The organism is Streptomyces sp. ICC4 (assembly GCF_003287915.1).
Taxonomy (GTDB): Bacteria; Actinomycetota; Actinomycetes; order Streptomycetales; family Streptomycetaceae; genus Streptomyces; species Streptomyces tritrimontium.
Genome location: NZ_CP030286.1, coordinates 4,184,360 through 4,239,813, shown reverse-complemented (window position 1 = coordinate 4,239,813; position 55,454 = coordinate 4,184,360). Strand labels below are relative to the sequence as shown.

Below are 55,454 nucleotides of genomic sequence, written 5' to 3'. Positions count from 1 at the left end.
TTCGAGCCCTCGTACTCGATGCACGCGCTGATCGCGCGCGGCACCGGCACGGACTGGATCTCCGGACCGCGCCGCGAGGACTTCACCATCGACGTGGAGGCCGCCGAGCAGGCGATCGCCGCCCACAAGCCCAACGTCGTCTTCATCACCTCGCCCAACAACCCCACGGGCACCGCGGTCGGGGCGGAGACGGTCCTGGCCCTCTACGAGGCCGCGCAGGAGGCCGGGCCCAGCCTGGTCATCGTCGACGAGGCCTACGTGGAGTTCAGTCACCGGGACTCGCTGCTGCCGCTGATCGAGGGCCGCCCGAACCTGGTGGTCTCCCGGACCATGTCCAAGGCCTTCGGCGCGGCCGGCCTGCGCCTGGGCTACCTGGCCGCGCACCCGGCCGTGGTCGACGCGGTCCAGCTCGTACGGCTGCCGTACCACCTGTCGGCCGTCACCCAGGCGACCGCGCTGGCCGCCCTGGAGTTCACCGACACCCTGCTCGGCTACGTCGAGCAGCTCAAGGCCGAGCGCGACCGCCTGGTCGCCGAGCTGCGGGGCATCGGCTTCGAGGTCACCGACTCCGACTCGAACTTCGTGCAGTTCGGCCGGTTCGAGAATTCCCACACCGCCTGGCAGAAGATCCTCGACCGGGGCGTCCTGGTCCGGGACAACGGCGTACCGGGATGGCTGCGGGTCACCGCGGGCACCCCCGCCGAGAACGACGCGTTCCTGGAAGCGGTTCGCGCACTGAAGAAGGAGCAGCACGCATGAGCCGCATCGGACGGGTCGAACGGACCACCAAGGAGACCTCGGTCCTCGTCGAGATAAACCTCGACGGCACGGGCAAGGTCGACGTCTCGACGGGCGTGGGCTTCTACGACCACATGCTCGACCAGCTCGGCCGCCACGGCCTCTTCGACCTCACGGTCAAGACCGAGGGCGACCTGCACATCGACAGCCACCACACCATCGAGGACAGCGCGCTCGCGCTCGGCGCCGCCTTCAAGCAGGCCCTCGGCGACAAGGTGGGCATCTACCGCTTCGGCAACTGCACCGTGCCGCTCGACGAGTCCCTCGCGCAGGTGACCGTCGACCTGTCCGGCCGCCCCTACCTCGTGCACACCGAGCCCGAGAACATGGCGCCGATGATCGGCACGTACGACACGACGATGACCCGGCACATCTTCGAGTCCTTCGTCGCGCAGGCCCAGATCGCCCTGCACATCCACGTGCCGTACGGGCGCAACGCCCACCACATCGTGGAGTGCCAGTTCAAGGCGCTGGCCCGGGCCCTGCGCTACGCCGCCGAATTCGACACCCGCGCGGCCGGGATCCTGCCTTCCACGAAGGGCGCCCTCTAGCGTGAACGGGCTCAACACGATCCTGATCGTCCTCGGCCTCTTCCTGGCCGGCGGCGTCTACTCCTTCCAGAAGCAGCAGATGCCCAAGTCGGTCGTCGTCCTGCTCGCCTTCGGCTCCGTGATGTGCCTGGTCGCCGGAGTCCTGCGGATCCAGGGAATTTGGGAGTGAGTGCCATACACCCCTCAATGGGCAAAAGGGCCACCAAGAAGGTCGTCGTCTTCGACTACGGCTTCGGCAACGTCCGCTCCGCCGAGCGCGCGCTCGCGCGCGCGGGCGCGGACGTGGAGATCACCCGCGACTACGACCGGGCCATGGACGCCGACGGGCTCCTCGTCCCCGGCGTCGGCGCCTACTCCGCCTGCATGAAGGGGCTGAAGGAGGCGCGCGGCGACTGGATCATCGGCCGCCGGCTCTCCGGCGGCCGCCCGGTCATGGGCATCTGCGTCGGCATGCAGATCCTCTTCGAGCGCGGCATCGAGCACGGCGTGGAGACCGAAGGCCTCGACGAGTGGCCCGGCACGGTCGGCCCGCTCAAGGCCCCGATCGTCCCCCACATGGGCTGGAACACCGTCGAGGCGCCGGCCGACAGCCAGGCCTTCGCCGGCCTGGACGAGGACGCCCGCTTCTACTTCGTGCACTCCTACGCGGCCCACGACTGGTCCCTGGAAGTCACCAACCCGCTGATCAAGGCCCCCAAGGTCACGTGGGCCACGCACGGCGAGCGGTTCGTCGCGGCGGTGGAGAACGGGGCCCTGTGGGCCACCCAGTTCCACCCCGAGAAGTCCGGGGACGCCGGCGCCCAGCTCCTCACCAACTGGATCGAGACCCTGTGATGACGACCTCGAAGAAGCTCGAGCTGCTTCCCGCGGTGGACGTGCGGGACGGCCAGGCCGTCCGCCTCGTCCACGGCGTCTCCGGCAGCGAGACCTCCTACGGCTCCCCGCTCCAGGCCGCCCTCGCCTGGCAGGCCTCCGGCGCCGAGTGGCTGCACCTGGTCGACCTCGACGCCGCCTTCGGCACCGGTGACAACCGCGCGCTCGTCGCCGAGATCACCGGCGCCATGGACATCAAGGTCGAGCTGTCCGGCGGCATCCGCGACGACGCCACGCTCGCCGCGGCCCTCGCCACCGGCTGCACCCGCGTCAACCTCGGCACCGCCGCCCTGGAGACCCCCGAGTGGGCCGCCAAGGCCATCGCCGAGCACGGCGACAAGATCGCGGTCGGCCTCGACGTGCGCGGCACCACCCTCAAGGGCCGCGGCTGGACCAGCGAGGGCGGGGACCTCTACGAGACCCTCGCCCGCCTGGACTCCGAGGGCTGCGCCCGGTACGTCGTCACCGACATCGGCAAGGACGGCACCCTCACCGGCCCCAACCTGGAGCTGCTGAGAGACGTCTGCGCCGCCACCGACCGGCCCGTCGTCGCCTCCGGCGGCATCTCCTCCCTCGACGACCTGCGCGCACTGGCCGGCCTGGTCGGGGCCGGCGTCGAGGGCGCGATCGTAGGCAAGGCCCTGTACGCCAAGGCGTTCACGCTCGAAGAAGCCCTGAAGGTGGTCTCCGCATGAGTTCCGAGAACAATTCAGACGTCCGGCGCATCTCCTCCGGCGGTCCGTACGAGGACGTCCTCGGCTACTCGCGCGCCGTGCAGCTCCCCACCGGCCTGGTCCTGGTCTCCGGCTGCACCGGGGCCGACGCGGGCGGCCCGTACGACCAGGCCATGAAGGCCTTCGACGTGGCCTTCAAGGCCCTGGAGAAGGCCGGGCTCGGCCCCGAGCACGTGGTCCGCACCCGCCTCTACCTCACGCACGCCCGGGACGTGGACGAGGTCGGCCGCGCCCACAAGGAGCTCTTCGACAAGGTCCGCCCCGCCGCGACGATGATCATCGTCAACGGGTTCGTCGACCCGAGCATGGTCGTCGAGGTGGAGGTCGAGGCCTTCGGCCCCGTCGCCGGAGGCTCCGCATGACCCTCGCCGTACGGGTGATCCCCTGCCTGGACGTCGACAACGGCCGGGTCGTCAAGGGCGTCAACTTCCAGAACCTGCGCGACGCCGGCGACCCGGTCGAGATGGCCAAGCTCTACGACGCCGAAGGCGCCGACGAGCTGACCTTCCTCGACATCACCGCTTCCTCCGGGAACCGCGAGACCACCTACGACGTGGTGCGCCGCACCGCCGAGCAGGTCTTCATCCCGCTGACCGTGGGCGGCGGGGTACGCACCGCCGACGACGTGGACAAGCTGCTGAGGGCCGGCGCCGACAAGGTCGGCGTGAACACCGCCGCCATCGCCCGGCCCGAGCTCATCCAGGAGATCGCGGAGCGCTTCGGCCGGCAGGTGCTCGTCCTGTCCGTGGACGCGCGCCGCACGGAGTCCGGTTCGTTCGAGGTGACCACCCACGGCGGCCGGCGCAGCGCCGGCATCGACGCCGTCGAGTGGGCCCACCGGGCGGCCGAACTGGGCGCCGGGGAAATCCTGTTGAACTCGATGGACGCGGACGGTACCAAGGACGGCTACGACACCGAGATGATCGCGGCCGTGCGCAAGCACGTCACGGTCCCGGTGATCGCCTCGGGCGGCGCGGGCACCCTCGCGCACTTCCCGCCGGCGATCGCGGCGGGCGCCGACGCGGTGCTCGCGGCGTCGGTGTTCCACTTCGGCGACCTGCGCATCGGGCAGGTCAAGGACGCGCTGCGCGAGGCGGGCCACCCGGTCCGCTGAGGTTTTCCCTGGGGGCGGGTTGAACGGGAACGTCAAGGGCAACGGCGAAGCCGGGGGCGGAACCGCGACCGGGGCCGGGGCCCGGGTCGGGGCCGGGGCCGGCCGCAGCGTGTGGCGCGACGCCAACGTGCTGCGCTGGCTCGCCGCCTACGGGTCGTCGCTCGTCGGGGGCGGCGTCTACTTCCTCGCCCTCGGCTGGGCGGCGGCCCAGACGGCCGGCCCGGCCGAGGTCGGCCTGGTCATGGCCGTCGGCGCGGTGCCGCGCGCGCTGCTCATGCTGGGCGGCGGGGTCGTCGCCGACCGGTTCGGCCCGCGGCTGGTCGTCATCTCCTCGGACGCCGTGCGCTGCGCGGTGATCCTGGGCCTGGCCCTGCTGGCCGCCCTCACCTCCCCGGGCCTGTGGGCGCTGGTCCTGGTCGCCCTGGTCTTCGGCGTCGTGGACGCGCTGTTCATGCCGGCCGTGGGGGCCCTGCCGCCGCGGATCGCCGCCCGCGGGCAGCTGGTACGGGTCCAGGGCCTGCGCAGCCTGGCCGAACGCGTCGGCCACACCGCCGGGCCGCCCGTGGCGGGGCTGGCGATGGGCCTCGGCGGACCGGCGGCGGCCTTCGGGGTGGCTTCGGCGCTGTTCGGGCTCTCGCTGGTGCTGCTGCTGGCGGTACGCATCTCCCCGTCGGCCGGCCCCGCCGCCGCCCCCGACTGGGGGAGTTCCGAGACGCCCTGGCAGCAGCTGCGCTCGGGGATCGGGTACATCCGCGGGCACGGCCTGATAGGGCCCCTGGTGCTGTCCGGGGCGCTGAGCCAGCTGGGCACGTCCGCCCCGATGACGCTGGGGCTGATCCTGGTCGCGGGGGACCGCGGCTGGGGGCCGGCCGGGGTCGGCTGGATCGTCGGCGGCATGGGCGTCGGCGCGGCGGCGAGCGCGCTGCTGCTGACCCTGATCCCGAGGTTCCCCCGGGCCGGGGCGGTCCAGAACCTCACCCTGATCGTCGGCTCGGCGGGCATCGGCGCGCTGGTCCTGGCACCGAACCTGGCCGTCGCGGTCGCGCTGGCGGTGCTGACGGGGCTGGTCTGCGGGATCTGCGGCGGGCTGGCCGTCGCGCTGATCCAGACGGCGACGGACCCCGCGTACCTGGGGCGGGTCAGTTCGGTGATGGCCTTCACGGCGGTCGGGCTGGCTCCGCTGGCGTACCCCGTGTTCGGCTTCGCCGCCGGGCTGTGGGGGGTGACCCCGGTCTTCCTCGCGGGGGCCGCGGTGAGCATGGCGGGGGCGATCGTCGGCACCTGCGCCCCCGCCGTCCGCCGCGCGGAGCTGGCCTTCGCCTGATTCCTCGTCGACGCGCCCGTCGGGGTGCCGCCACCGCCACCGCCACCGTCCGCGTGGTGCGGGGCCGGGAGGGATCAGATGCCGAGCTGGGCCACCGTGAGCTTCGCGACGGCCTCCTTCGGGCCGTCCAGTTCCACCGCCGCCGAAGCCTGCCGGCCGAAGCAGAACAGGGTCAGCTCGCCCGGTTCGCCGGTCACCGTCACCACCGGCGCGCCCTTGTGGGCCACCGCCGTCTGGCCGTTCGGACGGCGCAGCACCAGGCCCACCGGGGAGCGGCGGCCCGCCAGCCGGGACAGCTTCTCCAGCCGGGACCACAGGGAGTCGGAGAAGACCGGGTCCAGGGTCCGCGGGGACCAGTCCGGCTGAGCGCGGCGCACGTCCTCGGCGTGGACGTAGAACTCCACCGCGTTCGCGACCTCGTCGATCTGCTTCAGCGAGTACACCGACAGCTTCGGCGGCCCGGTGCGGAGCAGCTGGACGAGCTCCTCGTACGGCTTGGCCGCGTACTCCTCCATCGCCTTGTCCAGGCGGCCCTTCAGAACGTTCAGCAGCAGCCCGCCCGCCGCGTCGGGGCGGCGCTCCCGGACCACCACGTGGGCGGCGAGCTCCCGGGTCCGCCAGCCGTCGCACAGCGTCGGCGCCTCCGGTCCGGCCGATTCCAACAGGTCCGCCAGCAGCAGTCGTTCGCGCTTCGCATGGGTAGACATGGCGGCCAGCCTACGGCCGGGACCCGGCCCGTGGCTGCTCATCAGGCGGACAGGGATCCTTGACCGCTCCCCGGGCGCGGCACAATGGCGTCCATGAGTACGTCCTCCCTCGATCCCGCCATCGCCGCCCGCCTCAAGCGCTCCGCGGACGGTCTGGTCCCGGCCATCGCCCAGCAGTACGACACCGGTGAGGTGCTCATGCTCGGCTGGATGGACGACGAGGCCCTGCACCGCACCCTGACCACCGGCCGCTGCACGTACTGGTCGCGCAGCCGCCGGGAGTACTGGGTGAAGGGCGACACCTCCGGCCACTTCCAGCACGTGAAGTCCGTCGCGCTCGACTGCGACGCCGACACCCTGCTCGTTCGGGTGGACCAGGTGGGGGCGGCCTGCCACACCGGCGCCCGGACGTGTTTCGATGCGGACGTCCTGCCCCTGGCCGGTTCCGCCGGCCCCACGGCCGAAGCCGAATAGGTAAGGTGCCACGCAATGGATCTTGAGACGTTCCGCAAGCTCGCGGCCGACCGCCGCGTCATCCCCGTGAGCCGCAAGCTGCTGGCGGACGGGGACACGCCCGTCGGGCTCTACCGCAAGCTGGCCGCCGAACGTCCTGGGACGTTTCTGCTGGAGTCCGCGGAGAACGGCCGCTCCTGGTCGCGCTACTCCTTCGTCGGCGTCCGCAGCGCCTCCACCCTGACCGTCCGGGACGGCCAGGCCCACTGGATCGGCACGCCGCCCGTCGGCGTCCCCACCTCGGGCGACCCCCTGGAGGCCCTGCGGCAGACCGTGGAGGCCCTGCACACCCCCCGCGACCTGTCCTCCGGCATGCCGCCCTTCACCGGCGGCATGGTCGGCTACCTCGGCTACGACATCGTGCGCCGCCTGGAGCGGATCGGCGAGCACACCGAGGACGATCTGCGGCTGCCCGAGCTGACGATGCTGCTCACCTCGGACCTGGCGGTCCTGGACCACTGGGACGGCACCGTCCTGCTCATCGCCAACGCGATCAACCACAACGACCTCGACGCGGGCGTCGACGAGGCGCACGCGGACGCCGTCGCCCGGCTCGACGCGATGGAGGCCGACCTCGCGCGGCCCGCCCCGTACGCCCCGATGCCGCTGCCCGACGCGGAACTCCCGGAGTTCTCCGCCCTCTGGGGCGGCGAGAAGTACCAGGCCGCCGTCGAGGAGGTCAAGGAGCGGATCCGGGCCGGCGAGGCCTTCCAGGTGGTGCCCTCGCAGCGGTTCGAGACCCCCTGCAAGGCCTCCGCGCTCGACGTGTACCGGGTGCTGCGGGCCACCAACCCGTCCCCGTACATGTACCTCTTCCGCTTCGAGAACGGCTTCGACGTGGTCGGGTCCAGCCCCGAGGCGCTGGTCAAGGTCGAGGACGGCCGGGCCATGGTCCACCCCATCGCCGGCACCCGGCACCGGGGCGCCACCCCGCAGCAGGACAACGACCTCGCCGAAGAGCTGCTGGCGGACCCCAAGGAGCGTGCCGAGCACCTCATGCTCGTCGACCTGGGCCGCAACGACCTGGGCCGGGTCTGCGAGCCGGGCTCCGTCGAGGTCGTCGACTTCATGAGCATCGAGCGGTACTCGCACGTCATGCACATCGTCTCCACGGTGACGGGCCGCGTCGCCGAGGGCAAGACCGCCTTCGACGTGCTCACCGCCTGCTTCCCGGCCGGCACCCTGTCCGGCGCGCCCAAGCCGCGCGCCATGCAGATCATCGAGGAGCTGGAGCCCACCCGCCGCGGTCTGTACGGGGGCTGCGTCGGCTACCTCGACTTCGCCGGGGACTCCGACACCGCCATCGCCATCCGCACCGCGCTGCTGCGCGACGGGAAGGCGTACGTCCAGGCGGGCGCCGGGGTCGTCGCGGACTCGGTGCCCGAGCTGGAGGACGCCGAGTGCCGCAACAAGGCCGCCGCGGTGCTGCGCGCGGTGGGAGCGGCGAACCGCCTCCACGGCGCCTGAGCGGGTAGGGGATAGTGGGGTGCGTGAGTGCCGTGCCCCAGCCCCGAACCGACCCTTCCGACGCCGCCCCCGGACCCGATCCCGATACCGGGAGGGACCAGGGGGCCGGCCGCCGCAGTGTGGCCGTCGCCCTGCTGCTCGGCACGCTCGGTGCCACCGTCGTCCTGCTCGCCTCCGGCCGCGTCTGGGCCCGGGGCGTGGCCGCCGTCGGCGGCGGCTCGCTGCCGCTGAGCGCCGACGGGCGGGCCGTCACCGGCCTGCCGGCCGCCCTGGCCATCGTGGGCCTGGCGGCCCTGGTGGCCGTCTTCGCCGTCCGGGGCAAGAGCCGGCTGCTGGTGTCGGCGCTGCTGGCGCTGAGCGGCCTGGGCGCGGGAGCGGCCGCGCTGGCCAACGCCGACGGGCGCCGGGCCCTGGACGCGGAGGCGGCCCGTACGACGGCCGACACCGCCGCGCACGTGGCCGGCCTGACCCAGACGGCGTGGCCCTACGTGACGGCCGCCGGAGCGGCGCTGATCCTGCTGGCGGGGCTGCTGGCCCTGCGGTTCGGCCGCGCCTGGCCCGCCATGGGCGGCCGCTACGAGCGCGACGGCACCGCCCGGCCCCGAAAGACGGCCGTGGTGGACCCGGACCGGCCCGAGGACTTGTGGAAGGCTCTGGACCGGGGCGAGGACCCGACCGGCCGGGACAAGGGCCTCTAGGGACCCGCACCCCCGGACCGGCCCGGGGACCCGACCGGGACGGCCGGACGGACCCCGTGAACTCCGCTGCCACCTGGTGCGGGACAATGACCACCGAGCGTTCGACACAGCACGTGCGGCGTGCGACAGAGCACCCCCGAGTACGAGGAGCAACTCATGGCGGGCACTAGCCACGGACACACCCCGGCCGCCTGGACCGGTGTCATCATCGCCTTCATCGGCTTCTGCGTCTCCGGCGCCTTCATGGTGCTGGCGAACCCGCTGGGCTTCTGGGCCGGCCTCGTCGTCGTCGTGCTCGGCGGTGTCGTGGGCATGGCGATGAGGGCCGCGGGCATGGGTGCGCCGAAGGCCACCCACACCGACCTTTCCGAGGTCATCGCGGCGAACCGCCTCGCCGCCAAGGTCTGATCCGGGCGCGGGTTTCGAAAGGCGCGGCCCGTCGGGCTGCGCCTTTTGTCATGAGCGGAGAGAATCAGCAGGTGGACGCCTCTCGCACTTCCGACCTCGCGCCGCCGGTGCCGTCCCCGGCGCCCGCGGAGCCCGCCGCGCCCGTCTCCCGGGTCCGGCGGCTGGCCGCCCCGGCGCTCACCCTGGCCGGGGCCGCCGCGGCCCTCGCGTACGTGGGCACCGTGGATCCGAACGAGCCCGGCCACTACCCGGTCTGCCCGCTGTTCCGGCTGTCCGGGGTCCTGTGCCCCGGGTGCGGCGGGCTGCGCAGCGCGCACGCGTTCGCCCACGGCGATCTGGTGACGGCTCTCGGGGCGAATGCCCTGGCGGTCGCCGGCTACTTCGTCTTCGCGGGATTCATGGTGCTGTGGCTGGTGCGCGCGGTGCGCGGCCGACCGGGCCCCAGGTTCGCCGTGAAGCCCGCGTACTGGTGGGGGATCGGTGCGGTGGCCCTCGTCTTCTCGGTGGTCCGCAACCTCCCTCTGGGGTCCTTCCTGGCCCCCTGACCTGCGGGTGAAGGTGCGATTCCACATGTCCACCCAATGGGACGCCGTCAACCGCGTGCGGAGGGCAAGGCGTCCTGCGGATACCATTTGAAGTGCTGACCTTGCAGTTGTACGTGTCTGCAAGGCGGCCGACCGTCATCGACCCGGAAGGGGGCCGCTCGCGTGAGTGTGCTCGACGAGATCATCGAAGGGGTCCGCGAAGACCTTGCCGAACGGCAGGCTCGCGTCAGCCTCGACGAGCTCAAGGAGCGTGCCGCCAAGGCGCCCCAGGCCAAGGACGGCGTCGCTGCCCTGCGCGGCGACAGCGTCAAGGTGATCTGCGAGGTCAAGCGCTCCAGCCCGTCAAAGGGTGCGCTGGCAGCCATCGCGGATCCGGCCGCGCTCGCCGCCGACTACGAGGCGGGCGGTGCGGCCATCATCTCGGTCCTCACCGAGCAGCGCCGTTTCGGCGGCTCGCTGGCCGACCTGGAGGCCGTCCGCGCCCGCGTGGACATCCCGATCCTGCGCAAGGACTTCATCGTCACGGCGTACCAGCTGTGGGAGGCCCGCGCCTACGGCGCCGACCTCGTGCTGCTGATCGTCGCGGCCCTGGAGCAGGAGGCCCTCGTCTCCCTCATCGAGCGGGCCGAGTCCATCGGCCTCACCCCGCTCGTCGAGGTCCACGACGAGGAGGAGATCGAGCGTGCGGTCGCGGCGGGCGCCAAGATCATCGGCGTCAACGCCCGCAACCTGAAGGACCTCAAGGTCGACCGCTCCACTTTCGAGCGGATCGTCGGCGAGATCCCGGCCCACATCGTCAAGGTCGCCGAATCCGGCATCCGCGGGCCCCACGACCTGATCGCCTACGCCAACGAGGGCGCGGACGCCGTCCTCGTCGGGGAGTCCCTGGTGACCGGCCGCGACCCGAAGGCGGCCGTGGCCGACCTCGTCGCCGCCGGTGCGCACCCCGCCCTGCGCCACGGGCGGAGCTGACCCGCACCCATGGTCAACGACCGCCCCTCCGTCCGCACCCGGCCCGGCTCGCGCCTGGCCGGAGTGCCGACGGCGCACGCGCCCCTGGCGCGCGGCTGCCGCCCCCGCGGCTGCCGCGCCCCGGCCCGGCGCGTGCACGGGCGGCGGGTCCGGTACGTGATCGGCTCCGAGCCCGGCCAGGTCAACGGCATGCGATGGCGACCCGGAGTCGCGTCGTAAGGAGGCCGCCCCGAACGGTGTACGTCGTACACCGCGCCCGTCGGTCGCCCCCTCACGGCCTGCCGCCCGAGCCGCCGGCTCCGGCGCGGGCCGCCCCGTACCGCACGTCGCACGCGCCCCAGCGGGGTGTGCGCTCCGCGGGCGGGCGGCGCAATACGGTGAAGACATCCGCGTCGCATCCGTAGGAGTACCTGGGCATGTCCAGCGCCAGCAGTTTCTTCATCCCGGACCCCGAGGGTCACATCCCGAACGCCGAGGGCTACTTCGGCGACTTCGGCGGCAAGTTCATCCCGGAGGCGCTCGTCGCCGCCGTGGACGAGGTCGCCGTCGAGTACGAGAAGGCCAAGGGCGACCCGGCCTTCGCGGCCGAGCTCAACGACCTGATGGTCAACTACACCGGCCGCCCCAGCTCCCTCACCGAGGTGGCGCGGTTCGCCGAGCACGCCGGCGGCGCGCGGATCTTCCTCAAGCGCGAGGACCTGAACCACACCGGCTCGCACAAGATCAACAACGTGCTGGGTCAGGCGCTGCTCACCAAGCGCATGGGCAAGACCCGCGTCATCGCCGAGACCGGCGCCGGCCAGCACGGCGTGGCCACCGCCACCGCCTGCGCCCTCTTCGGCCTCGAATGCGTCATCTACATGGGCGAGATCGACACCCAGCGCCAGGCGCTGAACGTCGCCCGCATGCGCATGCTGGGCGCCGAGGTCATCGCGGTGAAGTCCGGCTCCCGGACCCTCAAGGACGCCATCAACGAGGCGTTCCGCGACTGGGTCGCCAACGTGGACCGCACCCACTACCTCTTCGGCACGGTCGCCGGCCCCCACCCCTTCCCGGCCATGGTCCGCGACTTCCACCGCGTCATCGGGGTCGAGGCCCGCCGCCAGATCCTGGAGCGCGCCGGCCGCCTGCCCGACGCCGTCGCCGCCTGCGTCGGCGGCGGCTCCAACGCCATCGGCCTCTTCCACGCCTTCATCCCGGACGCCGGGGTCCGCCTGGTCGGCTTCGAGCCCGCCGGGCACGGCGTGGAGACCGGCGAGCACGCGGCCACCCTGACCGTCGGAGAGCCCGGCATCCTGCACGGATCGCGCTCCTACGTCCTGCAGGACGAGGAGGGCCAGATCACCGAGCCGTACTCGATCTCGGCCGGCCTGGACTACCCGGGCATCGGCCCGGAGCACTCGTACCTCAAGGACGCGGGCCGCGCCGAGTACCGCGCGGTCACCGACGACCAGGCGATGCAGGCGCTGCGGCTGCTCTCGCGCACCGAGGGCATCATCCCGGCCATCGAGTCGGCGCACGCCCTCGCGGGCGCGCTGGACCTCGGCAAGGAACTGGGCAAGGACGGGCTGCTCGTCGTCAACCTGTCCGGCCGCGGCGACAAGGACATGGACACCGCCGCCCGCTACTTCGACCTGTACGACGCCGACGCCTCCGAGGGGGAGACCAAGTGAGCGGCACCATCGAACTCCTCTCGGCCACGCTCGCCAAGGCGAAGTCCGAGGACCGCGCGGCCCTCGTCGCCTACCTCCCGGCGGGCTTCCCGACCGTGGACGGGGCCATCGAGGCCGTCAAGGCCGTCATCGCCGGCGGCGCCGACATCGTCGAGATCGGCCTCCCGCACAGCGACCCGGTCCTGGACGGCGCGATCATCCAGACCGCCGACGACATCGCCCTGCGCGGCGGGGTCAAGATCGCCGACACGCTGCGCACCGTCCGCGAGGCGCACGAGGCGACCGGCGCCCCGATCCTGGTCATGACGTACTGGAACCCCATCGACCGCTACGGCGTCGAGCGGTTCACCGCCGAGCTCGCCGCGGCCGGCGGCGCGGGCTGCATCCTGCCCGACCTGCCGGTCCAGGAGTCCGCGCTGTGGCGCGAGCACGCGGCCAAGCACGGTCTCGCGACCGTCTTCGTCGTGGCCCCCAGCAGCAAGGACGAGCGCCTGGCCACCATCACGGCGGCCGGCTCCGGCTTCGTCTACGCCGCGTCCCTCATGGGTGTCACCGGCACCCGCGAGTCGGTCGGCAACCAGGCGGCCGACCTGGTCCGCCGCACCCGCGCCACCAGCGAACTGCCGGTCTGCGTCGGCCTCGGAGTCTCCAACGCCGCCCAGGCCAAGGAGGTCGCCGGCTTCGCCGACGGGGTGATCGTCGGCTCCGCCTTCGTGAAGCTGCTGCTGGACGCGCCGGACCTGCCCGCCGGGCTGGCCGCCGTGAAGGCACTGGCGGGCGAGCTCGCGGAGGGCGTCCGCAGGAGCTGACGACGCGGCTCCGGCCGGGTCGCGTTCGATCGACAACACGGACCCCTGAGCGGGTTCCGTAGCCCGATCGGGTGGAAGTGGGGGCAGGGAGGCACGAGAGTGCCTCCCTGCTTCGTTTGGCCGAACGTGAGCGACATGAACGACGGTGCGAACCGCGATGCGACGAAACGATCGGCCCGCGAGCGACTCCAGCTGGAGCGCGAGCGGCAGAAGGCCAAGGACAAGCGCCGGCGGACCCTCGTCGTGTCGGCGGCGGTGGTCGGCGTACTCGGCCTGGCGGCCGTCGTCGGCCTGATCGCGGCGAACACGGGCAAGGGCGGCTCGTCCGCCAAGGGCGGCCCGCTGGTCGCGCCCTCCGGGGCCACCGGAACCGACGCGCTCGCCATCCAGACCGGCAAGGCCGAGGCCCCCTCCACGCTGACCGTGTGGGAGGACTTCCGCTGCCCGGCCTGCAAGGCCTTCGAGACCAACTACCGGGACACCGTCCACGAGCTGGAGGCCAAGGGGCTCCTCAAGGTCGAGTACCACCTGGTCACCCTGATCGACGGGAACATGGGCGGCAGCGGCTCGCTCAAGAGCGCCAACGCGGCGGCCTGCGCGCAGGACGCCGGAAAGTTCGCCCCGTACCACGACGTCCTCTTCGAGAACCAGCCAGAGGAGACCGATGACGCCTACGGGAAGAACGCGAAGCTGCTGGAGCTCGCCGCCAAGGTCGACGGGCTGGACACTCCGGCCTTCCGCACCTGCGTCGAGGACGGCACGCACGACAGCTGGGTGAAGAAGTCGCAGGACGCCTTCCGCACCGGCAAGTTCCGCGGCACCCCGACCGTGCTGCTCGACGGCAAGGACATCTTCGCGGACCAGGCCAACCCGCTGACCCCGCAGAAGCTCAAGGAGAAGGTGGAGGCGGCCGGCAAGGGCGGCCCCGGCGGCGCGAAGACGTCCGCTTCCCCGTCCCCGTCCGCGTCCGCTTCGCCGTCCGCTTCGGGCTCGGCGAAGGCCTCGTCCGCCCGCTCGTCCTCCCCCTCGGCGCCGTCCTCCTCCGCTTCGGCGCGCTCGGCCGGCCGTGCGGCCTCCGGCGGGACGGGCTCCTCGGACCGGTCCCCGGACCACTCGGGGATGGTCATGGACCGCTGACGGCCGTCTCGATTCGGCAGCAGCTTGCCGGACGGGTTGCGGTCCCCACCGTCCGGCAAGGTAGCGTCGGGTCTTGCCATGAACCTTGCCTTCATTCCCAGTCCGTCGACGGGCGTGCTCCAACTCGGGCCGATCCCGCTGCGCGGCTACGCGTTCTGCATCATCATCGGCGTCTTCGTCGCCGTCTGGCTCGGCAACAAGCGGTGGGTCGCCCGCGGCGGAAAGCCGGGCACGGTCGCGGACATCGCCGTGTGGGCGGTGCCGTTCGGCCTGGTCGGCGGTCGCCTCTACCACGTGATCACCGACTACCAGCTCTACTTCGGCGAAGGCCGGAACTGGGTCGACGCACTCAAGATCTGGCAGGGCGGCCTCGGCATCTGGGGCGCGATCGCCCTCGGCGCCGTGGGTGCCTGGATCGGCTGCAGGCTGCGCGGCATCCCGCTGCCGGCCTGGGCCGACGCCCTGGCCCCCGGCATCGCGCTGGCCCAGGCCTGTGGACGCTGGGGCAACTGGTTCAACCAGGAGCTGTACGGCCGCGCCACCGACCTGCCGTGGGCGGTGGAGATCACCGACGGACCGAACCGGGTCGCGGGCACCTACCACCCGACCTTCCTCTACGAGTCGCTCTGGTGCGTCGGTGTCGCCCTGCTGGTGATCTGGGCCGACCGGCGCTTCACGCTCGGACACGGGCGGGCGTTCGCCCTGTACGTCGCCGCCTACTGCGTCGGGCGCGGCTGGATCGAGTACATGCGGGTCGACGAGGCCCACCACATCCTGGGCCTGCGGCTCAACGTGTGGACCTCGATCGTGGTCTTCGTGCTGGCCGTGATCTACCTGGTGCTGTCGGCGAAGCTGCGGCCGGGCCGCGAGGAGGTCGTCGAGCCGGGTGCTGACGCCGTGGCCGGCGCCAAGGACGGGGACACCCCGACCGAGGACGGCGCGGCCGGAGACGCTGCCGAGGCGAAGTCCGGTGGAACCGAGGACGCCGGGGCCGACTCCGGAGCCGAAGCGAAGGCCGCCGGGCCTGAGGACACTGCGCCCGAGGACACCGAGCCCGAGGATGCCGAGCCGGTGGCCGACGGCAAGGCCGCCGAGGCCAAGAAGCTCTGACCGGGAGGCCGGTCGAACGGGAGGGGCGCCGCGCGCATGCGCGGCGCCCCTCCCGTTTTCGCGCGGCGGCCGCACGGCCGTGTCCCCGCGGTCAGGACAGGACGGGCGCGTCCCGGCGGGACAGGGCGACGACCCGTTCCGCGCCGGCCAGCATCGCCGGATCGACGAAGCGGCCGTCGGGGAGGGCCACCGCGCCCGGGGTGCGCCGGGCCGCGGCCACGATCTCCTCGGCCGCCGCGACCTCGGCCGGACCGGGCAGGTAGGCCCGCTCGATCACCGGGAGCTGGCGCGGATGGATCGCCGCGCGCCCCAGGAACCCCAGCGAGCGGCCCCGGGCGCAGGAGGCGGCCAGCGCCTCCAGGTCCCGGATGTCGGGGAACACCGACTGGGCCGGCGGCGCGAGTCCGGCCGCGCGGGCGGCCACCACCACCCGCGAGCGCGGCCAGTCCAGGCCCGCCTCCGCGGTGACCCCGAGGTCGGCCCGCAGGTCCGCCTCGCCCAGGGACAGCCCGCGCAGGGCGGGGTGCGCGCGGGCGATCTCGTACGCCCGCTCCACGCCGATCGCCGATTCCAGCAGGGCGTACAGGGCCACCCCGCCGGTGCGTTCGGCGGTGGAGACGATCTGCCCGGGCGCGGAGACCTTGGGCAGCCGCAGACCGGCCAGGCCCCGGAGCCCGGCCAGCGCGGTGAGGTCGGCGCCGCCCCACGGGGAGTTCAGGGCGTTGACGCGGACGTGGACCGGCACCGGATGGCGGGCGCCGAGCAGTTCGGCGGTGGCGGAGCGGGCGTACTCCTTGCGGGAGGCCGACACCGCGTCCTCCAGGTCCACGATGACGGCGTCGGCCCCGGCGCGCAGCGCCTTGACGACCACCTCCGGGCGGTCGCCGGGGACGTACAGCCAGGTCAGGATCACAGCGCTCCCTCCGTGCGCAGAGCGGTGATCTCGGCGGCGGACAGGCCGAGTTCGGTGAGGACGGCCTCGGTGTCCGCGCCGTGCGGGCGGCCCGCCCAGCGGATGGCGCCGGGGGTCTCGGAGAGCCGGAAGAGGACGTTCTGCATGCGGATCGGGCCGAGCTCCGGATCCTCGACCTCGGTGACCGTGTCCAGGGCCGCGTACTGCGGATCGGCCATCACGTCCCGGACGTCGTAGACCAGCGCGACCGCGGCCTCGGCGTCCTCGAAGGCCGCCGTCACCTCGTCCGCCTTGTGGCGGGCGATCCAGCCGCCGACCGCCTCGTCGAGCACGTCCGCGTGGGCGGCCCGCCCGGAACCCGTCTCGAACCAGGGCTCGGAGATCAGCTCCGGCCGGCCCACCAGCCGCATCACGCGCTCGGCGATCGACTGGGCGGAGGTGGAGACCGCCAGCCAGCGCCCGTCCGCGCTGCGGTAGGTGTTGCGGGGGGCGTTGTTCGTGGAGCGGTTCCCGGTGCGCGGCTGGACGTAGCCGAGCTGGTCGTACCAGAGCGGGTGCGGCCCCAGGACGGTCAGGATCGGCTCGATGATCGCGAGGTCCACCACCTGCCCGTGCCCGGTGCGGTCCCGGCCGGCGAGCGCTGTCATCACGGCGTACGCGGTGGTCAGCGCGGCGATCGAGTCCGCGAGCCCGAAAGGCGGCAGCGTCGGCGGCCCGTCCGGCTCCCCGGTGATCGCGGCGAACCCGCTCATCGCCTCCGCGAGGGTGCCGAAGCCGGGCCGGTGGGCGTACGGGCCCTCCTGGCCGAAGGCCGTCACGCGGGTCAGGATCAGCCGCGGGTTGGCGGCGGACAGCTCGGGCCAGCCGAGCCCCCAGCGCTCCAGGGTGCCGGGGCGGAAGTTCTCGATGACGACGTCGGCGGTGGCGGCCAGCCGCAGCAGGGTGTCCCGGCCGCCGGGGGTGGACAGGTCGAGGGTCATCGTGCGCTTGTTGCGGCCGAGCAGCTTCCACCACAGGCCGATGCCGTCCTTGGCGGGGCCGTGGCCGCGGGAGGGGTCCGGGCGGGTCGGGTGCTCGACCTTGACGACCTCGGCGCCGAAGTCGCCGAGGAGGCCGAACGCAACGTACGACCCGGACACCCCGCGCCCGAACAGGCCCTGACCGAGGTCGGTGTCCGGGGCACGACCGTCAGCTACCTCGGGCCCGTACGCCTCCCCGCGACCACGGCGTCCCGGGCCTGAGCACCGCGCGAGGAACGACGACCGTGGGACGGGTCGACCGGTCGACCGGTCCCACGGGTCAACAAGGAGAGCCCGGCGGGCCCGCGGGATCCGCCCGCGGGCCCGGACCTCAGCGGGCGGCGGCGCTGCCGCGTTCGCGGCCGCGCCGGACGTCGTAGGCGAAGAACCTCCGGACCGCGCCGCCGAGTCCGTCCAGGCCGGAGAACCCCCGGCGGGCCATCTCCGCGTCCGGTGACGTGCCGCGCCGCTGCCAGTGGCGCAGGAAGAGCTTCGCGCACATCGCCGGCGGCGGGACCACGAGCCGCGGCCGGGCCTCCTCCGCCACCTCGTCCGCGCGGGCGACGATGTCGCACCAGTCGGCCCAGCGCCCGGATTCCCGCAGGCGGGCCAGGACGGCCGGCCTCCAGTCGGCCGACTGCCACACCGGCCACACCCGCACCATGAGGAGCCGGGTCCGGTCCGCGGCGGCGAGTTCGGCGCGTTCCCGCTCCGTGAACCAGCGGGCGAGCGGGTCCGGCAGCGGCGACCGGTCGTCGAGGCCGAGCTTGGACATCCCGTACGCCTCGGCCGTCATTCCCCCCGCGCCGGCGAACTCCCCCAGCAGGCCGGTCAGAACGTCCTCGTGCACCGCGGGGTAGTCCTCGTCGAACAGCCGTGCCGCGTCCAGGACGTCGAGGTCCGACATCCACCGGCCGGGGGCGTACTCCCGCCGGGTCCGGCGGGCCAGGGACTGGCCGCGGCTGATCCCGGTGAAGGTCACGTCGGCCTTGCCGGATCCGGGTTCCACGGAGCCTTGGCCCGCCGCCTCGCGGCCCGCCACCGCGCCGCCCGCCACCTCGCGGAGCGCGGCCATGGCGTCGAGCCGTTTGACGTCCCAGACGCCCGAGCCGATCATCTCCTCCAGCGTGCGCAGGGCGTCGTGGTCCTGGTCGTCCAGGGCCCGCTCGATGTCCTTCCAGCCGCGGTGGGTGAAGGGCAGGGCCGCAGCCGCGGCGACGATCCGCCGCCCGGACGCGGCCTCGACCAGCTCCGTCTCGGCCCCCTCCTTGCAGCCGTAGCGGAGGTTCACCAGCGCCACGGTCTGCGCCGGGTAGCCCATCTCGGCCGGACCGTGCAGGACCCCCACCTCGTCGTCCCCGTCGATCTCGCCGGCCGCGTACATGCCGTAGACGGTGCCGAGGCCGCGCATGCCGCACGGGACCAGTTCCGCGGCTCTCAGCGCGCCCATGCTCGCGGCGCCGACGACCTGCGCGCCCTCCGTCAGCACCTGGAGGATCTCCTTGTGGCCGACGGACCGCCGTTCCCTGAAGTACCCGTCGATGACGACGACCACGTCTCCCGGCGCCCACTGGTCCGCCAGCAGGTCGCCCCGGCCCGCGGGCGGGCGCACCTCGGCTTCCGGGAGCACCGCGCGGACGTCGGCCGCGGAGATCGTCGGCCCCGCGTAGACAACCACCCTGGACCCGCTCACTACAGCACCTCCGGACAGACGCGACTGCCGGGCGCCACGACCTTGACGACCGGAACCCCGATCTCCTCCCGCGTCAGGTCGACGACGAGGGGCGGGTGGGAAAAGGCGGCGGCCGCCCGCTTGACCACGTGCGCGAGGGCGCCGACCAGGCTGTCGTGCGGGGCGGGCTCCGCGACCAGGTCGCCGATGTCGGCCGCCGCGCCCGCCTGCGCGCTCTTGAGCCGGCCGACGTCCACGGGGCCGAAGTCGTCCCGCAGGTCGTCCCTCGCCCCCGATATGTACGCGAGCCTCGCCTGCGCGGCTTCGGAGACGGCGCGGGTGAGCGCGATGTCGGGGCTGAGATGGCAGCCGAAGCCGAACATCGGTGCCGGGTACTCGTGGCTGGCGACCCAGGCCAGGAAGCACGGCAGCCCGGTGGGCGACGGTACGAGGCGCACCTCGAGGGTGACGTCGGCCCGCTCGATCAGCGCGCAGAGCTCCTCGGCCACGGCCGACCCCGCGGTCCGCGGGTCGACGCGCACGCCCATCTCCCCGCCGCCCGCGACGGCCGCGGTCATCGCGTCCCGCTCGATGACCTCGCAGAGCGCGTGGAGCGCGGCTTCGACCCGCGTGTTGCCGCTGGCCAGGCCGTTCGTCGACTCGAAGAACACCGGCGGGTTCCAGTCGGTGTGCTCCTCCAGCGTCAGCCGGACCACGTTCACGGGGACGAGGGTGCGCGCCCCGTCGACCAGCGACCTGGCCTCCACCCAGTCCAACGGCAGCCCGTCGTGCAGCAGGCTCGGCTCGCAGGGCGCCAAGGCGGAGACCTCGTAGCCCAGTTGTACGTCGATGTCGCGCGGGGCGGCCGTCAGCGCGGGCCGCGCGGGTTGTTCCACGTGCCAGGTCTCGACCGACTCCATCACCGCGGACAGCCGTGCCAGTTCGGGCGTCATCCCCTTGCCCTGCGAGACGGCGAGCGTCCTGGACAGCGGCCGGATCGCCTGGAAGGTCGGGATGCCGATGGAGTCGAGCCGGGTGATGTCGGCTACCCGGGTGACGCCCACCTTCGCCGCCGCCCGGGTCGCCATCTCCCAGGTTTCCGCCGGTGGTCGGGCTCTGTTCGTGCCCGGCAGGCAGAGAACGGAGCGGTCCTGGGGCGTGGCGAGCCAGGACAGGGACGGGTCTTCGGTCTGCACGTTCGGGGACTCCCTGCGGGTCAGAGGTTCCGGGTGCGCCGCAACAGCGCGCGGCCGGCGACGAAGTTGGCGACGAGGGCGACGACGGCCAGGACGACCAGGGAGGGCCACGCCTTCCCCAGGCCGAAGATCGCGGCGTCGCGCATCCCGGTGACCGCGTAGGACACCGGGTTCACCGTCGAGATCCAGCGCAGCACGGTGGGCAGTTGCTGCGACGTGGACAGCGAGGGCGCGGCGAAGACGAGGACGGGCACCGACACGCTGGTGAGGACCATGAAGGTGCGGTAGTCACTGATCAGGACGGCCGCCGCGAGGTAGATCCCGTTGAACGCCACCGACGACAGCACCAGCGCCAGCAGCAGCCAGATCCAGTGGGAGGCGTGGAAGGGGTAGTCGAAGATGACCGCGGCGACGGCCAGGGCCAGCAGGCTCTGGGCCAGCACGAGCGAGACTCCGGCCAGCAGCTTGCCGGCCAGGAAGCGCGATCGGCGCAGCGGCCAGCTCCACAACTGGGTCGAGACGCCGCTCATCTCCTCCTGGAACATGGCCATGCCGGTCGTGCCGGACGCACTGACCACCGACATGGCCAGCACCATGGGGAGCAGGAAGACCGCGAACGGCAGCGTCTCGCCGCGGTAGGTGATGTTCCCGACGACGTTGCCGAGCGAGGTGTTCACCAGCAGCAGGTACACGAGCATGGGGGTCAGGCCCAGGATGAGGTTGACCCGGTTGCGGGCGAGGAGCGCGTACTCGCGGTAGAACACGGCGGTGAAGTCCGCCGGTTTCCCCGACGGGACCGGTGCGGTGGTCTTGAATCCCAAGTCGGCCACGGTGTCAGCCCTCGTTCCCGGTCATGCGCAGGAAGACCTTTTCCAGCGAGTCGGTGACGGTGGAGATGCCGGCGATGGCCACTCCGGAGTCGTGGCAGTGTCGCGACAGTTGCGGGAGCACGTCCCGGACCTGCGCGTCCTCGATGCGCACCTCGGTGTCCTGGGCCGTCGCGGTGAGTCCGGCCGTGGCGGCCCATTCCTTGACGACCTTGGCACCGACCGCGTCGTCCACGCTGACCAGCAGGTGCGCGCCGCCGAACTCCCTGACGAGTTCGCTCGGTTCGGCGAAGCGGACCACTTTGCCCTTGTTGATGACCAGGACGCGCTGGGCGTTGCGCTCCAGCTCCTGGATGATGTGGCTGGTCCAGATCACGGTCATGCCGTGCTCCTCGCGGAGCCAGCGCACGAACCGCTCGATCTGGTGCCGGCCGGCGACGTCCAGACCGGCCGACGGCTCGTCGAGGATGAGCAGTTCGGGGATGGTCAGCAGGGCCCGTACGAGCTGCAGGCGCTGGCGCTGGCCCCCGGACAGCTGGAAGACGAGCCGTGACAGGTGCTCCTTCAGGCCGAGGTACTCGGCCACCTCCATCGCCCAGGGCCGGGTGGTGCGCCACGACAGGCCCTTGAACCGCGTGGCGATCAGCAGGTTGTCCAGGGCCGACAGCATCTCGTCGTAGGGGGCGGACTGGTGCATGGCACCGATGCCGGTCTTGGCGGCGACCGGATCGCGGGCCGGGTCCACGCCGAACACCCTGATCGTCCCGGTGGTGGGAGGGGTGACGCCGCAGATCATCTTCATCAGGGTCGTCTTGCCGGCGCCGTTGGGCCCGAGCAGCCCGATGGTCTCGCCTTTGGCGATGTCGAATGAGATCCCGTCGACTGCCGGGGTCTCTTTCCCGCGGTAACGCTTGATCAGCCCTTCGGCGTTCACCACACCATTCGCCACGGTCCGCCCTCCACAATGTGATTGATGTTTCCCGGGAATCAGGAATGCCGATCGAGTAGCTGCGGGTGGACGTTACGCCTATCGGCCAGTGCGGAAGCGGCCGCTTCCCAAGCTGCCTTGGAACTGCCTCCGTTCTGCCGCCTGGCCTGAGGAACCGTTGGCTAGCATGCGATGCATGAGCCGTTCAGGACATGCCGAAGACCGTGACGGGGAATCCGTCGTGGTCCTTGTGAATTGCGCGGGCGGCCGTGAATTGGAGATCGTTCGCGACGCATTGACGGGGCCGCTGGAAACACCGACGATATTGATCCGTCAGGACGAACTCGCCTCGACGCCCCTCGCGCTCGATGTGGACACCGGCCTGTTGGACGTCGCCGGGCGCCGGGTCCGGCCGGCCGTGGTGTGGGTACGCCACGGATCGGCATGCGCGCTGCTGGCGCAGGCACGGCCGGCGGGCTCGATGACGCCGTTGCGGGCGGAGTCGTGGTCCGGGTTCCTGCGGCAGGTGGCGTCGACGGCGGCCGTCTCGCTGCCCGGTGGCACGGTCCTCGGACCGGGCCAGCTGGCGCAGGCGCGCGCGCTGGGCGTGCGCACGCCCCGGACGGTGGTCACCAACGACGTGCCGGCGGGTGCGCGGGAGGTGGCGGCCGGGACCCTCGTGGTCAAGACTCCGGACTTCCGGCTGTTCGAGCCGGAACGGCGGAACTGGAAGGCGTGCCTGCCCGCGGTCGTGGGCCGCGAGGCGGCGCAGGGGCCGGCGACCGGCCCCGCACGGGGTCCCTCGGCGGGCCCCGCCCCGGTCGGCGACCGTCCGGTCGTCGTCCAGGAGTACGTGGCCCACGCCCGTGAGCTGCGCGTCTACCACCTCGACGGCGGGATCTGCGCCTTCGAGGTCGACAAGCCCGATCCGTCGAGCCTGATGACGGATCCCGACAGCGTCACCGTGACGCGCGTCGACTGCCCGCGGCCCGCGGCCGAAGCGGTGCGCACCCTGTGCGCCGCGTGGAGCCTGCGCTACGGGGCCTTCGACCTGCTCGTGTCCGACACCGGGGAGCCGGTGTTCCTGGAGGCGAACCCGGACGGCGACTGGCTCTGGTTCGAACGCAAGGCGCGCTGGCACGGCGTCTCGTTCATGGCCGCCGTCATGGTTCGTGAGTCGTTCGTCCGGAGTACGTCGTGAGGAGATCGCGCTGATGACGGCGATACGGGGTGCTGAGATCTCCACCCGGGGCCTGGTGCTCGTGGCCATGGTGGCGCGGGGTCACACGACCGACCGCGTGGCCCGTGCTCTGCGCCTGAGCAGACACACCGTGGGCGAGGAGATCAGTTCCCTCCTCGACCGGTTCAACTGCCGCAACAGGGCGGAGCTGGTGGCCTACTGCTACGTCAACCGGATCTTGCCGATCGGTATCTGGCCGCCGCCGTGCGGCCCCGTGAATGGGGTGAGTGACGTGTTCGACCCTCTGACCAGTCTGCGTGAAGCGGGACTTCCGGTCGACCAGCTCAGCGCCGCGCAGCGCGATGTGCTGGCGGGCCTGACCGAGGAGGAGACCGCCGTCGTCGTATCGGTCCAGCACCGGCTGGTCGAGGCGGACGCCGGGACCGACTCCGAGGTGTGGGCCCACGACCTGAAGCTGCTCTGACCCGCCGCGCGGGCCCGCCGACGCCGGCCCGCCGTACGCCCGACGCAGGAGGAGAACCGCGCGTGAGCCGCAGACTGGTGGTCGTCCTCTTCCTCGACCTCGTCGGATGGACACGGCTCGCCGAGCGCGTCGATCCGGAGCCGCTCCAGCAACTCCTCGAGCAGTACTACGAGATCTCCTGCGCCGCGGTGGAGGAGCACGGCGGAGTGGTGGAGAAGTTCATCGGCGACGCCGTCATGGCGGTCTTCGGCGCGGACACCTCCCAGGAGGACGACGCGCTGCGGGCACTGCGGGCCGCCACGCGCATCCGCGCCGAGGTCCGCGGACTGCGCACCCCGGCAGCCGACGCGGCTCCGGTCGAGGTCCACTGCGGGATCGCGGCCGGCGAGGCCCTGGTGACGCGTTCGGCCCGGGCCGGCATCCGGGTCGTCGGCGACGTGGTCAACCTCGCGGCCCGCCTCCAGTCGCTGGCGGTGGCCGGGGAGATCATCGTCAACGAGACCGTGGCGCACCTCGCACGCCCGCACTACACCATGGCCCCGGTGCCGCCGGTGGCGCTCAAGGGCAAGGCCGAGCCCGTCCGGGTGCTGTTGGTGACCGGCGAGGCCGCCGTCGACCGGGCGGGCGACGGCTCGCCCATGGTGGACCGCGGCGCCGAGCGCCGCCGGCTGCGCGAGGTCTACCACCGGGTGGCCCGCGACCGGCGCTCCGAGCTGGTGACCGTGCTGGGACCACCGGGCATCGGCAAGACCCGCTTGGTCCAGGAGACCGTGGACGACCTCGTCGCCGCCGGGGCGGAGCCCCTCGCCGTGTTCGGCAGCTGCCAGTCCTACGGAACGCAGGGGAACTACGCGGCGCTCGTCGAAGTGCTGGACGCGCTCGCGCGGCAGGCGCCGTCCAGCGCGGAGCTGCTCCGGGTGGACGACCGCATCGCCGGGGTGCTGACCAGTCTGCGCGCCGCCTCGCTCTCCCGGGTCGCCGGCCCGGTCCCGGGGCCGGGCGTGGAGGAGGTGTCCTGGGCGGCGCGCGAACTGCTCACCGCCGCGGCTTCCCGCCCGCTCGTCGTGGTGTGGGACAACCTGGGGTGGGCGGGAGAGTCGCTCCTGGGGCTGATCGGCGATCTGACGGACAGCCTGCGCGACATCCCGCTCCTGATGGTCTGCGTCTCCAGACCGGAGCTGACGGGCCGGGACGGGCCCTGGTCGCCGGACGACGTGATCGACGTCGGCGCGCTGGTCCCGATCGACAGTGCGCGGCTGGCGATCTCACTGGCGGGGCGCGGCAGCGGCGACGAGGTGGAGCTGCACGACCTCGACCTCGTCGACCGGGTCGCGGTGTACAGCGCGGGTAATCCGCTGTACATCCGGCTGATGATGGACTGGCTGAGGGACGGCCGGACCGTCGACGAGGTGCCGCCGACCATCACGGCCATGGTGGGCGCGATGATCGACCGGCTGCCCGCGCCCGCCCGGTGGCTGCTGGGCGCGGCCTCGGTGATCGGCCCTTCGTTCACCCTGGAGCAGCTCGCGCTGCTGGACGGGGCGGTCGTGGCGGCGGACGTCGACGCGCTGGCGCGGCAGCGGCTGTTCCACACCACGGCGGAGGAGGGCGAGTACCGCTTCGTCCAGCAGCCGGTGCACGAGGTGGCGTACGGCCGGCTGGAGAAGGAGCAGCGCATCACGTGGCACCGGCGCCTGGCCGGGCACGGCTTCGGTCCCGGTTTCCACCTCGAGGCGGCGGCCCGGCTGCTGGCCGGTCTGCGCCCGGACGACACGGAGCTGCCCCTGCTGGCGCGGCGGGCGGCCGAGGCCCTGCTGGCCGAGGGCACCGTGGCGCTGCGGCAGCGTGACGTGCCGACCGCGATCGGGCTGTTCGGACGGGCTCTGGTACTGGCGCGGAGCCGGCCCGACCAGTGCCGGTCGGTCGCGGCCGTCCGGCTCAGCGACGCCCTCATGCTCTCCGGGGACACCCGGCGGGCGCTGGAGGTGGTCGCTGACAGCGCCTGGAACGTCCCGACCGCCGGACCCGCCGGACCCGCCGCCCCCGGCGCTCCCGGTGCTCCCGGTGCTCCCGGCGCTCCCGGCGCTCCCGGGCAGCGGCCCTGCCTGGTCCAGGTGCAGCGGTCCCTACTGGCGGCCCGGCTCGGCAAGGTCACCGCCGCCGAGGTCGAGCGGCTGCGTACCGAACTCGACGGCGATGACCCCGACCGGTTCGCCTGGTGCCGGTTCGAGCAGCTGCGGATGCTGCTCCACCTGGACCACGGCCGGTTCGCGGCGGCCGAGGAAGCGGCCTGCGCCGCGCTCGGGCACGCCCGGGCCGTCGCCGACGCCTACGAGGAGGACCGCCTCCTCGTGGCACTGTGCGAGATCCGCCAGTGGTCGCCGACCCCGCTGCGGGAGAAGCTGGCGGGCTGCGCGGAGCTCCTCGAGCGGTTCGCCGCGGACCGGTTCCTGGCCCTGCCCGCGCTGGCCGCGCGCGCCCGCTGCCTGGCGCTGACCGGGGACCGCGACGGCGCCCGCTCGGCGCTGGCCGAGGCCGAGGCCGTCGTCGAACAGCTCCGGCTGACCATGGGGCGCGTACTGGTCGACCAGGTGGCGGCGCTGGCCGCCTCGCTGGACGGTGAGCACGACGAGGCCGAACGGCGCTTTCGGTGGGCGGCCGACGCCCTCGAACAGGCCGGCTACGTGCCGGTCGCCCTGACCATGCGGGTGCAGGCGGCCCGCGAGTGCGCCCGGCGGGGCCGTGCGGCCGAAGCCGCCGGCCGGATCTCGGAGCTCCTGGGACGGTGCGAGGAGATGGACGTCCGGGGGCGGATCCTGTGCACGGCCGCCGCCGTGCTCATCGCCGCCGAGGACGGGCGCCGCGACCCGGCGCGCGCCGACGTGCTGACCCTCCTCGATGACGTGGAGGACCCGTGCCTGCGCGGCGAGGTCTGCTTCGACCTGGCCCGGGCCCACCGGTGGCTGGGCGAGCGGTCCGATGCCCGCGCCATGGCGGAACGGGCCGCCCTGGCCTACGCCGCGGTCGGTGCGACGAAGCCCCTGGGGACGGTGCGGGCATGGATGTGAGCGGCGCGCCCTGGCGGCGCGAGCGGCTGCCTCACTCCTCGGGGATGCCGGCGTGGAGCATGCCGGCCGACGGCGGGCCGGGCGAGCCCCTGCCGACGGCCCTGTTCGAGGGGATCGACTCCCGCTGGGCGTGGGAGGGCGCGACCGGTGACGGCGTACGCGTCTGCGTGCTCGACAGCGGGGTCGAGGCGGGCCATCCGCTGGTCGGGCCGGTCGAGCGGGCGTGGCACGTGGTGACGGCCGAGGGCAGGGTGCCGCGCGTGGAGGAGTGCGAGCCGCTCGACAGCGCCGGGCACGGGACCGCGTGCGCGGGGATCATCCGCGGGATCGCGCCGCGGGTCTCGCTCAGTTCGCTCAAGGTGCTCGGCGACGGGCGGTCCGGCAGCGCCTCGGCGCTGATCGCCGGCCTCTCCTTCGCGATCGAGGAGGGGTTCGACGTCGTCAGCATGAGCCTGTCGACGACCAGGGTCGAATTCCGCGACCGGCTGGGCGAACTGTGCGACCGCGCCTACTTCCGCCGTACGGCCGTGGTGGCGGCCGCGCACAACATGCCGATCGAGAGCTTCCCTTGGAACTTCGCGTCGGTGATCTCGGTGGCCAGCCACGCGGAGCCGGACAGCATGCGCTTCTACTACAACGCCGCGCCGCCGGTCGAGTTCCGTGCCCGGGGGGTGCGCGTGCCGGTGGCGAGCCCGGGCGGCGGCACCGTCCGCAACACCGGCAACAGCTTCGCGGCGCCGCACATGGCCGGCATCGCGGCGCTCGTCCTGAGCAAGCACCCGTGGCTCACGCCGTTCCAGCTCAAGAGCGTCCTGTATCACTGCGCCGCGAACATATCGGTCCAAGGAGGCGGAGAATGAAGCCCTGGCCGCACGATCTCATGGCCGTCGAACGTCAACTGCTGCAGTCCGTCGTCTCGGTGGCCCGGTACATCTACGGAGCCGCCGCGTCCTCGGTGTTCATGGTGAGCCCCGAGACCGGTGAGCTGATCTTCGCGGCGGTCGCGGGCGAGGGCGAACAGGGCCTGGTCGGCCGGCGCTTCGAGCCCGGCACGGGCATCGCCGGCTGGGTGGCGGCCAGCGGGCAGCCCCTGATCACGGACAACGTGGCCGGGACCGACCGGTTCGCCCGCGACGCCGCGGCCTCCACCGGGTACGTTCCCGCGAGCATCATGGCCGCCCCGCTCATCGCGGACGGCGAGTGCATCGGCGTGCTCGAAGTACTGGACCGCCACACGCGCGACGCGGACTCCCCCGCCCGCGAACTCGACGACATCGAACTGCTGGGGCTGCTCGCCACCCAGGCCGCCCTGAGCCTCGCGCTGCTGCGGCGCAGCGAGCAGGGCGCGGGCGAGGTGCCGCGCCTGGGCGATCTGGTGGCGCGGCTGTCGGAGCACGCGGTCCTGGACGCGTCCGATCCCGTGGCCCTCTCGCTGCTGAGCATCTCGCTGAACCTGTTGGACCGGGGTGCGCACCCCAGTTCGAAGACGGGCTGACGGCCGAGGGAGACGGCGCGCAGACGTGCCGGCGACGGTCCGGAGACGCCTGCGGAACGGGCCCCGCCTACTCTCCTGCCCATGGTCCACACTGCCGAGGCCGAGGTGTCGTCGTTCCCCGAGCTGCTCCGCTTCAAGCGCGTGCAGGCCGGGCTGACCCAGCGCACGCTCGCCGACCTCTCGACGATCAGCCCGCGCACGATACGGGCCCTGGAGTCGGGGCGGGTGAACGCGCGGATGCAGACCGTCCGCCTGCTCGCGGACGCCCTGCGGCTCGAGGGACCGGTGCGGGAGCTCTTCGTCAACGCGGGTCTGGGCAGCGGGCGGCAGGGTCCGACCGGAGCCGATCCGTGCCTCGCCGTGCCCCGGTCCGTCAACGCCCTCCTCGGCCGCGACGTCGAGGTGCGGGCGATGGTGGGCGCCCTGGAATCGGATGACCGCCGCATGATCTCGATCTCCGGGCTTCCGGGGGTGGGCAAGTCGCGGGTGCTCGCGGAGGTGGCGGCCCGGCTGAGTTCGCGCCGCGGGTGGCCGGTGCTGTGGATCGGGGCGGGCACCTCGGCCCTCGACGGTCACGGCACCTCGTTCGGCTCCTTGCTGAAGCCGCTGCGCCTGCTCGTCGAATCGGGTGCGGAGGACGTGTCCGCGGTCTGCCGGCTCATCGGCCGGCAGGAGGTGCTGCTCGTGCTCGACGGGGTCGCCGACGCGCGCAGACCCGTCGGCGTGGAGGAACTGCTGGCGTACTGTCCGGGGATCCGGGTGGTCAGCGCGTCACGCGCGCCGTGGTGCGTGGCGGGGGTGCAGGGGACCGTGATCCCGCCGCTGGCCACGCCGGGGCCGGACCGGGACACGACGAGGTCGCTGGACGACCTCATCTGCGTGCCGTCGGTACGGCTGCTCGTGGACAGGCTCTCCGAGGTCCGGCCGGGGTTCGCGCTCTGCCGGGACGACGCCGGGGCGGTGGCGCTGCTGTGCCGCAGGCTGGACGGCCTGCCCGTGGCACTGGAGGCGGCGGCGGCGAGGTTCGGCGTGCTGAGCTTGAGGCAGCTCGCGGACGCGCCCGCGCCGAACCTCCTCGATCTGCCGGCGCCGACGCGGCCCGGGGACGTTCCGGAGACGCTCGGCGGTCTGATCCGCTCCGGCTTCGAGGACCTGGACGCCGCTCCCCGCGCGATCCTTCAGGACCTGGTGCGCTTCGACCGGGCGCTGACGGTCTCCGAGGCCGCCGAAGCCCTGGACCGGCCGCTGAACCAGGTGGTGGACGACCTGAGCACGCTGCTGGGCCGCGGCCTCGTCCGGGCCTCGCACGACGAGGCCCAGACGCGCCTGCACCTGCCGAACCTGCTGCGGGCGGCACTGACCCGGCGGTGACGGGCGGGGCGCCGCGCGTCGCGTCCGGTCACCCCATGTGCGCGGCCAGGAACCGCTCGACGGCGGCGTAGTAGGCCTGCCGGTTGGCGGGTCTGGCCAGCCCGTGGCCCTCGTCGGGGAACAGCAGGTACTCGTGCGCGAGCCCCTTGGCCGCCAGCGCCGCGACGATCTGCTCGGCCTCGGCCCGGGGCACGCGGACGTCGTTCGCGCCCTGGACCACCAGGATCGGGATGCGGATGTCGTCGACCCGCGAGAGCGGCGACCGCTCCCACAGCATGTCCCGGTCGGTTTCCGGATCCCCGACCTGGGCGGACATGAAGGACCGCAGCGGGGTCCGGTAGGGCGCTCCGGCCGCCAGCATCGTCAGCAGGTTCGACGGACCGCAGAGGTCTATCGCGCAGGTGAACACCTCGGGCGTGAACGCCGCGCCGACCAGCGCGGCGTACCCCCCGTACGAGCAGCCCATGATCGCCACCCGTGAGGCGTCGATTCTGCCGTCGGCGACGAAGTAGGCGAGCGCGTCGAGCAGATCGGTCTGCATCGCGGCACCCCACTGCTTGGCTCCCAGGTTGCGGAAGTGCTTGCCGTAGCCCGTGGAGCCCCGGAAGTTGACCTGGACGCACGCGTAGCCGCGGTTGGCCAGCAGCTGCGCCTCCTCGTCGAAGGCGAAGGTGTGGCGGGCCCACGGACCTCCGTGCACGTTCACCACCGCGGGCAGGCCGCCGCGTTCGGCGCCGGGCGGCCAGGTCACGTACCCGTGCACCGTGACCCCGTCGCGCGCGGTGAACTCGAAGGGCTCCATCCTGGCCAGCCGGTACCGTTCGAGCTCCTCCTGGTGGCTGAAGAGGTACCGGAGCCCGCCGTCCGCCCGGTCGTACACGTAGTAGAGGACCGGGCCGGCCCCGGTCACCACCGAGACCGTCCACAGCCGTCCGGAGCGGTCGGTGCGGTCGATGTAGACCTCGCCGTCGACGTCCCGGAGCGCGAGCTCGCCGCGGATCCGCCCGATGTCCTTGCCGAACTCCTCGTCGAGGAAGACCCATTCGTCGCGGTCCTTGGCGAAGAGCACCGCTTGCGGCCGGCGGGTGACCGGGTCCGTCTCGACCTGCTTGACGTCGTACACCGGGTCCTGCGCGAGCAGGGTCCGCCGCCCGGTCGCGACCTCCACCTCGAACAGGCGGCCGGCGTTGGCCCCGATGGAGGACAGGAGGTGGCAGGTGGCGCCGTCGCGCGCGAAGCCGATGACCCGCGTCCCCAAGGCATCCTCGTAGGGCACGTCGAGCCACGGCGGCGCGGTGCCCGGGCCGCCGCGTCCGTCCTCCCCGTCCTCCCCGTCCGGCGGGTCGAGGAAGACGGACAGGCCGCCGTCGGGCTTCATCGCGGTGCCGCCGCGGATCCGCAGGTCGGTGTCGATGATCCAGCTCAGGTATCCGGGGTTCTCCGCGATCTTCGTGAGCCGGTCCGTCAGCAGGTCCAGGCTGTAGACGTCGTGCAGTCCCGGCCGGTCCTTGTTCAGCCCGATCAGCACGGTGTTCGGGTGCCACCGGTTGTGCGCGAGCACCCGCGCCTGGACACCGTCGAAGGGTGTGGCGCAGCGCTCCTCGCCGGAGACCAGGTCGACGAGGTGCACCCGCCAGCTCTCGTCGCCGTTCTCGTCGCGCAGGTAGAACAGGGTGCGGTCGTCGTGGCACAGGCCGTACGTCCGGATGCCGCGGCCCCGGTCGTGCGTGACGGCCTTCGCCTCGTCCGGCCGGTCCACCGGCGCCACCCAGACGTTCAGCACCCCGTCGTCCGGCGCCAGGAAGAGCAGCCGGGTCCCGTCCGGGGAGACCTCGGGCACGAGGTACGACGGGTTGCCGAACAGGACGGAGTGCGGGATCAGCGGTACGGCTTCAGTCGTCACGGTTCTCTTCCCGGGTGGGTGGCTGATTTCGGCGCTCCGAGACCCACCACTCGCGGAGCACGGGGAACTGTGCGACCGCCTCGTCGGTGTCGAGCGGCGGGTGCGAGCCGGCGGACGGCCCCGGCCCCCGGGCGGCGGCCGGTGAGGAGACCAGCGTCTGGGAGCGGAACAGCTGTGTCATCAGCGCCGGGCTGGTGAGCACGGCCTTGGACACCCTGGCCCGCATCCGCCGTCCGGCGTCGGACACGGCCGCCGATCCGTTCCCGGACCCGTTCCCGGACCCGTTCGCGGCGGCCCGCGCCCGGTCCTGTTCCGTCGCCATCCGCCAGGAAGTGGCGGCCACTTCGGCCACGGCGGCCTGGACCCCGGGGAGGACCGAGGGCGCGGCGCCGCGCCGCTCCAGCTCCCGGTCCAGTCGCACGGCGCCGAGCAGGGCGACCGACATCCCGTGTGAGTAGACGGGGTTCACCGCGGTCAGCGCGTCCCCGACGACCAGGAAGCCCTCGGGCACCGGCAGCCGTTCGAAGTACCTCCTGCGGTTCGCGGTGGCGCGGAACGGCCGTACGGTGCCCAGGGGTTCGGCCGCGGCCAGCAGCTCCGCCGCGATCGGCGAACGCAGCGTACGGGCGCAGTCCGTGAATCCCCGCTCGTCGGTCGGTGGCGTGGCGGCGCGCGTGCCGGTCAGGGTGAAGATCCACCGGCCGTCCTCGATGGGGAACAGCGTCGCACCGTACCCCGGCCGGCCGTTCTCCGGGCCCGGGTGCACCATGATCGCCGGGATGTCGGCGGCGAGGCCGGCCGGCGCCCGGTAGATCCGGGTGGAGTACGCGAGGCCCGGGTCGACGACCTCTTCCTCGACGTCGGGCAGGCCGATCGCCGCCAGCCAGCGTCCGGCCCTGGACCGCCGGCCCGTCGCGTCCACCACGATGTCGGCGCGCACGGTCCGCGCGGAGCCGTCCTCGCCCGCGACCACGACCCCGGTCACCCGTGACGCGTCCGCGGCGAGTCCCAGCACCCGGGTGCCCTCCCGCACCGACACCGTGCCGTCCGCCAGGGCCCGTTCCCGGATGACGTGGTCCATGAGCCAGCGGCTGCACGAGACCATGAAGGCGCCGGTCTCGTGGCGGCTGAACCAGCCCTCCGCGCTCAGGATCAGCGCGCCGTCCGGGAGGCCCCGCCGGTGCGCTCCCCGGGCGAGCAGTACGTCCAGCGTGCCCGGGAGCAGCGTTTCCAGGGCTTCGGCCCCGGCGGTCACGAGCACGTGGCTGTGGAACGCCTGGGGCAGCCCCGGCCGGGGCGCCGGGCCCACCGGGTACCGGCCGCCCTCGACCACGGTGACCTCGTCGACGTGCCGGGAGAGCACCTTGGCCACCAGGACGCCGGCGAAGCCGCCGCCGAGGACGACGGCCTTCGTCATGACCGCGCGGCCGGCTCGCTCCGCGTCTCGGCGTCCGTCTCCTGGAGCAGATCGGCTTCGACCATGGAGCTGATGAACGCGTCCACTTCCGCGCGGATGCGGGCCGTCATCACGGCGTTGTGGCCCGCGAACAGGAGCGACAGGTTCCTGATGACCGTCTCCCGGTCGCCGTCGCTCTCCACGAGCGCCCAGATCTGGGCGGCGGTCGAGTTCAGGGTGCGGAAGTCGCCCGACTCGCTGTGGTAGAGCGAGATCCCGTCCGGGGTCTCCTGCCAGATCACCGCGTCACTGATGTGCAGGGACATCGCCCAGCCTCCTGTTCACCGGCATGATGGGAATCAGTTCGCCGACCTTGATCGCGGGTACGGGCGCGGGCGGGCGGACGTAGGTCTTCCACTGCTCGTGGACCTCGTGGACCTCACCGGTGGCGACCAGGCGGGGAACCGTCATCTCGAGGTCCTTCAGGGCGAGTTCCGCGCGGGTCACCCCGGTTTCCGTCCACAGCTGCGTGGTGACGCCGTGCCGCAGGATCCGGCACAGGTGGCGGCTGTTGCGCCGCAGGTCCCCGGACTCCGACATGTGCGCGGCCCGGCAGCCGCCGCCGCAGTTCGCCTTGATGTAGCACTTCTCGCAGTCGGAGTGGAACTCCCCGCCGTACACGGTGCTCGTGCGCATCGAGCGCAGCACCGGACTGGCGAAGATCTCGGACAGCGGCTGCTTCCTGATGTTGCCGGCGAACTCCCCCTTGCCCGTGACGAGCTTGCACGGGTAGACGTCGCCGAGGGAGTTGACGTAGATCTCGTTCCCGCCCATCCCGCAGTTGCCCTTGACCGAGCACGGGGACACCGGCCTCGGCCCGTCCGGCTTGAACTTGCCGGCCACGGGCGAGGTCCAGACGAGCTGCTGCACCCTCAGGTGGTCCTGCCATCCGAAGTCGTAGTCGTCGCCGACGCCCCGGCCCAGGTCGTTGTGGTTCATCAGGCGGACGCTGTGGATCTCGATCCCGTCGAGGAACGACGCGAAGTCTTCCAGCTCGTCGACGTTGTCCGAGGTGACGATGTGGTTGATGGCCGGCGCCACGCCCTCGGCGTTGAGCAGCCGGATCGCCCGGTGGGTCTTGTCGAACGCGCCCTTGCCGCGGGTCCGGTCGTGCGTGGCGGCCGTGCCTCCGTCGAGGCTCACCGTGACGGCGTCGAACAGCTCGGCGAACCGCTTCGCCGTCGCCTCGGTCCGGATCATCGTCGCGTTGGTGATGATGTTGACCTTCAGGCCGCTGTTCTTGGCGTGCTCGACGATCTGGAACAGGTCCTTGCGGAGCATCGGCTCGCCGCCGGTGAAAATGAGGGTCTTGGCGCCGAAGGCGGCGATCTGCGAGACCAGGTCCAAGGACTCGGCGGTGTCGAGCTCGCCGGGCAGGCACTTCTCGGACGACGCGTAGCAGTAGGGGCAGCGCAGGTTGCAGCCGTCCGTGATGGCGTAGTACGCGGTGCCCAGGGGCGGTTCACCGAGTTTGACCTGGGGCCTGTTGCCGTTGAAGTACACGATCCAGTTCAAGATGAGCTTGGCGAGGACGCGTTCCGTCTCGACGCTCTGCTCGAGTACCGCCTGCTCCCCGCCGGCCTGGGCGGCGGCCAGGGTCCGGAGGATCCGGAACTCGGCTCCGGTCAGGACGCACCGGGCGGCCACCTCCGGGTTGACCACGAGGTGGTCCTCGTCGTGCACAAAGTAGGTCAGGTCCTTCGGCACCTCGAACAACGACAGGTTCCGGACCAGTTTCCCGCGCATCCCGCCTCCTCTCTGGGCTGGACACAGGCGCGGTCCGACGCGAGTTGCCGCCGGACCCCGCCTGTGGACTGTCAGTTCTCGGCCTGGCCGGACCCCGACCAGAGGCCGCACGCACAGAGCATGGCCGCGTCGAAGCCTTCCTTCGTGGCCTCGGGCGCGGTCCAGTCCTGGGAGTGCGCCACCACGTCGGGCAGGATCGCCGCAAGGCGGTTCTTGGTCGAGATGAGGACCTTGGTCTCCTCGGGGGTCAGGCTGGCGTAGAACTCCTCGAGAGCGGGCGCCATCGTGCCGCCGAGGACGCCGGCGGCACGGAGGGACTCCAGGGCGTTGAAGGTCATGCTTCCACCTTTCGCTGTCGCGATCGATCGGGGACGCAACCGAGACTGCTCGCGGCCGACCGGTGAAACAACCCCACGAATGTGGGTTGTGCTGGAGCGATGGCGGGGACATACGCGTCGCGGGCGACGCCTGTTCCGGCAACGGATCGGGGCGTCGACAACGCTCCGCGCAGGGGTGTTGACGATCTCCATGCCGTGCCTCACGCTCTTACCACAGCCGTTGTGAAGCTCATGTGAAGCGAACGTGGAAATCGGGATCAATGGAACGCCCACCCGGCGGCCGGCGGCCCGTCGGACGACCCGAGAGGTGCGATGAATCCCACCGGCTTAGGCATCGTGCACATCTCGCTGCTGCCAGGCTTCGTCTGCCGCACCGATCAGCGGATCGCCGATCTCAGCGACATCCAGCAGCGGCTCGTCGCGGCCCTCGTGCTCAGCGACCGCCCGGTGCGGCGCGGCGACCTCGCCGCGCGGCTGTGGCCCGATGCACCGCCCGCACGGGCGGGAGCCCGGTTGCGCCAGACCCTGTGGCGCCTGAACCAGGCCACGGCCGGGGGCCTGCTCCGCGCCTCGCACACCACGATCACCCTCGCCGACCACGTCGAAGTGGACTACCGGACGGCGGCCGCGCTGATCTCGACGGCCTCCGGGGCGGGCGGGGCCCAGGTGAGCGGCGACCGGCTGCCGCACGCGTGGAGCGTGCTGCGCCACCCGCTGCTGACCGACTGGGACGACGACTGGCTCGTGCCGTTCCAGGAGAAGTGGAAGCTGCAGCGCGTCCAGACGCTGGAGCACCTCGCCGAGAAGTTCCTCCAGCGTAGGCAGCACTCCGCGGTGCTGGAACTGGCCGACGCCGCGACCCAGGCCGACCCCCTGCGGGAGGGCCCGCGGCGCATCGCCGTCCAATCGTGCCTGTGCGTCGGCGAGGTGGCCGACGCCCACCGCCGCTACCGCCGTTACCGCGAGCTGCTGTTCTCGGAACTGGGCGTGGCGCCGAGCGGCGCGATCCCCCAACTCCTGAGACAGGACCGCGAGAGACAGCTCGCCCTGACGGCGGAGTACTGACGCGGTTGACGCACCCCTCACCCCTCACCGGTCAGTGGCGGGGGCCGGCGAACGCCCGCCCCTACACGGCTACACCGGCTACACCGGCGGAAGCTCGTGGAGGCACCCGTCCGCGACGAGGACTACGCCCCCGCCGACGCGCACCGAGCTGATGTCCCGGCCGTGGCCGTCCGCGCTGACGGTCATCTCGCTGGGGCGGCCGGTGAAGCGCCCCTGGTGCAGGAGGGTCCGCTCGCCGGCGCCGATGCGGCCGTGGCGGCGCAGATAGGCGGCGGCGCAGCCCGCACCGCTGCCGGTGGCGGTGTCTTCGAGGATCCCGTCGTTGTTCCAGTGCCGCCCCTCCAGGGCGGCGGCGTCGAGGAGGTAGGCGAACTGGGCCCCGAGGCGGGCCAGGGGCCCGTCGAGCGGAGCGGTGACGCGTGCCCGGGCCAGGGCGTCACCGCGTACGGGGAGCACCAGGTAGCGCAGGCCGGTGGAGACGACCTCCGGGGGCAGGGCGGGGTCCAAGTCGGCCGGTTCGAGGGCGAACAGGGCGGCGAGGCCGTGCGGGTCGGGCCGGCCGAGGAACACGGCGGCGCCCTGGTCGAGGAGGCTCGCGTACCGGCCCGGTCCGAGGCGTTCGGTGGCGACCTCCACCGTCCGGGCCGGCAGGCGCAGGCTCCAGGCCTCGCGGTCCGCGGTGCCGTACAGCGCGTGCAGGACGGCGGCGGCGCCGATGAGGGGGTGGCCGGCGAAGTCCAGCTCCTCGGCGAGGTCGAAGACGCGCGCCCGCCGGGTGCGCTCCGTTGCTCCGTCCCGGATGAGGAAGACGGACTCGAAGTGCCGCAGCTCCCGGGTGATGGCCTGCATCTGCGAGCCGCTCAGCGCATCGGCGTCGGGGAAGACCGCGAGGCTGTTGCCCCCGTAGGGACGCCCGGTGAAGACATCGACGTGGTGATAGCGCACGGGTCCGACGCTACCGCGGAGTTCACGTGCGGCCCGCGCACTCGGACTCCTGGCGGACCGCGTCGCCTCAGACGGGGGGCCGGCCCAGCGGATCAGGGAGCGGCTCGACCTCGCTGTCCGACTTCGCCCACCGCCGCACCGCCGCACCGCCGCACCGGAATCACCTTGCGGATCAGGGTTTCGGATGGAGTGTTCCTGGCGAAGTACTTCAACCATGGGCTTATCGCCGATTGCCGATCATCCTGCTGTCGCTGTCTTCCGTGAACCTCAAGGCGGACGGCCCGTACCGGTGCTGGGTCCACGGGTCGATGCCGCGGCGAAGCGGACCGCGGGCGTGCTGGCCGGGTTGGCGACCCATGCCAGACCTGTCGAGCGGACCCTCGCCCTGTGGCAGGCCGCGGCGGCTGCCGGTGAGTTGGTGGCCGCGCTGTCGGCGCTGGCCCCGGCCGTGGCCGGTGAGGGACTGCCGGCGGAGTCGACCAGTCAGTCGTTCTTCCGGGTCCGTGAGGGGGAGCTGTCGGACCAGCAGGCCGCCCTGCACGGTGCCCTGGTCATCCACCGCGGTCTGGAAGACCTGTGTGAGGCTCCGCTGTCGGGCGCCGACCTGGCCCTGGAGGCGGCCGGGATGCGGCAGGCGGTGCTCGACCTCACCGGCGCAGCGCCGGACGCCGGCCCTGACTCCGTACCGCTGGTGGCCGTACCCGAGCCTGCTGCGGGGGCGTTGGAGAACGTGTGGAGTGCCCGGTGGCTCATCGGGCACCAGGTCCACGTCCTGTTCAACATCTGCGCCGCGGTCGCCGTGGCCGACGCGACCCGCCTTCTACGGCACGGCGACGGCGATGCCGCTCTGCCACGGCTGGCAGATGCGACGGTGTACGTGCGGGGCTTCCCGGCGGCCATGACCCACGCCAGTACGGTCCCGGCCGACTACTACATGGCGGCGATACGCCACACCATGGCGCCCCCGTCGGTGGACGTCCCGTTGAGCGGGCGCCAGCATCGCGGATACAAGCTGTTCCGGGCGGCGATGAAGGACCTGCTGTCCGCGGTTCCCGACTCCTACGAACAGTTGGCGGCCCGCGCCCCGGAGCTGGCCGAGGCACGGGGCGCGCTCCTGGAAGCCGACATCGTGGACGGTGAACGGCACGTCACCCTCGCGTACTCGATGGTGCATCTGCGTCGTTCCATCGCTCAAAAGCCCGAAGGCCCCGACAACGCCGTCGCCGAACTACGGCTCATGCGCCATCGCCGCGCGGCCCAGTACGCCTCCCTGATCCGGTTCGGGGACCACTACATCGCCGACGCCGTGGCCGGCCTGCGCCACTCGTGAGTCCGCGTGTCCGCCGCCCACACCTCCGGCAGGAGACCCTGATGCCCGAGACGACGCCCGGCACCACCCCAAGCTCTGCCGTCGCCGCCGACTGGGCGCTCGACCCGGCCGATGCCGGCGCGTGCGAGCGGCTGGCCCGCACCCTGTGCACCGGCGAGCACGACCAGGTCGACGACCCCGGGTGGATGGCCCGGGCCAGGGACGCCTGGGAGGACCTTCCGTACCCGCTGCGCCGTGGGGTGCGCCGATTTCGAAGGCACTCCGGCCCGCATGGCACCTTGGTGATCGGCGGCCTGCCCGTCGATCAGGCGGCCCTGCCCGCGACACCGTCCGTACCCGGCTCGGTCCAGCGCCGGGCCACCGTCCCGGCCGCGGTGCTCACCATGGTGGCCTGCGGGCTCGGCGAGCCTCTCGCCTACCGGGCTGAGAAATCCGGCGCCCTCGTACAGGACGTCGTGCCCGTGCCCGGGCAGGAGAGCTTCCACGGCAACGCCGGATCGGTGCCGCTGTCCTTCCACACCGAGAACGGCTTCCACCCCCACCCACCCGACTACGTGGTCTTCCTGTGCCTGCGCGCCGACCACGACCGACGCGCCGGCATGCGCGTCGCCGGCATCCGCCAAGCGCTGCCGCTCCTCACTCCAGCCGGTCGCCAGGCCCTTTTCGCACCGGAGTTCATCACCACACCACCACCTTCCTTCGGCCCCGACGCCGGCGCGCGTGCGCCCGACGTCGAGCCCCGACCGGTGCTGTCGGGAGCGGTCGAGGATCCCGACATACGGATGGCCCAACTCGTCACCACCCCGCTCACCCCTCGGGCCGCCGCGGCGCTGACCGAATTCGGCCGCGCCTGCGAAGCGACCGCCCGCACCCTGCGCCTGAACCCGGGCGACCTGGTCATCATCGACAACCGCGTCACCGTCCACGGCCGCACCGCCTTCCACCCCCGCTACGACGGATCAGACCGCTGGCTGCAACGCACCTACGTCACCACCGACCTGCGCCGCTCCCGCGACCACCGCCCCCACGACGGCCACGTACTCGCCCGCTGACCGGCCTGCGAGGAAAAGTGATCCCTGTCAGCAGGGTGCGGGCCTGCCGCTGAGGCAGTACGTCTACGCCCACAAAGCAATGGTGTTCCCGGAGACCAGGGCGGGCCCGAACTGGCGGGCCGGGTTCGCGGCCCCGCCACTGACCGGACCCAGCAGCGCAATGATCACGCCGACCGCCGCAGCCACCGCGTACGGCATCGGCCGCACGTATTCGGGGTGGACTTCCAGAGCGAACACCGCGACGGCGGAGAGGTCGGGGGCGGGCAAGGCGAGTCCGCCGCTCAGGGGGCGGCGTCCAGTACCCGGCCCCACACCAGGCGGGCCAACGCCGTGCCGGCCAGCGCGCCGCACAGTTGCGCCACCGCGTACGGGGCGACGGCGCGGCCGGGGAAGGCGCGCATCAACCGCAGGGCAAGGCTGACCGCCGGGTTCAGGTGAGCGCCGGATCTGCGGTCCGGCGGGCTCAGAATCAGCCCGAGCAGGACAACCGCGACCAGCGCCCCGATCACGACCAGCGCCAGATGCAGGCTGCCGATGTGGGCCGGGGAGGCCGGGTCAAGGAGCCAGCGCACCACCGTCACCACGACGAACATCAACACCGCCGTCAGCGCGAACTCGATCGCCGCGTACCGCCACGGCGCGCCCGCGGGACCTGGCGCCAGGACGGGTTGCTGCTCCTCGGCGGCCATCGGCACGTTCGCCCCAGGCCATCTCGCCGGTGGCGACCTTGCTGCCCAGCTCCCGCGCGACACCGAGCCCCGGATCCGGATAGCGGCGCAGCATCGCGGCCTGCAACGCCTCCGCGTCGGCGGCGCCGGCCGGAGGAGACCACGGAGACGTCCGTGGCAGCGCCCTCGGCAGCGTGCCCAGCCACCACCAAGCGCGGATCGAGTTCCTCGACCTCGTCCAGGACCTGGTCCCACACCGCCCGCACGGCCGTGGTGGGCGTGTCGGCGGTCCACGCGTGCAGCCCCGACCACAGCACCGCCCCGCCCAGCACCGCCCGATCCTCCGCCTGCCACACGTACTCGGTGCGCCAGGCCAGGTCGGAATGGCCGCCGCAGACCTCGAAGACGTGTCCCTCCAGCTCGAAGCGGTCAGAACCCAGCAGCTCCGGGATGACCACCTCGGACGCCAGATCCGGCCCCAGATGAGCCCACGTCTGAAGCTTCGACTCCCAAGTCGCCTCGATCTTCTCCAGCGTTGCGGCCGTGCACACCACCCTGACCTCAGGGGACGCCTCCCGGATCACCTGCAGACCGAAGGAGTAGTCCGGGTCCGCGGCACTGACGAACACCGTCGCCCGAGTGACGGATCCGGACCGCGGACGAAGCCGTCCGCTGCGACCACCAACATTCCGGGCATGGAAAAGGCCGTCCTCTCATGTGTGAGAGAACGGCCTCCGACCTGCGTAAAGCATGGTCGGGACGACAGGATTTGAACCTGCGACCCCTTGACCCCCAGTCAAGTGCGCTACCAAGCTGCGCCACGTCCCGATGCCCGCTGACCTGGGGTTTTCCCGGGTTGAACGCGCAGGAGAACAATACCGCACTTAGGGAGGTGCTCGCGCGCACCTTTTTCGTCTCTCAGGCGCTTGATCTCAAGTCCGCTTGGGGTTGGAAGATCGATCCATGACTCAGGCAGCCGCGGACATCCGGTTCCGCCACGAAGACCTCGGACCGCTCATGGCGCTCATGACCGGGGCCGAGAAGCACGGTCCCGCCGCCACCTCCACGCTCGACGCGCTGTGGGTGCTCTACGACCGGGTGCTGCGCGTCGGGCCCGGCAGCGCCGAGGATCCCGGGCGGGACCGGTTCCTGCTGTCCAAGGGGCACGGGCCGATGGCCTACTACGCCGTCCTCGCCGCCAAGGGGTTCATCCCCGTCGACTGGCTGCGCGGGTTCGGCGCGTACGACTCCCCCCTCGGGCACCACCCGGACCGCACCCTGATCCCCGGCGTGGAGATCGGCAGCGGCTCGCTGGGCCACGGACTGCCGCTCGGCGTCGGCAGCGCGCTCGGGCTGCGGGCGCAGGGGCTGGCCGAGCCGGCGGTGTGGGTGCTGATCGGCGACGCCGAGCTCGACGAGGGCAGCAATCACGAGGCCCTCGCGTACGCCGGCTCCGCCGGGCTCGACCGGCTGCACACGATCGTGATCGACAACGACTCCGCCACCCACGGCTGGCGGGGCGGCATCGCCTCCCGCTTCGAGGCCGCCGGCTGGTCCGCGGTCACCGTGGACGGCCGGGACCACGCGGCCCTGTACGCCGCCTTCACCGCACCCCACCCCGGCCGGCCGCACGCCGTCGTCGCCCGGGTCGAGAAGAAGCACTGAAGAACCCACACCAGCAGGGGGAGACATGGACACCATGCGCGACCGGTTCATCTCGGTCACATCACACGCACTCGACGAGGACCCCCGACTGGCCCTCGTCCTCGCCGAGATCACCATGGACGGCTTCCGACCCGCCCAGGACCGCCACCCGGACCGGGTGGTCAACGTCGGGATCCGCGAGCAGCTGCTCATCGGCGTGGGCGGCGGGCTCGCGCTCACGGGCCTGCGGCCCGTCGTGCACACCTTCGCCAGCTTCCTCGTGGAGCGGCCCTTCGAGCAGATCAAGCTCGACCTCGGGCACCAGGGCACGGGCGCGGTCCTCGTCAGCGCGAGCGCGAGCTACGACTGGCCGGCCGGCGGCTACACGCACATGGCTCCGGGCGACGTGGCCCTGCTGGACACCCTGGACGGCTGGACCGTCCACGTCCCGGGCCACCCCGACGAGGCCGAGGCGCTGCTGCGCCACGCCTACGCCGCCGGGGACGACAAGGTCTACGTCCGGCTCTCCGCGCAGTCGAACGCGCACGCCCGCCCCGTCACCGGGCTCGGCTTCGAGACCGTGCGGGAGGGACGCGCGGGCGTCGTGGTCGCCGTCGGCCCGCTGCTCGACAACGTCCTCGACGCGACGGAGGGCACGGACGTGACCGTCCTGTACGCACCGACCGTGCGGCCCTGGGACGACCAGGCCCTGCGCGCCGCCGTCGGGCACGCCACGGCCGATGTGGTCCTGGTCGAGCCCTACCTCGCCGGGACCTCCTCGGCGGCCGCCGGCGAAGCGCTCCGCGAGGTCCCCCACCGGGTGCTCGGCCTCGGCGTCGGCCGCGCCGAGCTGCGCCGCTACGGCACCATCGAGCAGCACACCGCCGCCCACGGCCTGGACCCGGCATCGCTGCGCGCACGGATCGCCGGGTTCCTCCGCGCCTGACCCCGGACGACCATCGGCCCCGGACCCCCTGCCCTGTCTCCTATACACATCCCCCACCCCACCAGACAAGCACGAAGCCCGCCTCCCCCTGGCTCGGCGCCGGTGCGACGGGCGCGCCGGCACCGGTCGCACCCGCACCGGTGGCACCGGCGCCGGTCGCCGCGGCCCCCGCCCCCGGCGCCGGGAAGATCAACCTCGACAAGGGTCGGGTCAGCCTCCAGAAGAACCAGACCGTCTCCCTGGTCAAGGGCGGCCGCCCGCTGCTCTCCCAGGTCAAGATGGGCCTCGGCTGGGAGCCGGCGTTCCGCGGCCGCGACATCGACCTCGACGCCTCGGTCATCGCCTACGGCGCGCAGCGCAACCACATCGACAGCTGCTACTTCGGCAAGCTGTCCATCCTGGGCGGCTCCGTCAAGCACTCCGGCGACAACCTCACCGGTGACGGCGCGGGCGACGACGAGGTGATCGTCGTGGACCTCGGCCGCCTCCCCGCCGAAGCGACGGGCCTGGTCTTCACGGTCAACTCCTTCTCCGGCCAGAAGTTCACCGAGGTGGCCAAGGCCTATTGCCGCCTGATCGACGCGGCGACCGGCGAGGAGCTGGTGCGCTTCGACCTGACCCAGGCGGAGCCGCAGACGGGCGTGATGATGGCCAAGCTGATCAAGCAGTTTTCCGGCGAATGGGAGATGACGGCCATGGGCGAGTTTGTGAAGTCGCGCACAGTGCGCGGCATGGTCAAGCCCGCCGCGCAGGCACTCTGAGCAGGTGAGCGGGCACATGGAGCGACGGACGCCCCCCGCGGGTGATCTGTTCCACCCTTAATGCGGAGGTGGCTGTCAGTGCGCGCCCGTAGCCTTGGACGTATGCACCAGACACTCCAGCCCGCGGGTCCCGCGCGCCCGTCCGCCGCCGAGGCGAACGAGGCGATTCGGCAGCTCGTCGAGAGCCGGGTGGACGGCGAGTGGCCCTCCGAGGCGTATGAATTCCTCCTCGAGGAGTGGGCCACGGCCAGCCGCGCCGAAGCTCATTGATCCAGCCGACCCGACAGGCAGACGAACAGACGAACCGATGACATGACAAGAGCCGCCGGAGCCCGAGGGCCCGGCGGCTCTTCTCATTCCTGCCCGTCGCCGCTCAGTGCCCGCGCCGCCACGGCCCGGTGACGGCCAGCATGATGCCCGGGTCCTGGATGTTGGCGAACAGCGTCCGACCGTCCGGGGAGAAGCAGACGCCCGTGAACTCCGAGTACTCCGGCGCCTCGGCGGTCCCCATGTTCATCTCGTTGCGCGCCAGCGGGTACGTGCGCCCCGACTCGGTCGCGCCGAACAGGTGCTGGAGCCCCGAGCCGTCCTCGGCGATGATCAGGCCGCCGTACGGGGAGACCGTGATGTTGTCGGGGCCGTCGTACCCGCCGTCCACCGACGGGTCGGCGTTCACCCCGATCAGGACCGTCAGCCGGACCGTGCGCCGCTTGGGGTCGTAGAACCACACCTGGCCGTCGTGGGCCTTGCCCGGGCTCTCCTCGCGGGCGTAGGAGGAGACGAAGTACGCGCCGCCGTCAGCCCACCACATGCCCTCCAGCTTGCGGCCGCGGGTCACGGCCGCCGCCCCGAACTGCTTGCGCACCGGCACGGTGCGGGCGTCCCGGTCCACGACCGGCACCCAGTCCACCCCGTAGGTGGTCCCGATCTTCGTCGCCCGCGAGAGGTCGTCGACGAACACTCCCGTGCTGTCGAAGCACTTGGCGGCGGCCAGCACGCCGGCGTCGGCGGCGAGCGTACGGAGCTTGCCGCGCCCGTGGTGGAAGCCGCTCGGCGGGGCCCAGCGGTAGAGCAGCCCGTTGGGGCCGGAGGCGTCCTCGGTCAGGTAGGCGTGGCCGCGCTTGGGATCGATGACGACGGCCTCGTGCGCGTACCGGCCGAAGGCCTTGACGGGCTTGGGGTCGCGGTTGGCGCGGCGGTCGTGCGGGTCCACCTCGAAGACGTAGCCGTGGTCCTTGGTCATGCCGTTCTTGCCGGCCAGGTCCTCGTTCTCCTCGCAGGTCAGCCAGGTGTCCCAGGGGGTCGAGCCGCCCGCGCAGTTGGTCGACGTACCGGCGACGCCGACCCATTCGGCGACCTCGCCACCGCGCCGGACCTCGACGACCGTGCAGCCGCCGGACGCCGCCGGGTCGTAGACGAGGCCCTCGGTGAGCGGGACGGGGTGCGTCCAGCCCGAGCGCGGGCCCTTCAGCTCGTGGTTGTTGACGAGGAGGGTGACTCCCCGGTGGCCTTCGAAGGCGGCCGTTCCGTCGTGGTTGGACGGGGTGATCTCGCCGGAGTCGAGCTTCGTGACACCGCTGTGGGTGATCACGCGGTACTTGAATCCGGCCGGGAGGGCCAGGATTCCGGCCGGGTCGGGGACGAGCGGGCCGTAGCCGGGGCCGTGCGGGTGGCCGTGCCCGCCGCGCAGCGTCTCGTCGTCGGCGGCGAGGGCCCCGGGGGCGGTGGCGAGTGCGCCGACCGTCCCCGTGAGGGCGACTCCCGCGCCGGCGAGGACGGTGCGGGCGGTGAAGTCTCTACGGCTGAGCGGCATCGGGTCTCCAGGGGTGGGGAGGTGCTGCGCCTGTCGTGCGGTCGTCGGCGGACACGCTCCCGCCCGCACGTGAACGCCGACTGAACTACCCGGGAAAACGAATCGACCCCTTGCCGGTCCCCCCGATGGCCGACTCCCTTTCGGGAACGGCCGGTTACCGCCGCCTCACACTCCCCGCGACCGCGCCTTGAACGCGGCCTTCCGGGCCTCCTTCGCCGCCTTCTTGTCGGGGTGCAGCCGGCCCATCGCCTCCAGGACGTACGCCGTCGCCGGGTGCTCCACGCGCCACGCCTGGTCGAAGAAGCCGGTGTGGTGGGCGGTCAGCGACTCGATCAGCAGCGGCAGTTCCCGCGCCTCGTCCTCCCCGTCCGCCGCGAGCTGCGCGGCGATCGTGTCGACGGTCAGCCAGAACACCATCGCCCCGTCCGGAGCCGGTACGCCGACCACCCCGCGCTCGGCCAGCCAGACGCGGGCGAGCCCGCCGAGCTCCGGGTCGTCCAGCACCGCGCGGACGGCCTGCTCGGCCTCGGCCGCATCGCCGTCGCCGCTGCCGCCACTGCCGGCTCCGGCTCCGACTCCGCCTCCGACCTGCGCGAGGGCCTGCTGGCAGCGCAGTCGGCGCAGCGGGGCACCCGGGTCGGCGCCACGGGCCGCGGCGAGCAGTTCGGCGACGGCCGCGGCCACCGGGCGGTCGGCGAGCCAGTGCTCGATCTCGGCCTGGGCGGCGCCCTCGGAGTAGTGGGAGACCGCGTCGAGCAGCACCTCGGCGCCCTTGTCGGCCAGGTCTCCGACGGCCGGGGCCTCCACGCCGGCCTCCAGCATGCGCGCCCGGATCCCGTACAGGCCGAGCGGGGTCAGGCGGACCATGCCGTACCGGGCGACGTCCTCATCGTCGGCCACCCCGCCCGCGCCCGCGAGGAACTCCTCGTCGTCGGCCTCCGCCATCAGCTCCTCGTCGACGGGGCGGAACACGACCAGCCCGATCGGCTCCAGCTGCCGGAACTGGTCGTCGAGGCGCATCATCGCGTCCGAGACCTGTTCCAGTACGGCATCGGTCGGATCGCCCATGTCATCGGGCACCACCATCGAGGCGGCGAGGACGGGCAGCGGGACCGGGCCGTCGGCCGTGCCGCCCTCGGCGACGGCGAGCAGGTAGAGGTTGGCGAGGACCCCGTCGAGGAAGTCGGCCTCGCGGCGCGGGTTCCAGTCGAGCTGCTCGAAGTCGATCTCGCCGCCCGCGTCGAGGGCGTCCACGAGGTCGTCCAGGGCGGGCACGGCGGCGTCGGCGAGCACGGTGTCCAGGGCGGCGAGCCACAGGTCGAGCACGTCGCCGGGGGTGCCCGAGGTCAGCAGCGCCAGGTCCTCGCCGGGCTCGGCCGTACCGAACTCCGTGTCGGGGCCGAACTCCGTGTCGGGGCCCGACTCCTCCCCGGGCCCGGCCGCGTCCTCCTCCGGCTCGGTGACGTCGACGAGTCCGGTGTCGACGGCCACGCGCCAGGCCTGGCCCGCGTGGCCGGCGGAGTCCTCGTCGGCGGCGTCGAGGCCGAGCAGGGCGACGGCCTCGGGGAGTTGCGCGGCGACGAGCTCGCCGCCGATGTCGACGCGGGTGTCCGGGCCGGCCCAGCGGGCGAGGCGGACCGCGCGGGCGAACAGCGGGGCGGCGAGGGCTTCGCGGGCCAGCTCCGCGTCGGAGGGCAGCCGTACCGGCGGCAGCGTGGGGTGCGAGTCTGCGGACATGGGGCGGTTCTCCTCGCGGGCACGGGGTGGTTCGGGTCGTTCGGGTGGGGTCGGCCGCCCGGGCGGGGCCGGTCCCACGGCGCACCAGCGTAGACGTACTTGGGGTGCGTCCGGCCTGCGATCGCCTTTGGTTCATCCCACAGTCAGATTCCGTATCCCCTGTAGGGCTTGACAACTTTGCTGGCCACGAAGGAAATTGACGCGCGTAGATATCTGCCCTCTCCTCCACACACCGGAGTTCCTGCCCATGCGCTCCTCGCATCCCCGTTCCGCCGCCGTCGCGGCCCTCGTCGCCACCGCGCTGGCCACCGGCCTCCTCGCGGGCACCGCCGACGCGGCCGAAGGCGCCGCGTCCGCCGATCCGACACGCATCCACGACATCCAGGGCACCACCCGGACCTCCCCGCTCGTCGGCAAGCAGGTCACCGACGTCGAGGGCATCGTCACGGGCGTACGCACCTACGGCTCGCGCGGCTTCTGGATCCAGGACCCGGACGCCGACGACAACGACGCCACCAGCGAAGGCGTGTTCGTCTTCACCAGCTCGGTCCCGACCGTCGCCGTCGGCGACGCCGTCAAGGTCTCCGGCACGGTCGGCGAGTACATACCCGGCGGGGTGACCTCCGGGAACCAGTCGGTCACCCAGATCTCCAAGCCGGTCGTGACCGTGGTCTCCTCCGGCAACGCGCTGCCCGCGGCCACCGCCGTCAACGAGTACTCCGTGCCGTGCGCCTACGCCCCGGCCGGCGACCCGGCCGCCGCCGGCAGCATCAACGCCCTGACCCTGGAGCCCGCGCGCTACGCCCTGGACTACTACGAGTCCCTCGAGGGCATGAGCGTCAAGATCGGCACCTCCCGCGTGGTCGGCGCCACCGACCCGTACGCGGAGCTGTGGGTCACGGTCAAGGGCTGGGAGAACAACGCCAAGCGCGGCGGCACGGTCTACGGTTCGTACGAGTCCCAGAACACCGGCCGCCTGCAGATCCAGCAGCTCGCGCCGCTCGCGCAGCAGCCGTTCCCGGTGGCCAACGTCGGCGACAAGCTCGTGGGCACCACCGAAGGCCCGCTGGACTTCAACCAGTTCGGCGGCTACACCCTGGTGGCCCGGACCCTGGGCACCGTGACGGCGGGCACCCTCGCCCCCGAGAAGACCAAGGCGCAGGCCTCGAACGAGCTCGCGGTGGCGACGTACAACGTCGAGAACCTCGACCCGGGCGACCCGCAGGAGAAGTTCGACAACCTGGCGAAGGCCGTCGTCGAGAACCTCGCCTCCCCCGACGTCCTGGCCCTGGAGGAGATCCAGGACGACAACGGCGCCAAGAACGACGGCACCGTGTCGGCCGAGCAGACCCTGACGAAGTTCACCGCGGCGATCGCGGCCGCGGGCGGCCCCGCGTACCAGTGGCGGACCATCAACCCGGAGGACAAGAAGGACGGCGGCGAGCCCGGCGGCAACATCCGCCAGGTGTTCCTCTTCAACCCGGCGCGGGTCTCCTTCACCGAGCGCGCCCCGGGCGACGCCGTGACGGCGACCGGCGTGGTGAAGGAGAAGGGCAAGCCCGCCCTGACCCACTCCCCCGGCCGGATCGACCCGGCGAACGCGGCGTGGACCGACAGCCGCAAGCCACTGGCCGGCGAGTTCGTCTTCCGCGGCAAGACCGTCTTCGTGATCGCCAACCACTTCGGCTCCAAGGGCGGCGACGAGGGCCTGACCTCCTCGCACCAGCCTCCGGTGCGCTCCTCCGAGGCCAAGCGGCTGCTGCAGGCGCAGGCCGTGAACGGCTTCGTGAAGAGCATCCTGGCCGTGGACAAGAAGGCCGCGGTCCTCGTGGTCGGCGACATCAACGACTTCGAGTTCTCGGGCACGACGAAGGCGCTGGAGGACGGCGGGGCGCTGTACGCGGCGATCAAGTCGCTGCCGAAGGCGGAGCGCTACTCGTACGTCTACCAGGGCAACGCGCAGGTCCTCGACCAGATCCTGACGAGCCCGGGCATCAAGCAGTTCAGCTACGACAGCGTGCACATCAACGCGGAGTTCGCGAACCAGAACAGCGACCACGACCCGCAGATCGTCCGCTTCCGCCCGTAGCGGCGGTGCCGAGGGGGCCGGGCCGCACCGCCGCCCGGCCCCTTTGGCATGATCCGGGCATGATCTTCCGTACCGCGACACGCCAGGACCTGCCCGCCGTACTCGCCCTGCTGACGCAGGACGACCCGCCGGGGGCCGTGGCCCCCGAGGCGGTCGAGGTCACCGCGGCCCACGAGCGGGCCTTCGCGTCGATCGGGGCCGACGCCCGCAACGAGATGCTGGTGCTGGTGGAGGACGGGGCCGTCCTGGGCTGCCTGCAGCTGACGTACATCCCGGGCCTGGGCCAGGGCGGGCGGGAGCGGGCGCTCGTCGAGGCGGTACGGATCCGGGCGGACCGGCGGGGCGGCGGACTCGGCGCCCGCCTGATGGAGCTGGCGGCGGAGCGGGCCCGCGAGCGCGGCTGCGGCCTGATGCAGCTGACCAGCGACAAGCGGCGGGGCGCCGCGCACCGCTTCTACGAGCGACTGGGCTTCACCCGCAGCCACGAGGGCTTCAAGCTCCCGCTGGACCGGGCCGTCTCCTTCGGATCCCGCCGGGCCACATAGGGACCTTGGGCCCTTGCGTGACGCTCAGCACATCCCTACCCATTCGGGCGGTTCTGGTGTTGAGTGTCCCCACGCCCGATCTTGTACCGCACTCTTGGGAGGACCGCGTGTTCCCCTCCGTTTCCCTGGCCCAGGAAATCGGCATCGCCGTCCTGCTCGTGGCCGCCCTCATCTGGTTCATCGGCCTCGGCCACATGCTGTGGGACAGCCGCTTCCACCACCCGGAGCCGGGCGCCTTCGAGGGCCTCTCGGTGATCCCGGCCCAGCGCGGCTCGGCCTCCCACCCGCTGGAATCGGTGGAGCTCACCGAGGCGGAGCAGCAGGCCTTCGCCGGCCTGGTCCGCACGATCCCCCTGCACTGACCCCACGGTCCCGCCCGCGAACGCCCTCCCCCGCTCGGGGCGGGAGGGCGCTCGCGCGGCCGGTTCGGTGAGCGTCAGTTGTGGCTGTGGAGGACCTCGTTCAGGCCGCCCCAGGCAGCCTTGTACGGGCGGGCCTCGACGGCGCCGGAGACCGAGTTGCGGCGGAACAGGATGTTGTTGGCGCCCGAGAGCTCCAAGGCCTTGACGATCTGGCCGTCCGGGAGGGTGACGCGGGTGCCCGCGGTCACGTACAGGCCGGCCTCGACGACGCACTCGTCGCCCAGCGCGATGCCCACGCCCGCCTCGGCGCCGATCAGGGTGCGCTCGCCGATCGAGATGATCTGCTTGCCGCCGCCCGACAGGGTGCCCATCGTGGACGCGCCGCCGCCGATGTCGGAGCCGTCGCCGACGACGACGCCCGCCGAGATGCGGCCCTCGACCATGGAGGTGCCCAGCGTGCCGGCGTTGAAGTTGACGAAGCCCTCGTGCATCACGGTGGTGCCCTCGGCGAGGTGCGCGCCCAGGCGGACCCGGTCCGCGTCGGCGATGCGCACGCCCTTGGGGGCGACGTAGTCCGTCATCCGGGGGAACTTGTCGATCGAGGTGACCTGGAGGTGCAGGCCCTCGGCGCGCGCGTTCAGCCGTACGGTCTCCACCTGGTCGATGGCGACCGGGCCGAGCGAGGTCCAGGCGACGTTGGCCAGGAGGCCGAAGACGCCGTCCAGGTTCTGGCCGTGCGGCTTGACCAGGCGGTGGCTGAGCAGGTGCAGGCGCAGGTACGCGTCGTGCGCGTCCAGCGGCTTGTCCTCCAGGGAGGCGATCACGGTGCGGACGGCTACGACCTCGACGCCGCGGACGGCGTCCTGGCGGATCGCCTTGGGCGCGGTGGCGCCCAGCAGCTCCACGGCCTGCTCGGCGGTGAGGCGCTCGGTGCCGGCCGGGCCGGGCTCGGCGACGAGCTGGGGAGCGGGGAACCAGGTGTCGAGGACGGTGCCGTCGGCGGTGATGGTGGCAAGTCCGGCGGCGACGGCGCCGGTGGTACGCGTAGCAGTCATGCCCGAAACCTAACCGGCGACGGCCCGCGGTCGCGAACCGGTCTCATGTGCCGGGCGCGGGTCGCGTCGCCCGTCGTGTCGCGACGCGTCCCGGGCCGGCCGCGCCGACATCCACAGCACGGCCGCGCCCGCGCCCGCCGCCAGCACCGCGCAGACCGGCCACAGCAGTCCGGGCGCCGCCGCGTACAGCGCTCCGCCGAGCGGTGCGCCGAGTGCGACTCCGCTGACCGAGACCCCCGCGTACAGGCTCTGGAACCGCCCGATGGCGTGTGCCGGGGCCTGGTCGGCGACGTAGGCGGTGGCGGTGGTCTTGTAAAGGATCTCGCCGAGGCTCAGCAGCACCATCATCAGCACGGCCGCCCTGATCCCGCTCCCGAGCAGCAGCGCGCCGTATCCGGCTCCGACGAGCAGCAGGCCTGCGCCGACGACGCGCAGCGGCGGGCGGGAGCGCAGGGCAACGGCGGCGGGGAGTTCCAGGACGAGGATGACGGCCCCGTTGAGGGCGATGACCAGCCCGTAGACGCCGGTGTCGAGGCCGTGGTCGGCGAGGAAGACCGGGAAGGTCGAGTACTGCTGGCGTTGAAGTGCTCTCCCGGCTGGAGCCGGGAGATTCCTGCTTACCTCGCGGCAGCGGGCTTGACGCGCTTCGCGCGCCTGACGACTGCCCTCCCGGCAGCCGGGATGAGCGCGAGGCCCATCCGGTACAGGTGCAAGACGTTGCGGGCCGCGTTGTGGTCGGCGGTGCCCGACCACCCGCAGTCCGGGTTCTTGCACACGAACACGGCCTGGGACTCCCGACTGCCCGGCGTGGTGAAGCCGCATGCCGAGCAGCGTTGGGAGGTACCGGGGGCGGGGACCTTGCGCAGGGTGCCGCCGTGCCGAGCGGTCTTGTACGTCAGCATGGCGACCGTCCGGCCCCACGCCTCTCCGCTTATCGAGCGGTTCAGCCCGGATTTCTGGGCGACGTTCCTTCCCGGCTCTTCGATGGTTCCCTTGGCGGACTTGACCATGTTCGCAATGGCGAGTGCTTCGACCACGACGGTGCCGTAGGTGCGGGCGATGGTGGTGGTCGTCAGGTGCTGCCAGTCGAGTGCCCGGCGCTTGGCTTTCGCGCGGAGTCCTGCGATCTGGTCGTAGGTGCGGTGCAGCCGGCGGCTGGCGTGCTCGCCGGGCTTGCGGTGCTACTTACGCTGCGAGGCGCGCTGCTCCAGGCGCAGGAGCGTGGCCTTCTCTCGATCGGTCAGCCACTCGCCGTGCTCGTACGTCTCACCGTCAGAGAGAGCCATGGGCACGGTGACGCCCACGTCGATGCCGACCTCCGGCCCCCGGTGAGGCTCAGGCTCGACCTCCAGGGCTTGGACGCGGAAGGCGATGTGCCAGCCGAGCGCGTCCTTGACCAGCCGCGCCCCGGTGATCCGGTTCTCCGCGTTGGCACGCTTGCCCACCGGCAGGTCTTTGGTCCACCGGAAACGCACCCGGCCGATCTTCGGCAGGTTGGCCATGCCCCAGCGGCGATGCACTCGGGTGATGTTCAGGTCGCGGCCCTGTGGGATGTCCACGGACATCACCGTGCGGAACCGGCCCTTGAAGTTCGGGGCGTCGGCGCAGCCGTCCCAGCAGTTCTTCCACGCCTGAAAGTACGTCTTAAGCACCGCTTGCGCGGCCTGCGCGGGGAGGACGGCGAGGAAGTCGATGTCCTCGCGGGCCTGGCGGATCGCGGCGTCCGCGTTCGCCAGGGTCCGTTTTTCCTTCGGCATCATCTGCCACCAGGCGTGCAGCAGGTTCCACATGGTGCGGGCCGCGTGCGCCTGGCTATCACTCTTCAACACCTCGGCGCGCGATAGCGCGAGCCGGGCGCGGTGCCCGAACTACCGCTTGACCAGGGTGTCTTGACTCATGATCAGGAACCTAGCAGTGGTTTATGTCACCTCGCTGGAACCCTCATCGCGATGAACGCACCGGACGCCATGTTGTCCACAACCTGCACGTTCACTTGGTTTTCGTCACCGAGTACCGGCGGAATGCGTTCACCGACGCCACGCCGACCCGCACCGAAGAGAGCACGCGGGAGGTCTGCGCCGACTTCAAGGCCGAGCTGAAACAGTGTTGCGGCTGCCGACGTTCCGGGCGGGCGGCATCAGCCGGCTGAAGCGGCTGACGCTGGTCGTGGACCGCGACCGCACGGTCCGCGAGGCCCTCTACCCGATCCGGGACATCGAGGCGAGCGTGGCATCCGCCCTCACGGCGGTCCGCGGAGCGTAGGCCCCGGCCGGCCCCGGCCCGGCCGCACGGCCCGCCCGTCAGGGGCGCAGGACGCGGCCCAGGACCTCGCGCGCGTACGGCTCGTCGTATTCCGCGCCCGTCAGCAGGACCTGCAGGCTGATCCCGTCCATCACCGCCACCACCGCGCGCGCCGTCGTCGGGTCCACCCGGCCCGACAGGGACAGCGCCGCGGCCATCGACTCGCACCACTCGGCCGCCACGGAGCGCAGGGCCGGGCGGCGCAGGGCGGCCAGGTAGAGCTCGTACTCCAGCTCCGCCCGCGCCCGGTCGGCCGAGAGCAGCTCCCCCAGCAGCCCGGCCAGCGCCTGCGCGAGGTCCACCCCGGGGGGCAGTGTCGGCGTGAACGCCTCGTTCGCCTGCCGCAGCGCCGCCACGAGGAGGTCGTCCAGGGTCGCGAAGTGGTACGTCGTGGAACCGAGCGGGACGTCCGCCTCCGCGGCCGCGCTGCGGTGGCTCAGTCCCGCGATGCCCTTCGCGCCCACCACCCGGATCGCCGCGTCGATGATGCGCTGCCTGCGCCCGGGGTCGTACCGGCGGGCCATCAGTGCGCCGCCCCTCCGAGGTTCAGCAGGACGACCCCGGCGATCACCAGCACGATGCCGCCTATCTTCGCGGCGGTCGCGGCCTCCCCCATGAAGATCATGCCGATCGCGGCGATCGCCGCCGTGCCGACGCCGGCCCAGATCGCGTACGCCGTGCCGACCGACATCGACTTCAGCGTCTGCGCGAGCAGCGTGAAGGCCACGACGTACCCGACGAGGGTGATCAGCGAGGGCCACAGCTTGGTGAAGCCGTCGCTGAACTTCATGGCGGTGGTCCCGGCGACCTCGGCGGCGATGGCCGCGGCAAGCAGTACATAGGGCATGCGTACAACAGTACAGATCGTTGCGGACACCTGTACACATCCGTGAGGGCCTGGCGACCGAGCTCACCAGGCCCTCCGAGGGACTCCCCGACGCTCCGAGGAGCTCCGAGGAGCTCAGTTCAGCGTGAACCAGGCCGCGCGCGCCTTCTTCCACTCCGGGTGCGCGAGGTCCTTGGCTTCCGTGCCGTCCCCGTAGAGGTCGGCGGAGCCGCTGTCGGTGATCAGCTGGACGCGGGCGCCGGGCACCCGCAGGTCGGGAACGGCCACGATGGCTTCCCAGCCGCCCGGGTCGGTGGTGGGCAGGTCCGCCCGCTTGACCGGGGCGTGGCCCGCGATCCCGTCCCACTGGTAGAGCGCGTAGGGGTCGGAGTTGTCGTCCGCCGCCCACGAGCCGGCCAGGATCAGGTACTGGTCGGCCGCGTTCTTGCGGATGTCGCGGACGGCCAGGCCGCCGAGGTTCATCTCGATCGGCTCGCCGAAGACCGGCTTGGCCGCACCGGAGAGCACCTTGTCGATGTTGGTGACGGGCACGACGAGCGCCTTGCCGCCGGGCACCGCGGGAGCCAGCGGGGCCCGGAAGCCCAAGTAGGCGGTGCTGGTGGAGCCGGGCGCGAACTCCAGGCCCTCCACGTTGAAGCCGTCGATGCTCTTGGGGATCCGGCCCGCCGCCGTGCCGGCCGCGAAGCCGTAGCGGTTTCCGTTCGCCGTGTCCCAGGCGATCAGGTCCTCGCGCAGGGCCTTGTACGCCGAGCCGAAGACGATCTCGGTGGCGGCGCCCGTCCCCACGAGCCTGGTCGTGAAGACGGTGTTGCGCTCGGCCTTGTACTTGCCGTCCTTGTTGTTGCCGAGCGAGCCCGTCCAGTACACAGTGTCGCCGACCCGGGCGGCCGCCTCGATGTCGGCTTCCTTCTTGGCGCCGAGCGCGGCGCCGAGGTCCCAGCTCTTCACCGGGGCGCCCGAGCGGGCACGGTCGTACAGGCGCAGCACGTTGCTCTCGTCGTCGGCCACCAGCGCGTAGCCGCCGCCCACGTCCACGGCGGCCGAGGCGTCGGAGGAGCCGGTGAGGTAGCGGGTGGCGAAGGCCCCGGAGCCCACGCGCGCCGAGGCGGCGTAGGAGAGGGTGGCCGTGGCCGTCTTCCCGCCGCGGCCGGTCACCTTGAGCGTCAGGTCCGTGTAGCCCTGGCCGCGCGGGTGGACGGTCAGCTCACGGCCGGTGCGCGTCCGCTCGATCCGCACGTCGCCGGGCCGGGCGACGGCCGGGTTGC

General features: G+C 72.4%; 56 protein-coding genes, 1 tRNA gene and 4 pseudogenes (2 of these 61 running past the window's edge). 37 read left to right on the top strand and 24 right to left on the bottom strand.

Going from position 1 to position 55,454, the window contains the following annotated elements:
* The 8 genes in view from DRB89_RS19685 to DRB89_RS19655 are tightly spaced (at most 19 nt apart) and all read left to right on the top strand, a layout consistent with a single transcriptional unit that may run on beyond the window.
* Positions 1–759, top strand: the 3' portion of a protein-coding gene (locus DRB89_RS19685) for a histidinol-phosphate transaminase (RefSeq protein WP_239516235.1). Its footprint begins 366 nt before the window's first position; 759 of the gene's 1,125 nt are visible here — the last part of the coding sequence; the start codon falls outside the window, past its left edge; it ends in the stop codon at positions 757–759.
* Entirely contained in the window at positions 756–1,349 is a 594-nt protein-coding gene (hisB, locus tag DRB89_RS19680) for an imidazoleglycerol-phosphate dehydratase HisB (RefSeq protein ID WP_112449546.1), read from the top strand. The genes DRB89_RS19685 and hisB overlap by 4 nt, the downstream gene beginning before the upstream one ends.
* Before the next feature lies 1 nt (position 1,350).
* Positions 1,351–1,518, top strand: a complete 168-nt coding sequence (locus DRB89_RS43750) for a hypothetical protein (RefSeq protein ID WP_204357772.1) — start codon at positions 1,351–1,353, stop codon at positions 1,516–1,518.
* A 17-nt stretch (positions 1,519–1,535) separates the two neighbouring features.
* The gene (gene hisH / locus DRB89_RS19675) at positions 1,536–2,183 is read left to right on the top strand and encodes an imidazole glycerol phosphate synthase subunit HisH (RefSeq protein WP_112449547.1); all 648 of its coding nucleotides are present in this window, start codon (positions 1,536–1,538) and stop codon (positions 2,181–2,183) included.
* Positions 2,183–2,917 carry a bifunctional 1-(5-phosphoribosyl)-5-((5-phosphoribosylamino)methylideneamino)imidazole-4-carboxamide isomerase/phosphoribosylanthranilate isomerase PriA gene (gene priA, locus DRB89_RS19670; protein WP_112449548.1) on the top strand — a complete coding sequence of 245 codons (735 nt, stop codon included), beginning with the start codon at positions 2,183–2,185 and terminating at the stop codon, positions 2,915–2,917. Before hisH ends, priA begins: the two co-directional genes overlap by 1 nt.
* Positions 2,914–3,318, top strand: a complete 405-nt coding sequence (locus DRB89_RS19665) for a RidA family protein (RefSeq protein WP_112449549.1) — start codon at positions 2,914–2,916, stop codon at positions 3,316–3,318. Before priA ends, DRB89_RS19665 begins: the two co-directional genes overlap by 4 nt.
* Positions 3,315–4,070 carry an imidazole glycerol phosphate synthase subunit HisF gene (hisF, locus tag DRB89_RS19660; protein ID WP_112449550.1) on the top strand — a complete coding sequence of 252 codons (756 nt, stop codon included), beginning with the start codon at positions 3,315–3,317 and terminating at the stop codon, positions 4,068–4,070. The genes DRB89_RS19665 and hisF overlap by 4 nt, the downstream gene beginning before the upstream one ends.
* 19 nt (positions 4,071–4,089) lie before the next feature.
* Positions 4,090–5,394, top strand: a complete 1,305-nt coding sequence (locus tag DRB89_RS19655; protein WP_239516234.1) for an MFS transporter — start codon at positions 4,090–4,092, stop codon at positions 5,392–5,394.
* A 74-nt stretch (positions 5,395–5,468) separates the two neighbouring features.
* On the opposite strand, the gene DRB89_RS19650 is transcribed toward DRB89_RS19655, so the two are convergent.
* Positions 5,469–6,101 carry a TIGR03085 family metal-binding protein gene (locus DRB89_RS19650; RefSeq protein ID WP_112453551.1) on the bottom strand — a complete coding sequence of 211 codons (633 nt, stop codon included), beginning with the start codon at positions 6,099–6,101 and terminating at the stop codon, positions 5,469–5,471.
* An 84-nt stretch (positions 6,102–6,185) separates the two neighbouring features.
* On the opposite strand from DRB89_RS19650, the gene hisI reads away from it, so the two are divergent.
* The 11 genes from hisI to lgt all read left to right on the top strand — a co-directional run bounded on the left by hisI (position 6,186) and on the right by lgt (position 15,433).
* Complete coding sequence (hisI, locus tag DRB89_RS19645) at positions 6,186–6,575, top strand: phosphoribosyl-AMP cyclohydrolase (RefSeq protein ID WP_112449551.1); 390 nt, start codon at positions 6,186–6,188, stop codon at positions 6,573–6,575.
* A 15-nt stretch (positions 6,576–6,590) separates the two neighbouring features.
* Positions 6,591–8,081, top strand: a complete 1,491-nt coding sequence (locus DRB89_RS19640; RefSeq protein ID WP_112449552.1) for an anthranilate synthase component I — start codon at positions 6,591–6,593, stop codon at positions 8,079–8,081.
* Between the two features lie 23 nt (positions 8,082–8,104).
* A complete protein-coding gene (locus DRB89_RS19635; RefSeq protein WP_112449553.1) occupies positions 8,105–8,779 on the top strand; it encodes a TIGR02234 family membrane protein in 675 nt (224 codons plus the stop codon).
* Positions 8,780–8,935: 156 nt separating this feature from the next.
* Positions 8,936–9,187, top strand: coding sequence for an HGxxPAAW family protein (locus DRB89_RS19630; protein ID WP_112449554.1), 252 nt, complete (start codon positions 8,936–8,938; stop codon positions 9,185–9,187).
* A gap of 50 nt (positions 9,188–9,237) precedes the next feature.
* Entirely contained in the window at positions 9,238–9,732 is a 495-nt protein-coding gene (locus tag DRB89_RS19625; protein WP_112449555.1) for a DUF2752 domain-containing protein, read from the top strand.
* Positions 9,733–9,894: 162 nt separating this feature from the next.
* On the top strand, positions 9,895–10,704 hold the full coding sequence (gene trpC, locus DRB89_RS19620) for an indole-3-glycerol phosphate synthase TrpC (protein WP_112449556.1): 810 nt from the start codon (positions 9,895–9,897) through the stop codon (positions 10,702–10,704).
* A 9-nt stretch (positions 10,705–10,713) separates the two neighbouring features.
* A complete protein-coding gene (locus DRB89_RS19615; RefSeq protein WP_112449557.1) occupies positions 10,714–10,923 on the top strand; it encodes a tryptophan synthase subunit(beta) in 210 nt (69 codons plus the stop codon).
* 197 nt (positions 10,924–11,120) lie between these two features.
* Complete coding sequence (gene trpB, locus DRB89_RS19610; RefSeq protein WP_112449558.1) at positions 11,121–12,377, top strand: tryptophan synthase subunit beta; 1,257 nt, start codon at positions 11,121–11,123, stop codon at positions 12,375–12,377.
* Complete coding sequence (trpA, locus tag DRB89_RS19605) at positions 12,374–13,186, top strand: tryptophan synthase subunit alpha (protein ID WP_112449559.1); 813 nt, start codon at positions 12,374–12,376, stop codon at positions 13,184–13,186. Before trpB ends, trpA begins: the two co-directional genes overlap by 4 nt.
* 135 nt (positions 13,187–13,321) lie before the next feature.
* Positions 13,322–14,323, top strand: coding sequence for a thioredoxin domain-containing protein (locus DRB89_RS19600; RefSeq protein ID WP_112449560.1), 1,002 nt, complete (start codon positions 13,322–13,324; stop codon positions 14,321–14,323).
* Positions 14,324–14,401: 78 nt separating this feature from the next.
* Positions 14,402–15,433: a prolipoprotein diacylglyceryl transferase gene (gene lgt / locus DRB89_RS19595; RefSeq protein WP_112449561.1), complete on the top strand. Its 1,032-nt coding sequence runs from the start codon at positions 14,402–14,404 to the stop codon at positions 15,431–15,433.
* Positions 15,434–15,524: 91 nt separating this feature from the next.
* Here the strand turns inward: lgt and DRB89_RS19590 are convergent, their stop codons facing one another.
* The 6 genes from DRB89_RS19590 to DRB89_RS19565 all read right to left on the bottom strand — a co-directional run bounded on the left by DRB89_RS19590 (position 15,525) and on the right by DRB89_RS19565 (position 22,009).
* On the bottom strand, positions 15,525–16,346 hold the full coding sequence (locus DRB89_RS19590) for a CoA ester lyase (RefSeq protein WP_112449562.1): 822 nt from the start codon (positions 16,344–16,346) through the stop codon (positions 15,525–15,527).
* On the bottom strand, positions 16,343–17,485 hold the full coding sequence (locus DRB89_RS19585) for a CoA transferase (protein WP_239516233.1): 1,143 nt from the start codon (positions 17,483–17,485) through the stop codon (positions 16,343–16,345). Before DRB89_RS19585 ends, DRB89_RS19590 begins: the two co-directional genes overlap by 4 nt.
* 211 nt (positions 17,486–17,696) lie before the next feature.
* Entirely contained in the window at positions 17,697–19,058 is a 1,362-nt protein-coding gene (locus DRB89_RS19580) for a TfuA-like protein (RefSeq protein ID WP_162688656.1), read from the bottom strand.
* A complete protein-coding gene (locus DRB89_RS19575; protein ID WP_112448683.1) occupies positions 19,058–20,233 on the bottom strand; it encodes a YcaO-like family protein in 1,176 nt (391 codons plus the stop codon). Before DRB89_RS19575 ends, DRB89_RS19580 begins: the two co-directional genes overlap by 1 nt.
* 20 nt (positions 20,234–20,253) lie before the next feature.
* A complete protein-coding gene (locus tag DRB89_RS19570; protein WP_162688655.1) occupies positions 20,254–21,054 on the bottom strand; it encodes an ABC transporter permease in 801 nt (266 codons plus the stop codon).
* A gap of 13 nt (positions 21,055–21,067) precedes the next feature.
* Positions 21,068–22,009, bottom strand: coding sequence for an ABC transporter ATP-binding protein (locus tag DRB89_RS19565; RefSeq protein ID WP_162688654.1), 942 nt, complete (start codon positions 22,007–22,009; stop codon positions 21,068–21,070).
* 304 nt (positions 22,010–22,313) lie between these two features.
* Here DRB89_RS19565 and DRB89_RS19560 point away from each other — a divergent pair, with 304 nt between their 5' ends.
* The 6 genes from DRB89_RS19560 to DRB89_RS19535 all read left to right on the top strand — a co-directional run bounded on the left by DRB89_RS19560 (position 22,314) and on the right by DRB89_RS19535 (position 29,586).
* The gene (locus DRB89_RS19560) at positions 22,314–23,189 is read left to right on the top strand and encodes a hypothetical protein (RefSeq protein WP_112448686.1); all 876 of its coding nucleotides are present in this window, start codon (positions 22,314–22,316) and stop codon (positions 23,187–23,189) included.
* 13 nt (positions 23,190–23,202) lie between these two features.
* Positions 23,203–23,652, top strand: coding sequence for a helix-turn-helix transcriptional regulator (locus tag DRB89_RS19555; RefSeq protein WP_112448687.1), 450 nt, complete (start codon positions 23,203–23,205; stop codon positions 23,650–23,652).
* Between the two features lie 62 nt (positions 23,653–23,714).
* Entirely contained in the window at positions 23,715–26,720 is a 3,006-nt protein-coding gene (locus DRB89_RS45990) for an adenylate/guanylate cyclase domain-containing protein (protein WP_162688653.1), read from the top strand.
* A complete protein-coding gene (locus DRB89_RS19545) occupies positions 26,711–27,580 on the top strand; it encodes a S8 family serine peptidase (protein ID WP_239516231.1) in 870 nt (289 codons plus the stop codon). Before DRB89_RS45990 ends, DRB89_RS19545 begins: the two co-directional genes overlap by 10 nt.
* Positions 27,577–28,215, top strand: a complete 639-nt coding sequence (locus tag DRB89_RS19540; protein WP_239516230.1) for a GAF domain-containing protein — start codon at positions 27,577–27,579, stop codon at positions 28,213–28,215. The genes DRB89_RS19545 and DRB89_RS19540 overlap by 4 nt, the downstream gene beginning before the upstream one ends.
* 81 nt (positions 28,216–28,296) lie before the next feature.
* Positions 28,297–29,586, top strand: a complete 1,290-nt coding sequence (locus DRB89_RS19535) for a helix-turn-helix domain-containing protein (RefSeq protein ID WP_112448690.1) — start codon at positions 28,297–28,299, stop codon at positions 29,584–29,586.
* A gap of 28 nt (positions 29,587–29,614) precedes the next feature.
* Here DRB89_RS19535 and DRB89_RS19530 read toward each other — a convergent pair whose 3' ends face one another.
* The 5 genes from DRB89_RS19530 to DRB89_RS19510 form a co-directional block, all read right to left on the bottom strand.
* Positions 29,615–31,489, bottom strand: a complete 1,875-nt coding sequence (locus DRB89_RS19530) for a S9 family peptidase (protein WP_112448691.1) — start codon at positions 31,487–31,489, stop codon at positions 29,615–29,617.
* Positions 31,479–32,906 (bottom strand): FAD-dependent monooxygenase, encoded by a 1,428-nt coding sequence (locus tag DRB89_RS19525; RefSeq protein WP_112448692.1) that lies wholly within the window; start codon positions 32,904–32,906, stop codon positions 31,479–31,481. The genes DRB89_RS19530 and DRB89_RS19525 overlap by 11 nt, the downstream gene beginning before the upstream one ends.
* Positions 32,903–33,211 (bottom strand): PqqD family protein, encoded by a 309-nt coding sequence (locus DRB89_RS19520; RefSeq protein ID WP_112448693.1) that lies wholly within the window; start codon positions 33,209–33,211, stop codon positions 32,903–32,905. The genes DRB89_RS19525 and DRB89_RS19520 overlap by 4 nt, the downstream gene beginning before the upstream one ends.
* Positions 33,192–34,691: a StsB family radical SAM/SPASM domain sactipeptide maturase gene (stsB, locus tag DRB89_RS19515; RefSeq protein ID WP_112448694.1), complete on the bottom strand. Its 1,500-nt coding sequence runs from the start codon at positions 34,689–34,691 to the stop codon at positions 33,192–33,194. Before stsB ends, DRB89_RS19520 begins: the two co-directional genes overlap by 20 nt.
* Positions 34,692–34,762: 71 nt before the next feature.
* Positions 34,763–35,029 carry a StsA-related sactipeptide RiPP gene (locus tag DRB89_RS19510; protein WP_112448695.1) on the bottom strand — a complete coding sequence of 89 codons (267 nt, stop codon included), beginning with the start codon at positions 35,027–35,029 and terminating at the stop codon, positions 34,763–34,765.
* 312 nt (positions 35,030–35,341) lie between these two features.
* Between DRB89_RS19510 and DRB89_RS19505 the strand changes: the two genes are divergently transcribed.
* Positions 35,342–36,094, top strand: coding sequence for a BTAD domain-containing putative transcriptional regulator (locus DRB89_RS19505; RefSeq protein WP_112448696.1), 753 nt, complete (start codon positions 35,342–35,344; stop codon positions 36,092–36,094).
* A 78-nt stretch (positions 36,095–36,172) separates the two neighbouring features.
* On the opposite strand, the gene DRB89_RS19500 is transcribed toward DRB89_RS19505, so the two are convergent.
* Positions 36,173–37,039, bottom strand: coding sequence for a PhzF family phenazine biosynthesis protein (locus DRB89_RS19500; RefSeq protein WP_112448697.1), 867 nt, complete (start codon positions 37,037–37,039; stop codon positions 36,173–36,175).
* A gap of 289 nt (positions 37,040–37,328) precedes the next feature.
* Between DRB89_RS19500 and DRB89_RS19495 the strand changes: the two genes are divergently transcribed.
* Together DRB89_RS19495 and DRB89_RS19490 are read left to right on the top strand one after the other, a co-directional pair.
* Positions 37,329–38,369 carry a hypothetical protein gene (locus DRB89_RS19495; protein ID WP_239516229.1) on the top strand — a complete coding sequence of 347 codons (1,041 nt, stop codon included), beginning with the start codon at positions 37,329–37,331 and terminating at the stop codon, positions 38,367–38,369.
* Between the two features lie 41 nt (positions 38,370–38,410).
* A complete protein-coding gene (locus DRB89_RS19490) occupies positions 38,411–39,421 on the top strand; it encodes a clavaminate synthase family protein (RefSeq protein ID WP_112448699.1) in 1,011 nt (336 codons plus the stop codon).
* Between the two features lie 63 nt (positions 39,422–39,484).
* Here the strand turns inward: DRB89_RS19490 and DRB89_RS45985 are convergent, their stop codons facing one another.
* The 3 genes from DRB89_RS45985 to DRB89_RS19475 all read right to left on the bottom strand — a co-directional run bounded on the left by DRB89_RS45985 (position 39,485) and on the right by DRB89_RS19475 (position 40,917).
* Entirely contained in the window at positions 39,485–39,688 is a 204-nt protein-coding gene (locus tag DRB89_RS45985; RefSeq protein WP_162688651.1) for an aquaporin, read from the bottom strand.
* 14 nt (positions 39,689–39,702) lie between these two features.
* A complete protein-coding gene (locus DRB89_RS45980; protein WP_162688650.1) occupies positions 39,703–40,110 on the bottom strand; it encodes an aquaporin in 408 nt (135 codons plus the stop codon).
* 730 nt (positions 40,111–40,840) lie between these two features.
* Positions 40,841–40,917, bottom strand: a tRNA-Pro gene (locus tag DRB89_RS19475).
* Positions 40,918–41,052: 135 nt separating this feature from the next.
* On the opposite strand from DRB89_RS19475, the gene DRB89_RS19470 reads away from it, so the two are divergent.
* The 4 genes and pseudogenes from DRB89_RS19470 to DRB89_RS43745 all read left to right on the top strand — a co-directional run bounded on the left by DRB89_RS19470 (position 41,053) and on the right by DRB89_RS43745 (position 43,710).
* On the top strand, positions 41,053–41,754 hold the full coding sequence (locus DRB89_RS19470; RefSeq protein ID WP_112448702.1) for a transketolase: 702 nt from the start codon (positions 41,053–41,055) through the stop codon (positions 41,752–41,754).
* Positions 41,755–41,779: 25 nt separating this feature from the next.
* Positions 41,780–42,679 (top strand): transketolase C-terminal domain-containing protein, encoded by a 900-nt coding sequence (locus DRB89_RS19465; protein WP_112448703.1) that lies wholly within the window; start codon positions 41,780–41,782, stop codon positions 42,677–42,679.
* Between the two features lie 116 nt (positions 42,680–42,795).
* Positions 42,796–43,440: pseudogene (locus DRB89_RS19460) on the top strand (TerD family protein); the annotation flags it as partial.
* A gap of 102 nt (positions 43,441–43,542) precedes the next feature.
* Positions 43,543–43,710 carry a hypothetical protein gene (locus tag DRB89_RS43745; protein ID WP_204357765.1) on the top strand — a complete coding sequence of 56 codons (168 nt, stop codon included), beginning with the start codon at positions 43,543–43,545 and terminating at the stop codon, positions 43,708–43,710.
* Positions 43,711–43,813: 103 nt separating this feature from the next.
* Here DRB89_RS43745 and DRB89_RS19455 read toward each other — a convergent pair whose 3' ends face one another.
* Both DRB89_RS19455 and DRB89_RS19450 read right to left on the bottom strand, forming a co-directional pair.
* Complete coding sequence (locus DRB89_RS19455) at positions 43,814–45,253, bottom strand: alkaline phosphatase PhoX (protein WP_112449500.1); 1,440 nt, start codon at positions 45,251–45,253, stop codon at positions 43,814–43,816.
* A 165-nt stretch (positions 45,254–45,418) separates the two neighbouring features.
* Positions 45,419–46,990, bottom strand: coding sequence for a hypothetical protein (locus DRB89_RS19450; RefSeq protein WP_112449501.1), 1,572 nt, complete (start codon positions 46,988–46,990; stop codon positions 45,419–45,421).
* A gap of 247 nt (positions 46,991–47,237) precedes the next feature.
* Here DRB89_RS19450 and DRB89_RS19445 point away from each other — a divergent pair, with 247 nt between their 5' ends.
* From DRB89_RS19445 to DRB89_RS19435, 3 genes are all read left to right on the top strand, one after another.
* The gene (locus tag DRB89_RS19445) at positions 47,238–49,079 is read left to right on the top strand and encodes an endonuclease/exonuclease/phosphatase family protein (RefSeq protein WP_112449502.1); all 1,842 of its coding nucleotides are present in this window, start codon (positions 47,238–47,240) and stop codon (positions 49,077–49,079) included.
* A gap of 59 nt (positions 49,080–49,138) precedes the next feature.
* Complete coding sequence (locus tag DRB89_RS19440; protein ID WP_112449503.1) at positions 49,139–49,624, top strand: GNAT family N-acetyltransferase; 486 nt, start codon at positions 49,139–49,141, stop codon at positions 49,622–49,624.
* Between the two features lie 107 nt (positions 49,625–49,731).
* Positions 49,732–49,986, top strand: a complete 255-nt coding sequence (locus DRB89_RS19435; protein WP_112449504.1) for a hypothetical protein — start codon at positions 49,732–49,734, stop codon at positions 49,984–49,986.
* Between the two features lie 74 nt (positions 49,987–50,060).
* Here DRB89_RS19435 and dapD read toward each other — a convergent pair whose 3' ends face one another.
* The 3 genes and pseudogenes from dapD to DRB89_RS19420 form a co-directional block, all read right to left on the bottom strand.
* A complete protein-coding gene (dapD, locus tag DRB89_RS19430) occupies positions 50,061–51,041 on the bottom strand; it encodes a 2,3,4,5-tetrahydropyridine-2,6-dicarboxylate N-succinyltransferase (RefSeq protein WP_112449505.1) in 981 nt (326 codons plus the stop codon).
* A 9-nt stretch (positions 51,042–51,050) separates the two neighbouring features.
* A pseudogene (locus DRB89_RS19425) lies at positions 51,051–51,626 on the bottom strand (MFS transporter); the annotation flags it as partial.
* Between the two features lie 32 nt (positions 51,627–51,658).
* Positions 51,659–52,798, bottom strand: a pseudogene (locus tag DRB89_RS19420) (transposase).
* Positions 52,799–52,962: 164 nt separating this feature from the next.
* Here DRB89_RS19420 and DRB89_RS19415 point away from each other — a divergent pair.
* Positions 52,963–53,190 carry a transposase gene (locus DRB89_RS19415; protein ID WP_239516228.1) on the top strand — a complete coding sequence of 76 codons (228 nt, stop codon included), beginning with the start codon at positions 52,963–52,965 and terminating at the stop codon, positions 53,188–53,190.
* Positions 53,148–53,303: pseudogene (locus DRB89_RS19410) on the top strand (HxlR family transcriptional regulator); the annotation flags it as partial. The gene DRB89_RS19415 and the pseudogene DRB89_RS19410, both read left to right, overlap by 43 nt.
* Before the next feature lie 38 nt (positions 53,304–53,341).
* Here the strand turns inward: DRB89_RS19410 and DRB89_RS19405 are convergent.
* The 3 genes from DRB89_RS19405 to DRB89_RS19395 all read right to left on the bottom strand — a co-directional run.
* On the bottom strand, positions 53,342–53,866 hold the full coding sequence (locus DRB89_RS19405; RefSeq protein ID WP_112449506.1) for a TetR family transcriptional regulator: 525 nt from the start codon (positions 53,864–53,866) through the stop codon (positions 53,342–53,344).
* A complete protein-coding gene (locus tag DRB89_RS19400) occupies positions 53,866–54,189 on the bottom strand; it encodes a multidrug efflux SMR transporter (RefSeq protein ID WP_112449507.1) in 324 nt (107 codons plus the stop codon). Before DRB89_RS19400 ends, DRB89_RS19405 begins: the two co-directional genes overlap by 1 nt.
* Before the next feature lie 114 nt (positions 54,190–54,303).
* Positions 54,304–55,454, bottom strand: the 3' portion of a protein-coding gene (locus tag DRB89_RS19395) for a DUF3616 domain-containing protein (protein ID WP_239516816.1). The gene runs 187 nt beyond the window's last position; the window shows 1,151 of its 1,338 coding nt (coding positions 188–1,338); its start codon lies beyond the right edge, outside the window; the stop codon is at positions 54,304–54,306.

Coding starts and splice junctions, on each gene's coding strand:
- hisB (WP_112449546.1), top strand. CDS start 756: ATGAGCCGCATCGGACGGGTCGAACGGACCACCAAGGAGACCTCGGTC.
- hisH (WP_112449547.1), top strand. CDS start 1,536: ATGGGCAAAAGGGCCACCAAGAAGGTCGTCGTCTTCGACTACGGCTTC.
- priA (WP_112449548.1), top strand. CDS start 2,183: ATGACGACCTCGAAGAAGCTCGAGCTGCTTCCCGCGGTGGACGTGCGG.
- DRB89_RS19665 (WP_112449549.1), top strand. CDS start 2,914: ATGAGTTCCGAGAACAATTCAGACGTCCGGCGCATCTCCTCCGGCGGT.
- hisF (WP_112449550.1), top strand. CDS start 3,315: ATGACCCTCGCCGTACGGGTGATCCCCTGCCTGGACGTCGACAACGGC.
- DRB89_RS19650 (WP_112453551.1), bottom strand. CDS start 6,101: ATGTCTACCCATGCGAAGCGCGAACGACTGCTGCTGGCGGACCTGTTG.
- hisI (WP_112449551.1), top strand. CDS start 6,186: ATGGCGTCCATGAGTACGTCCTCCCTCGATCCCGCCATCGCCGCCCGC.
- DRB89_RS19640 (WP_112449552.1), top strand. CDS start 6,591: ATGGATCTTGAGACGTTCCGCAAGCTCGCGGCCGACCGCCGCGTCATC.
- DRB89_RS19630 (WP_112449554.1), top strand. CDS start 8,936: ATGGCGGGCACTAGCCACGGACACACCCCGGCCGCCTGGACCGGTGTC.
- DRB89_RS19625 (WP_112449555.1), top strand. CDS start 9,238: ATGAGCGGAGAGAATCAGCAGGTGGACGCCTCTCGCACTTCCGACCTC.
- DRB89_RS19615 (WP_112449557.1), top strand. CDS start 10,714: ATGGTCAACGACCGCCCCTCCGTCCGCACCCGGCCCGGCTCGCGCCTG.
- trpB (WP_112449558.1), top strand. CDS start 11,121: ATGTCCAGCGCCAGCAGTTTCTTCATCCCGGACCCCGAGGGTCACATC.
- DRB89_RS19600 (WP_112449560.1), top strand. CDS start 13,322: ATGAACGACGGTGCGAACCGCGATGCGACGAAACGATCGGCCCGCGAG.
- lgt (WP_112449561.1), top strand. CDS start 14,402: ATGAACCTTGCCTTCATTCCCAGTCCGTCGACGGGCGTGCTCCAACTC.
- DRB89_RS19555 (WP_112448687.1), top strand. CDS start 23,203: ATGACGGCGATACGGGGTGCTGAGATCTCCACCCGGGGCCTGGTGCTC.
- DRB89_RS19545 (WP_239516231.1), top strand. CDS start 26,711: ATGGATGTGAGCGGCGCGCCCTGGCGGCGCGAGCGGCTGCCTCACTCC.
- DRB89_RS19540 (WP_239516230.1), top strand. CDS start 27,577: ATGAAGCCCTGGCCGCACGATCTCATGGCCGTCGAACGTCAACTGCTG.
- DRB89_RS19535 (WP_112448690.1), top strand. CDS start 28,297: ATGGTCCACACTGCCGAGGCCGAGGTGTCGTCGTTCCCCGAGCTGCTC.
- DRB89_RS19525 (WP_112448692.1), bottom strand. CDS start 32,906: ATGACGAAGGCCGTCGTCCTCGGCGGCGGCTTCGCCGGCGTCCTGGTG.
- DRB89_RS19520 (WP_112448693.1), bottom strand. CDS start 33,211: ATGTCCCTGCACATCAGTGACGCGGTGATCTGGCAGGAGACCCCGGAC.
- stsB (WP_112448694.1), bottom strand. CDS start 34,691: ATGCGCGGGAAACTGGTCCGGAACCTGTCGTTGTTCGAGGTGCCGAAG.
- DRB89_RS19510 (WP_112448695.1), bottom strand. CDS start 35,029: ATGACCTTCAACGCCCTGGAGTCCCTCCGTGCCGCCGGCGTCCTCGGC.
- DRB89_RS19505 (WP_112448696.1), top strand. CDS start 35,342: ATGAATCCCACCGGCTTAGGCATCGTGCACATCTCGCTGCTGCCAGGC.
- DRB89_RS19490 (WP_112448699.1), top strand. CDS start 38,411: ATGCCCGAGACGACGCCCGGCACCACCCCAAGCTCTGCCGTCGCCGCC.
- DRB89_RS45980 (WP_162688650.1), bottom strand. CDS start 40,110: ATGGCCGCCGAGGAGCAGCAACCCGTCCTGGCGCCAGGTCCCGCGGGC.
- DRB89_RS19470 (WP_112448702.1), top strand. CDS start 41,053: ATGACTCAGGCAGCCGCGGACATCCGGTTCCGCCACGAAGACCTCGGA.
- DRB89_RS19465 (WP_112448703.1), top strand. CDS start 41,780: ATGGACACCATGCGCGACCGGTTCATCTCGGTCACATCACACGCACTC.
- DRB89_RS43745 (WP_204357765.1), top strand. CDS start 43,543: ATGCACCAGACACTCCAGCCCGCGGGTCCCGCGCGCCCGTCCGCCGCC.
- DRB89_RS19455 (WP_112449500.1), bottom strand. CDS start 45,253: ATGCCGCTCAGCCGTAGAGACTTCACCGCCCGCACCGTCCTCGCCGGC.
- DRB89_RS19450 (WP_112449501.1), bottom strand. CDS start 46,990: ATGTCCGCAGACTCGCACCCCACGCTGCCGCCGGTACGGCTGCCCTCC.
- DRB89_RS19445 (WP_112449502.1), top strand. CDS start 47,238: ATGCGCTCCTCGCATCCCCGTTCCGCCGCCGTCGCGGCCCTCGTCGCC.
- DRB89_RS19440 (WP_112449503.1), top strand. CDS start 49,139: ATGATCTTCCGTACCGCGACACGCCAGGACCTGCCCGCCGTACTCGCC.
- dapD (WP_112449505.1), bottom strand. CDS start 51,041: ATGACTGCTACGCGTACCACCGGCGCCGTCGCCGCCGGACTTGCCACC.
- DRB89_RS19415 (WP_239516228.1), top strand. CDS start 52,963: ATGTCACCTCGCTGGAACCCTCATCGCGATGAACGCACCGGACGCCAT.
- DRB89_RS19405 (WP_112449506.1), bottom strand. CDS start 53,866: ATGGCCCGCCGGTACGACCCCGGGCGCAGGCAGCGCATCATCGACGCG.
- DRB89_RS19400 (WP_112449507.1), bottom strand. CDS start 54,189: ATGCCCTATGTACTGCTTGCCGCGGCCATCGCCGCCGAGGTCGCCGGG.